A 57,671-nucleotide genomic window follows, 5' to 3' on the forward strand; every position below is an offset into this window, starting at 1 on the left:
TTTATCAATAAAAATGGAAACTAACGATCAAAGCAAAGCTGCCATTGAACAGGCGCTTGAAAATTACTACTTCAAAGGGATTTATGAAGGTAATTTAGATTTGTTAAACCAGGTAATGAATACCGGCACCTTGCTTTTTGGCGATGCAAAAGGACAGCCTTATGCCAAAACATTGGATGTTTATTTGGATGGGGTAAAAAACAGGGTAAGCCCTAAGGATTCGGGCAAACCATTTAACGGGAAAATCATTTCTGTTAAAGTGGTAAATTCAATTGCCGTTGCCGAAGTACAGGTAAAAATGTATGATTTTAATTACCATGAGTTTTTGTCATTCCATAAACTCGGCGGCAAGTGGCTCATTGTAAATAAAATGATCAGCGATACGAATTAATTTCGTTTCAGTGATAAATTGACCTATAGTCTTCCGTCAGAAGTTGTAAGCTCTAAGTGCAGAAAAAGAAAATCAGACTTGTGACTTCAGACTTAGTACTATCCACTTAATACTAAAATCATGTGGTATAACACAAAAGCATCGGAAATGCTGGGTATTGATTACCCGATTTTACAAGGGCCTTTTGGCGGTAATTTATCGTCGGTTGAATTGGTAGCCGCGGTATCAAATGCAGGCGGACTGGGCGGTTATGGGGCTTATACCCTAAATGCCCCCGAAATCGCGGCGGTTGATAAACAGATCAGGGCCGCAACCAACAAGCCATATAATATCAACCTGTGGGTTTCGGAAACAGACGCGCCGAACGGTGAAGCTACTGATGAGCAGTTTGAACAGGCAGCACAATTGTTTAAACCTTATTTTGACGAAGCCGGGATCCCGTTGCCCGCTAAACCGGCTCCGTTTAAATTACGATTTGAAAACCAGTTGCAGGTGATCTTTGATCTGCGACCAAAAGTATTCAGCTTTATGTTTGGCACCCTACCTGCGGATGTTTTGGAGCAATGCCGCAGACTGGGTATTGTTACTGTTGGTGCTGCTACCACATTGGATGAAGCTATAGCTTTAGAAGCCACCGGGGTAGATATGATAATTGCGTCGGGCTTTGAGGCGGGCGGCCACAGACCATCATTTCTCGCCCCTGCCGAAGCTTCAACTACAGGCACTTTTGTGTTACTTCAGCTGATAAAAGATAAAGTTAAAACACCTGTTATTGCCGCCGGTGGCATTGCCAGCGGCAGAGGAGTAGCAGCAGCTTTAACATTAGGTGCCGATGCTGCACAGATAGGGACTGCTTTTTTGGCCGTTGATGAATCGGGTGCACTTCCCGTCCACAGGCAAATGCTGTTCTCAGATGCAGCGAAATATACTACCTTGTCCCGCGCGTTTACAGGCAGGCTTGGCCGGGGTATTACCAGCAGGATTGCTAAAGACCTGGCCGGAAAGGAAGCCGGATTTTTACCCTTCCCCCTCCAAACAACTTTTATGTCGCCGTTAAGGAAAGCCGCGCTTGAGCAGCAAAAATGGGATATGATTTTGTTTTGGGGCGGACAGATAGCGCCAATATTAAAACACACCAAAGCAGCCGCGTTGATGCAATCATTAATTGAAGACACTACTAAAATTATGAACCCATGAAAAGCGAAGTTAATGTAACCTACCTGGGTGGACCAACCATCATTTTGGAGATCGGCGGCTTAAGGCTTATGACCGACCCTACGCTTGACCCCGCGGGTGAGCAGTTCATGATCAACGATAAGCCTGCTTACCATAAAACCGAAGGCCCGGCTACTACCGACATCGGTAAAATAGATGTGGTTTTACTAAGCCATGACCAGCACGGCGATAATCTTGACCATGCCGGCCGGGAACTGCTGAAACAGGTTGATAAAACATTAACCACCCAAATAGGAGCCGAAAGATTAGGCGGCAATGCCCTTGGCCTGGCTCCATGGGAAAGTATTGCGCTTAACGATGAAGTAGTTATAACCGGCACCCCTGCAAGACACGGCCCGGCAGGCAGCGAAAAACTTACCGGTGATGTAACGGGTTTTATTATAACTATTGCCGGGCTCCAGATCTATATTACCGGGGATACCGTGTTTTATGATGGCGTAAAGGAGGTTGCAGAAAAATTTAAACCTCAATATGTATTCATTTTTGCCGGGGCAGCCAAACCCCGCGGCCCGTTCAACGTAACTATGGGTACTAATGATGCTATTGATACCGCCTTTGCCTTTCCTGATGCTACAATCATTCCGGTGCATTTTGAGGGCTGGTCGCATTATACCGAAACGGGCGAGATGCTGCAGCAATCATTTAACGCGCTGGGCATTGGCGGTCAGCTCAGGATTTTACAGCCGGGCGTAAAAACAAATTTATAAGCAATTACTGGTATCATTCCCGCTCGTGGCCGGTAATTTGGGGTTCTGATAAAATTTCGGGTTCTTCAATTGATGCAACCACCTTTTTAGCGGCGCGCTCTGTAGCAAATGATGCAACCACGCAGGTAACCAGTATCAATATAATGGTGCCGTTCAGGATATTGTCGTCAATAATCTGCGCCTTGTATCCCACTAAAATAATGGCAAGGGTAGCCGCGGCATGTGCACTGCTTAAACCAAAAATGAGGTTACGCTGTATACCCGAATATTTGAATATTTTTTGGGTAGATAATGCCGCCAGCCATTTACCCAGCAAGGCTCCAAGCGTTAAGCTTACTGCCACAATGGTAGCCTGCGGTCCGCGGCCCAGCACACGCAAATCAACCAGCATACCTACACTAATCAGGAAGAATGGAATAAATATGGCATTACCCACAAAATCGATCCTGCTCATTAAGGTTGATGACTGCTGTACCGCTTTATTTAAAGCAAGCCCCGCCACAAAGGCCCCAATAATGGGTTCAACCCCAGCCAGCTGGGATAAAAAGGCCGACACAAACACAATAAAAAGCACAAACACATATGGCAGTGTTTTACTATCGCGATAGCGGTTAAAAAACCAGTTTGCCAGCGGCGGGATCAGCACAAACATGATGAACGCGAATATCGAAAGCGAAATCATCAGCTGCAGCCAGAAGCCGAACCCCAGTCCCCCATCCTTAGCGCCCATAATTACAGGCAGCAAAATCAGTACGGCGGTATCGGTCAATATAGTGCCCCCTACACTTATGGCGACGGCCTCATTTTTTGCGACGCCATATTTGCTCACTATGGGATAGGCCACCAGTGTATGCGTGGCAAACATACTGGCCGTTAAGGCCGATGTTATTAACGAATAACCGAGCGCATAATAACAAATAGGAAAACCGATCAGTATTGGGATGCAGAAAGTAAAGAAGCCAAACACAAAGCTTTTATGTTTCTTCTGCTTAAACTCGTTCAGATCAAGCTCGATGCCGGCAATGAACATAATATAGAGCAGCCCGATGGTAGAGAACAGCTCAACCGCCGAGTTTTTGGTGAGCAGGTTTAACCCATGCGGACCAACCGCTATGCCAGCCATAATAAAACCCACAATACCCGGAATTTTGAACTTGCCCATGATGATTGGAGCAAGTAATATGATCAACAATATCAGCGAAAAAACAAGTACCGGGTTACTAAACGGCAGCTCAAGCTGTTGTGTTAACCGGCCCAGGATATCGGCATTATGCATGCCGCAAATTTAACACATAATAGCTTATTTTCTTCGGTCGATAAATTTAACCGGCTTGCGTACCGCTTCAGGGAATTGTAGTTTCTGCATTTCGTCGGCTTTAAGATAAGTGATATGCGGGCTTACCCTTAAGCGGGCCTGCAAATTAGCGCGGATCTTACGGTCACATTCATCAGTGTAATTGACGGGTAGCAGATGCAGCAGCACTTCGTCCATACCTATCTCATTCGAGTACACTTCGGCTACAAAATCTTTGATCTCTTCCATGCCATTCAGCAAATCAAACAACGCCGGAGGGTAAAGTGTAGTACCTTTAAACTTGATCATCTGCTTTTTACGGCCAACGATAGATGACAGCCTGATACTGGTACGCCCGCAGGCACAGAGCTCATCAAAATAATGGCAGATATCTCCTGTTTTATAGCGCAGCAGCGGCATCCCTTCAACGCCAAGCGTGGTAATGGTCACCTCCCCCGATTCACCCGGAGCAACGGGGTTGTTGTGCTCATCCAATACCTCAACAATCAATAGCTCCGGTTGATGATGGCCGCCCCTGCCCTCGCCGCATTCTGTAAAGGCAGTTTGCATTTCCGTAGAGGCATAGGTTGAATACAGTTTGATATCCCAGGCTTCGGTGATCTTTTGACCTAAAATATTCAGGCTGAAATCAGTATTGCGGATATTCTCACCAATACAAACCGCCTTTTTAACTGACGATGCATTGATATCGATGTGATGCTCCTGTGCAAACTGGATCAGCTTTAAAATGAACGATGGTACGGCTACGATTGCTGTAGGTTTTAACCTCAAAATAGTTTCCCATTGTAACGATGGCACACCCGGTCCTAAACGGATAATGCCCGCCCCTATTTTGCGGATGCCCGAATAATAGGCCATTCCGGCCATAAACTGCCTGTCGAGCGTGAGCATGAGTTGGTACAGGTCAGCCGCCGAGCCATCGGCACAGGTAAAAGAATTGTACTCGTTATAAGCTAAACGCTCAAGATCATTTTCAGTAAGGGCAATAGTTACCGGGCTGCCTAAAGTGCCGGAGGTGGAACTGTACTCAATGATCTTGCCCCTATCCACACATAAAAAATCGTCGTTGCGTTTTTGCAGGTCTTCTTTGGTGGTGGTCGGGATCAAACGCAGGTCATCGAGCGTTTTGACCTGGTTGATATCAATATGATGCTGTGCAAACAGGTCTTTATAAAAAGGCGAATTTTGGCTGAGGTAAGTCAGCAACTCTTGCAGCTTTTGCTCCTGGTATTTTACAACCTCATGTTTGGGTTGGAGTGCTAATGGTTCAAGGTGTTGTGTTATCACTGTTCAATAATTACCACGGCCGATGCCATTGTTTTTAAATGGGTTAATGATACGGAAATTTTTAACGGCCCGTTACGGTTAATCACTCCCGCGCTTTCGCCAGTAGGTTCTAAAATGGGCTTGCCGTTTTCATCATTGCTGATCTCAATTTCGCTAAAAGCGGTATCTTTTAGCCAGCCCGTACCTAATGCTTTAAAAAAAGCCTCTTTAGCGGCGAAGCGGGCGGCATAATGCTGATACTTATTGGTCTTGCTCTCACAATAGGCTATCTCCTTTGCCGAAAAAACCAGCTCACGAAAACCTTGTTCTTTAGCAATACTGCTTTGCACACGCTCCACCTCTATCATATCAATACCTACACCTAAAACTGTCATGAGCTTAACTTTTTAGTACATTTTTCAACCTGCTTTTTGATATAGTTTTCCTCGTTTACGGTGGCAATTACTTTGGTTAAAGCCGTTTTGTAATACCCGAGGGCTTTTTTATACTCGTTATGTTTAAACGAATAATCACCGGCAATCACATACGCGTGGTAAAATTGCGGATTGCTGGCCACCACGCTATCGGGGTTAATCTCTTCACCGTCAAAAGCTTTTTGTTTCAGCGTACGATAGGTTATAAAATTACGATAAGCCCGCGTGTTCAAAAACGCATCGGGCTTAATGGTAAGCGCGGTATCCATAATTTCATGATCGGTTTGCATGCCTTTCATGGCGAAGATCTTTCTCAAATCATAAGCCACAAACTCCCCCAGTTGCCATGGCGAGGTTGATACCCAAACCAGCAGCTTTTGCGGTTCAAAAACTACAGAGTGATGGGCAATTAACTGGTTCAATGCTTTCTCATTGCCCATGCCGATATTTTCACCATGCAGGCCCTGGCGGTCGCGCAATATATCAACCGTTTTTTGCACCGTGTTTTTACCTTCGGCATTCAGCAGTTCCATTAAACGTTGGTAGCGATATCGTGAGGCGCTATTACTCAACTGCACCAAGTTTTCTTTAGAGTGTGCCAGCCCTTTGCTTTGAAAGTGGTTGGCGCAAACAATATAGTTTTGGCGAGGATCATACACATCCAGCGTATCGGGTGTTTTCTCGATCACTACGGCCTTGTTATCTTCGGCCGAAGCTACCAGGAAAGATTCGGACACAAACATTTTGCGTTTTTTGGCTATCGCGATGGCCTCTTTAATGTTTTGGGCGTATTGCAAGATCTCACGGGCTACTAAAGATACAGGCGTTGCCGAGCCTGATGGGATATTGGTCTTGTCGGCATTGATGGTAACGCTCAGTCCTTTTTCGTTCATGCCGGATACCGCGCCTACGAAGCCGCCCCAGGTTATGGTCATGAATTTATGCCCTTCAGATGGATTGAAGAATGCCACTATTTTATCATGCGCAAAATTATCGCCTACATAAAAATCAAAGTTCCGACCTACGATCATGGTACCATCGGCCGAGCGATCATTCCAGGTACCGAACGAAGTACAGCCCACCAGCGCCATGCTTTGCAGCGCGTGACCGATATCATGCGCGGCGTGGTAATTCAGGATGCGCTGATAATTGGAGCCGATATACTGGTATTTATCTGATGCTGATTTGGAGATGCCGTAAATCTCCTCTTTATATTCTTCGCTTACGTTCTTAGCCAAATCGCGGTTAAACCAGGCTATAAAATATTTCAGGAATGACAGGTAGGACTGTGAGGGGATGATCTTATTGATCTGATCGGTAAAATAAACCTCCTGGTTTACCACCAGCTCTTTGCTCAGTTTGCCATTAATTACCCCGCGCTCAAAAGGCTTACCCTCTACATACATCTCAAACAAACCACTCTTACTTTTCCGGAACCAGTTGTTATTGATTGTATAAAATCCCGGCGATGGCTGTTTGCGTTGTAATTGCAGGCTGCCCAGATCGGCGGGTTTGGGCGGGTAATCGATAGCTACGCAGTACAGGTAAATAAAGCCGATCAGCAGCAAGCCCACAAACGCAAGGCCTGTATACAACACCCTTTTCCCAAACCGCTTCCAGCTAAATTTCCTGTTACGCATTTCTTATTTTATCTATCAGATCATCATTGCCCAACAAAGCGCAACAGGTTACAATCCCGCTCATGGCGGCGCCTAAAATTCCATGTAAATTAAGGTTTTGCCCGGTGAAGTACAAATTAGGCAATTTTGTACGAGGCGAAATGAACGTTTTCATCGGGTGTTTATAATCCTTGGCAATGCCATAAAGCGAGCCATCATCATTACCAATATAATCGCGGTATGAGAGTGGCGTGGCGGTATAGTATGAATAGATCTTTTCCCGTAAACCGGGAAATTTCAGTTCCACATCATCCAGCAAAACTTCAGCTTTTCGCTTTTTGAATTGTTCATAGGTTTCCCCGCGGTAAGTTTCGTCAGATACCGTATTAAAGGTATCCTCCCAAGGCTTCACTTCCTCATAACGCATATAAGCCAGGATGGTCATGCCATCGGCGTATTCCTTATTTTTTGATGATGGCGTCATGAACACGGCATAGCCCAGCGGCCAGTTTTGCTCCGTGTAATCAGCCATGTGCCATACCTGTCCGTCCTTAAAACTATAAACATTATGGCTAAAATATTTGAACGTATCTTTCTTAAAAACAATATTGATAGTAAACGACGACACCGAATTTTCGAGGCTTTTTAACCGGTTACGGTACACGTTTTTAATCACGGACGAATCCGTCATTTCCAGTGTTTTTACCGGGTGGATATTGGAGATGAAATGATCGGCATACAGCTTTTCGCCGTGCTGCAGTTCAACATGCGTTATTTTACCCTCGTGCTCCACCAGCTTTTTTACGGCTTTATTCCGGATGATAACGCCGCCCCTGTCGCGGATATTGCGGGCAATGAGTTTAGCAATCTGCGAACCGCCGTCAACACATTTCCAGGAGCTTTCAATATAACTGTTAAGGATTAACGCATGAACGTAGAGCGGTGTTTTATCGGCCTGCCCGGCATATAAAGAATTGTTACCGGCCAGTACCTGCTGCAATTTTTTATTGTTGGTGATAGATGCCAGAAAAGCCTCCGTGTCCACCTCCAACACATCGGCCTTTTCATAAAAATCATCCGACGAACGCAAATTATACAACGGAAACTTATCGCAAACCTCTTTCAGTTTATCGCAATAGGCCCGTAACGCTGGTTCTTCATCCGGGAAATAAACCAACAGCTGTTTGATGAAATTATCATAGCCCTGAGCCTGGGGATATTCAACCGGATCGTTATCAATCATGATCTTATCAAAGGCATCGAGGCTTTGTTTTTCCAGTTTCAGGTTATCGATAATATCTATATACTTAAAGATCTGGTATAGATTTTGGCCCTTATCGAGCCCACCAAGATAATGAACACCTGAGTCAAAGATCACCCTATCGCGTACGTAGGTTTGCAGCGAGCCGCCAAGCTGCTTGTTTTTTTCAACAACACAAACCCGGTAACCTTCACGACCGAGCATATCGGCGCAAACCAAACCGCCCATACCGCTGCCAATGATCAGTACATCAAATTTATCGTTCATTTAAACCGGCTGCCCTTCTTTTTTAAGCACAAAAATAATATTTGAAGTGTATTTCGTGTTGTCAATCTCGGCGACTGAAAGATCATTCACTGCCGCTATATCCCGCAGCATTTTCCCCGAAAGGAACGAAAGACCATTTGCTCCTGTTTTATTAAAACCAAGCAACTTGGTCGAAAAAGTTTCGGTGAGCTCCGTTCCCTTATGCCTTTCCTCCATATCCTTATTGCCATCCCTGATGATGAGCTTGCCGCTGGGATTTAAATTGGCAATACATTTTTCAATCAATTGCTTTTGCTCCCCGGGCGGCAAATAGTGCAGCATATCGGCCATGATAATGGCATCATACCGCTGCATTTCAAATTGCAGGGCATCGGCATAAACAAAATTGATATTCTCCGTTTTTCCAAAGCAATTGGCTGCCACCTCTATCTTTTCCTCATCATAATCAACCCCGGTAAACTTGCGCCCCGGCGCTGCAAAATGCAGCATGTAGGGCATAAAGCCATAACCGCAACCCAAGTCAAGCATTTTTCCCTGGTTAGGCAGCAGCTCATGAAATACCTGGTAATTTTTTTCCAACCGTACTTTAATGCGCATATACCATTCCAGCACCGGGCCTTTATACAGGTAGTTATAAAACAGTTGTTCTTTATGATAGGCAGGCTGTTCAATTTCAGCACTTAGATTTTGGTATTCATCCTTAAAATAACGGCTGATGTTTTTGGTACGCTCCGCATAGCCTGTACCGAATGAAGCATCACCGGCAGCAATACGAGGCAGGTATTTTATGGTTATTGTGCCATTCTTCAGCAGGAAATCACCTTTGGTCATATTGTAGCCTGTTCCGTGCAGTATAATGGGCAATATGTCCATACCCAGTTGCTCGGCCAAAAAGAAAGCGCCTTTATGGAAACGTTTCATTTTGCCATCGGGCGAGCGGCTGCCTTCAGGAAAAATCACCATCGAGTATCCTTGTTTAACCTTTTCGGCCAGTTCATCAACGTTCTGCTCTACGCCTTCGGCCACCGGGAAATAACCAGCCATCCTCACCACCGCACCAAACACCGGCGAGTTCCAAACCCAGTGATTGGTAAACAAGATCAGTTTAGGATGCTGCATGATCAGCACCAAAATATCTAAAAACGATTGGTGATTACTGATCACCACGGCAGGTTTCTCAAAACTGTCTTTATCCACTACACGCTTACGCAGGTTAGGCATAATGTACATCATCGACCAGCAAAACTTCGACAGGATAGCATGATAAACATATTTGCTTCTTGGGCCTTTAAACGGGTTGAGCTTAATCAAAAACAAACCAATCAGGCTTGATAACAGGCAGCCGCTCACAAAGTAAGTGAAGGCAAAAACGGAGATCACAAAGCCGCTTAATGTCCATGGAAAGTGTTTTTTCTGCACCCTGTTTCTGATCAGCAAATTGAATAAAAATGGGATTAAAATCTGCGCCATCACCCCCACGCAAACTATCCCAATGATGGAGATCAACGCGATGGATCGCAAGGCTGGGTGTTTGGCAAAGATCAGCACGCCCAAACCCACAACTGTTGTAATGGCCGATAGAAAGATGGATGACTTGTATGACGATAAATTCTTTTTGCCCGTTTTATATTCCTGCAGCAACCCATCCATAATAAACAGGCTATAGTCATCTCCCAAACCAAATATCAGTGCCGATATAATAATGTTGACGATGTTAAACTGAATGCCCAGCAACCCCATCAAGCCCAAAATCCAGATCCAGGAAATAAACATCGGAATAAAAGAAACCAACGTAAGTTCGATACGCCCGTAAGTAAGCAGCAACACCGAAAACACCAGTAAAGATGACATGACAGCGATACTGGTAAAATCATTATTAATGATACCAACAAAACGGTTTGTTAAGTATTGCTTATCAACAACAGTAACATTTGGCGAATTTTCGAACAGGTTGTACAATTTGGCTTTATCAGCTTGTGAGATCTTAACCAATGTAATTACACCGGCCCTGCCCGGTCGCTCGGTTATGTAATCATCCAACAAACTTTTGCGGATGCCGGCCATTTCATCCTGGCCAACTGGTTTAAAGTTTTTATTGATGAGTTCGTAAAAATGATCAAAAGCAGATAGTTTAAAACCTAAGGCAGCGCCTTCATTAACCAATACAGCCATTAACTGCTGTTTTTTTGCAGGTGTCCAGTAGTTATTCCAACGGGCAATGCGGGCTTTTTGCAGGGAATCGGAAATAATGAGCGATGATACGCCGGAGTATTTTTTGACGATGTTTTTTTCTTTCAGTAATTCTATCTGTGCCGAGAGCTTTTCGTTAGTCCGGAGAGCATCATCCAATGTTTTGCCTTCGGCGAGAAAATATACCGATTGCAGGGCGTATTTATTAATAGCGTTCAGTTTAGCTTCGGATGCTTTGAGTTTATCGGCCATGAAATTCATGCGGTTCATGTCCGTTTCAAAACTCACGTTCCGGGCTGTATGGCTGAATACTGCCGTAAGGATTATGATAGCGGAAATAATAAACTTATTATACTCGGGGTTATAGGCCGATAGCCTATCAATCCACGAAAGCTGGGCTGTATGTTGATCCTGTTCTTTTTTTGAGGCGATAAAATGCGGCAGGAACACCAGTGAGCAAAACGAAGCACCTATCAAGCTAAAAGCCGCAAACAGACCAAGATCTTTCAGCATTTCCGACTTTACAAACTCAAGGCACAAGAAACCGCCAATGGTTGTAAAACTGCCCACAGTAAGCGGCATAGCCAAATCGCGGATCACCTGTTCAATACTGCGGGTATGGCGGTAATGATTAAACACGTGCAGCGAATAATTAACCGCTATTCCTAACACCACCGAACCCGTGCCCAAGGCTATTACAGAAATACTGCCTTTTACAAAATAAACCACCGCAAGCGAAAACAATGCGCCAAACAAAACCGGCACTAAAATCACAACTGGTGCGCGCTTTTTTCTGAAGTAAAAACCCAGGAAAACAATCAGGAACACCACCGTAATCCCCTGGGTGAACATGGAGTCCTTGCGTAATTGCAGGGCATTGCCTACCGATACGGCTGTGGTACCGAAATAGCTGCAATCAACTGTTTGAAAGTTTTTAGTTTGTAAACTATCGATAACCTGGTCGATGCCTTTAAGCATTACGGCATTCTCACCAGTATTATTGGGCGAGTATTTGGGGGTGATGAACAGCAGCAGGTTTTTGTGATCTTTGGTCATCACATAGCTATCGTACAGTTCAAAATTTTCGTCGTATTGCAGCTGTTGCAATTTTTTAAGGCCTAGGTATGAGATCCCAACCGGATCGCTGCTGATCATGCTTTTCAGCGCTAATCCTGCGGGCGAGGTCAGCGTACGCAAATCGCGGGCAAGGGTTTCTTTTACCTGATTGGGGCGGATAAGTGTGTCAATATTTAAATAGTCACGCTCGGTAAGATAAATAGGCAGGTTTTTATTAATAGTGCCGAAAAGCGCCAGCACCAACCCCTCATCAACCTTTGCATTGATCTTACTTACATACCGTGAAAGTTTTTGCTGAACGGTTTCGGTAAAATTATCGGCAAAGGCTATAAGGCTATCGGGCTGCTGTTGTGTGGAATCTTTTAACGATACCATCACCACCAGCTTATCAACAAACTTGGAGTTTTGAAAAATATAGTTGAGTTTCTCTATCTTTTTATCCTTCGGCAGTATTTTGGAAATATCCTCCTCAAACCTTATCCTCGAAGCGAAAAAACCGATAAGCACAAAGCTTAACGCAAACACAGTATAAAACAGTGGTTTGCGGATATTGAAATAATTATAGATGCCTACCAGGATTTTTTCCATGAATTACAGGGCGGGGACTGGCCTCCGCTTAAACAGCTTTAGTAACGCAAAAGTGAGCAATCCAGCTATAATACCTGCAAAAATTGCCAGCGAAATGCTGCCGTAAAGATATTGTTCCAAATGTTCGCCAATGGATTTAAGCGAAATTTTATCCAAAGGGATATCCACATCCTTGCCGCCCATCCATAGGCTCCCGGTTTTATAACTCAGAAAAATAATAACCGGGATCATGGGCGCAACGCTGATGTGGGCAGCCGTAACCACGATGGCCTTGTTGAGCCTGAACAGGAAGGCCAGCGAAATAGCCACCAACAACTGGAAACCCCAGATAGGCACAATCCCCATAAAAACGCCAAAAGCTACAGATTTAGCTTTTAACTGATGCGAGTGTTCAGGGTTAAAAAACAGGTTTTTGAGCATTAGCTTAGCTTTTTTTTTATCAAAAAGCGTCCTGAAAAAATCGCGGGGTTTGATGTATGCGAAAGTTATGATAACCAGTACAGTGTTGAGTACACTAATGCGCGAAAAATCCTGAAAAGGGCGAAAATGCGATACCCGTATTTCTTTCGGGGCATAATAAACCTTTACCGGAACCCAATCTATCTTGATACCTTTCCAGGCGGCACGAACTATTACCTCTATTTCAAATTCGTATTTCCGGGTGATGAATTTGCTGTTTTTTAGCAGGTGAATCGGGTACAAACGATAACCCGATTGCGTATCCGGACATTTAATGCCTGTCTCTACCCAAAACCAAAAGTTAGAAAACTTATGCCCGAAACTGCTTTTACCCGGCACCGACGATTGCTCCATATTACGCGAACCAATGATGAGCGAATCAGGTTCCTGTTCCAGCTTTTCGATAAAAGCAGGCAAATCAGCGGCAAAATGCTGCCCATCCGAATCAATGGTGATAGCGTGTTGGTAACCCTGCTCGGCAGCAAATTCAAAAGCTTTGCGCAGGGCCCAGCCTTTTCCCACATTTTGGGTATAACTAACTAATTGTATTTGCGGGAACGACTGGATAATGGCAGGAGTACTATCAGTAGAGCCATCATTTACCACAATAACCTGATCGGTATAAGCTAACACATCGGTAATAACAGCGGGCAGCGTACCCTGGTTATTATAGGTGGGTATAATAACGCATACCTGTAATTGTTTAAACTTTGCCTGTATAAGTTCTAAATTATCCGTCATATATCATTCAATCGCACGCACCGGCTTCAGTCCAGGTTTTTATCAATGGGTTTTGTGGGTTTACGTTTAATACTTTACAAAAGTATTGTTTCAGGTTAAATTAAACGTTAAATTTTTGTTGGGAGTATACTAAAAATCATATCGTTACCTTAACTCCCGCTTAAGGCAACTTTGCAGAGTATTCAACAGCGAAAATACAGTCTATTAATTAGAACAAAAAAAGCATTGTAAGTCCTAACCATGTTCCTATATAAATTAACATGATAAGATAGTCAGCGCCGCTTACTCTCTTATTTTCAATCAAATCGGGACCACCACCTTTTGCAGGTACAACAAATTCCCGTCTCTGAGCTTTCATACTCAAATACCTCAGAAATTGAAAGAGCAACAGCAAAGGAATCGTATTGATAAGTAATCTGGAAGGATATCCTCGTACCATTTGCAATTCGGCATCCCCTTTAAGATATAGATACAGTATAAAATGTATTACGCCAAACAATAGCCAGATTAGATACACTTGGAAATTTCTTAGTGATACATACAGAAAAATATATGAAAATAGCTGTGTTAACATGGCGTAGAAAATTATTGCTACTTGCCTGCCTTCTGTGCTTAAAATGAATCGGGACAACGCAATACCCAAAGTTATTGCCGCGTAAATTATTATTAAAACTATTTCCCAAGGCTTTAGTGGTTCATAATGAATGAATGTTTTTTGCACTTTGGCTTTTCTCATTTTGTAATAAGGTAAGAGATCAAAGTTATTAATTTTCTCCTCTTATTCACACCACGTATATCATTGCCAGGAGGAACGACGAAACGATCGCATGCGATACACGGCGGCCCTGCTTCCGTGCGATTGCTGCGCTATCAATGATATGATTTTGGTATATCGTTCCACACAATACCTCCCTTCCCTAAACCGTTTAATAACCGTTCCTAAATCCGAACATTTACCTTATTTTCGCCCTGATTTTGTGAAAAAGAGTAATCAAACCTTATTAAATAAAACTGCTGTGCCCATACTACAGGTTGGAGGAAAAACCCTTACGCTGGATGATTTTTACCAGGTAATTTTTAATAGTGCTACGATTGCTCCTGACGAACAGGCACTGCAAAAGGTAGAAGCCAGCTTTAATTTTCTTGGCAATTTTTCATCCAACAAGCTTATTTACGGCATTAACACCGGCTTTGGCCCAATGGCGCAATACAAGGTGAGCGATGAAAACCGTTTGCAATTACAGTATAATCTCATCCGCAGCCATGCTTCGGGCGGTGGCAGTTTGATGCAGCCCCAGTTGGTAAAAGCCCTGATGCTTGCCCGGCTTAACAGTTTTATGCAAGCCCATTCCGGTGTACACCCCGAACTGGTGAACCTGCTTGCCGAACTCATTAATAAAAACGTTACTCCCTGTATATTTGAACATGGCGGCGTAGGTGCCAGCGGCGACCTGGTACAATTAGCACACCTGGCATTAGTACTTATTGGCGAAGGCGAGGTGATTTACAACGAAAAAGTACAACCAACAGCTTCTGTTTTTGAACAGCTAAATATCAAACCTCTCCAAATCCATATCCGTGAGGGACTGGCTATTATCAACGGCACTTCGGCTATGACGGGGATTGGTCTGCTGAACATCATCCGCGCAAAAAAATTGTTGGGCTGGTCGGTAATGCTTTCAGCAATGATCAACGAGGTTGTGGGCGCTTTTGATGACCATTACTCGCACGAGCTAAACAGGGTTAAACATCACAAAGGGCAAAATGCTATTGCCACGCAATTGAGGGAAATCCTGAAGGATAGCCAAATGACCCGTAGCCGCTCTGAGCACTTATATAATCCCGAAAATATCGATCAGGAGGTTTTTGAGGATAAAGTTCAGGAATACTACTCGCTTCGTTGTGTAACGCAAATTCTCGGTCCGGTGTATGATACCATTGCCCAGGCAGAGCATGTGGTTGTTGATGAGCTTAACTCGGTAAACGACAACCCGGTTATCGATCATGAAAGTCACAATATTTTCCACGGCGGTAATTTTCATGGTGATTATGTATCGCTGGAAATGGACAAACTCAAGATAGCTGTTACCCGTTTATCGATGCTATCAGAAAGGCAGTTGAATTATTTACTGAATGATAAGCTGAACCAGAAGTTTCCGCCGTTTTTGAATTTAGGTGTATTAGGCTTCAACTTCGGAATGCAGGGAATGCAGTTCACGGCTACCTCAACCGTTGCCGAAAACCAAACCCTTTCGTACCCCATGTACGTACACAGTATCCCAAACAATAATGATAACCAGGATATTGTAAGCATGGGTTGTAATGCGGCATTGTTAACAAAAAAAGTGATCGATAACAGTTTCGAGGTACTGGCTATCCAGGCTATGACGCTGCTGCAGGCTGTCGATTACCTTGATTGCGCAAACAAGCTATCTACCCAAACCAACAAAGTTTATACCGGCTTGAGGGCTATATTCCCTACATTTATTGAGGACAAACCCAAATACCAGGATCTGCAGCAAGTAAAAGCTTATTTTGAAACGGCCGAAATATTTCCTGAATTTATTAAACCTTTTAACACCAAAAATATCATATGAAATGTGCATTAGTAACCGGCGGCTCAAGAGGAATTGGCAGGGCCATTTGCTACAAAATGGCCGCTATGGGTTATTATGTACTGGTTAACTATAAAGGCAACATCGACGAAGCCAACAATACCCTCGCCCAGATCAGGAAGAATGGCGGCGATGGCGAGCTGTTGCAATTTAATGTTGCCGATAAGAACGATATCCAACAAAAATTAGGCAGCTGGATAGAAACCAATACCGAAAAGTACATTGAAGTTTTAATAAACAACGCCGGCGTTAAAGACGATGGCCTGATGATGTGGATGACGGACCAGCAATGGGATGGGGTAATAAATACGAGCCTAAGTGGCTTCTTTTACGTTACGCGTTTAGTCCTTAACGGAATGCTGGTTAAAAAATACGGCCGGATTGTGAACGTGGTTTCGCTTTCAGGGTTAAAAGGCTTGCCGGGACAGGTGAATTATTCGGCAGCCAAAGCAGGTGTTATCGGTGCAACTAAGGCATTGGCGCAGGAGGTTGGTCGCAGGGGGATTACGGTAAATGCTGTAGCACCGGGGTTCATTGCTACCGATATGACTGCCGGGCTTGATGAAAAGGAACTGAAAGCGATGGTGCCATTAAAAAGATTTGGCACACCGGAGGAGGTTGCTCATGCGGTAGGCTTTCTGGCTTCGCCGGAAGCGGCTTATATTACGGCGGAGGTGCTTTCGATAAATGGAGGGTTGTATTCGTAAAGAAAACGAAAACAAAGCTACCGCCGCCGCTCGGCTCCAGCCGAGTGGCAACTATCGAGCGGCCTCTGGCCGCCGAAACTAAAATATAAGCTCGCGCTTGTTTGCAACGAGCGCTTAAACTGGGATAGCGTTTGTAACGCGCTAAAGGCGATGCAATCGCCAAACCATATGAAGCACACGTTGCAAACGTGCGCAAGAAAAGAAAGGCGGTGGCAAATTTTATTTGCGGGTAACAAACACAAGAGTAATTAACTCTTAATATAAATTTAATCATAAGCTATTAAGATACAGGTATTTTAATAGCCGAAATTTGAAACATTAAACGAGCGCTATACATACAAAAACCAGATTAAGTTCTATTTTTTTGTATTTTTATCACATTTTGTTGACTATGTACTATCAGTTTTTGCTCAAATATGAATAGGGTTGTGATAACAGGGATGGGTATCTATTCGTGTATTGGGAAAAATCTTGATGAAGTTAAGGAATCCCTTTATACCGGCAGGTCGGGCATTGTATATGATGCTATCCGTAAAGATTTTGGCTACCGCTCAGGGCTTACCGGCGCGGTTGAAAAGCCCAACCTTAAAGGTACGCTTGATCGCCGGGCGCGTATCATGTTGCCCGAGCAAGGCGAATATGCATATATAGCCACCACCGAAGCATTACAGCAGGCAGGTATCGATGCCGATTACATCGCCCAAACCGATGTAGGCATTTTATACGGTAACGACAGTACTGCCAAAGCTGTTATCGAAACCACAGATATCATCCGCGAGAAAAAAGACACCATGCTCATTGGTTCTGGTGCGGTTTTTCAAACCATGAACTCTACTGTTACCATGAACCTGGCTACCATATTCAAGCTGCGCGGTGTCAATTTTACCATCAGCGCGGCTTGCGCCAGTGGTTCGCATTCTATAGGTATGGGTTACCATCTTATCAAAAGCGGTATGCAGGACTGCATTATTTGCGGCGGCGCACAGGAACTCAGTCATTATTCAATGGGCAGTTTTGATGCGCTTTCGGCATTTTCTGTACACGAGGCCGACCCTGCTAAAGCCTCCCGCCCGTTCGATCGTGACCGCGACGGATTGGTTCCAAGCGGCGGAGCAGCTACTGTGATTTTGGAAAGCCTGGAATCGGCCCTAAAACGAGGCGCTACTATTTTTGGCGAGATTGTTGGTTATGGTTTTTCATCAAATGGGGGGCATATTTCAAACCCAACGGTTGAAGGGCCGGTACGCTCGTTGAATATGGCATTAAAAGATGCCGGTATACAGGCTTCTGAAATTGACTATATCAATGCTCATGCCACCTCTACCCCTGCCGGTGATGCCAGCGAGGCTAAAGCCATTGATGAGGTTTTTGGCGATTATAAGCCCCTGGTAAGTTCAACCAAATCCATGACCGGTCATGAGTGCTGGATGGCGGGTGCAAGTGAGATCGTTTATTCGATGCTGATGATGCAAAACTCGTTCGTGGCGCCTAACATTAACTTTGAAAACCCCGACGAGGATTCGGCGAAACTTAACATCGCTACCGAAACCGTCGATAAAAATATAGATACATTCCTGTCAAACTCGTTTGGGTTTGGCGGCACCAATTCGTCCCTGATTATTAAAAAATATATTTAAACTAAGCCATTATGCAAATTGAAGAGATCATAGAAAAAATCAACAGCTTCCTTGCCGAAGAATTTGAGGTTGATGCAGATAAAATGGTGCCCACAGCAAATCTGAAAGAAACCCTCGACCTTGACAGTCTTGATTATATCGACCTTGTTGTAGTAATTGAAAGCAACTTTGGGTTCAAAGTAAAACCCGAAGATTTTACGGGCATTGTTACCTTCCAGGATTTTTACGATTACGTACTATCGCGCGTACAACCTGAGGAGCTTGCATAATGCCCGCCTGGCAGGGAAAATCAAAAGGCAATACCCTTGGCTATCGCATTTTTGTAAGCGTTTTAAAAACAGCCGGTGTAATGCCGGCCTATTTTATGCTGAGGTTTGTGGCGCTTTATTACTTCCTGTTTTCGTGGCAAACATCAAAAGGAACATATTACTATTTCCACAAGCGGCTCGGTTTCGGCAAAGTAAAATCAATATTCAAGCTTTACCGCAACTATTACCTGTTTGGGCAAAGCATTATTGACAAAGTGGTGATCATGTCGGGTATTCCCAACAAATTCACTTTCAACTTTGACGGGATCGACAACCTACGGCAGATTGCCGCCATGAACAAGGGCGGATTACTGCTTAGCTCGCACATTGGCAGCTGGGAAATAGCAGGCGAACTGCTTGATCATATAAACACCCGCATTAACATTGTAATGTTTGATGGCGAAGACAGGCAGATCAAGCAATACATGGATTCGGTAACCGGCGAGCGGAAAATAAACATCATTGTCATCAAAAACGACCTGTCGCACATATTTAAAATAAACGCGGCATTTCAGAACAATGAGCTGGTTTGCATGCATGCCGACAGGTATATCGAGGGCAATAAAACCATAACAAGGGAGTTTTTAGGTGAGGATGCGAAATTCCCGGCAGGGCCGTTTGTAATGGCCGAAAAATTTAAAGCGCCGGTAACGTTTGTTTACGCACTAAAAGAAAGCGCGTTGCATTACCACTTTTTCGCCAGTCCGGTAAAGGATTATTCGGATTGGGGCAGAGGCAAAGGCATGGAACAACTGGCAAATGATTTTATAACCAGCTTTGAAAACAAGGTAAAAACGTACCCTGAGCAGTGGTACAACTATTATAATTTTTGGCAATGATCTTACCAACACAGGATATTTTACCGTTGATACCACAGCGGTCGCCATTTGTAATGATTGACAAGCTGTTGTCATCAACTGATGACAACACGGTAACCTCGCTTCAGGTAAAGGCTGATAACGTTTTGGTAAGCGATGGCGAATTAAGCGAAGCCGGACTGACCGAAAACATAGCCCAAACCGCCGCCGCTGGTGCCGGATATGCCGCTCAGCAATTAGGCAAACCTGTACAGCCGGGCTTTATCGGTGCGGTAAAAAACCTGGAAGTATTTGCTTTACCAAAAGTTGGCGATACCATAGAAACCGAAGTAAAAATTGAAAACCAGGTTTTCGATGTTACCATCATCAAAGGAAAAATTACTTGCAAAGGCATAACGATAGCCCAATGCGAAATGAAAATATTTATTCAACCACAATAATATCAACCATGAAAAAAAACGCAATTAAACTGAGTTTACTGATACTTTTATTAACCGCGTTCTTAAAACCGGCATCTGCCCAAACCAAAGCAGAGGTATTCGATAAAAAAACCCCGATAACCTGGTTAGGTATGGATTTTTCACAAATGAAATTCATTGGTTCGGAAGAAGCTTACAGACGGGAGGTGATCAATGCCGAATTTGTTGGCAAATACATCCCCCTATGGGAAAATTTCTTTCTAAAAGAACCTAAAAAATATAACCCAGCCAGGGCGGTTCACCGCGATACCGTTCATTTTGCAATGAATGTTACCGAAAAAGTTAACAACGCGCTTACCAAAAACTTCTTTGATACTGATCCCGGTCATTTCAAAACGCTGACCGAAAAAGATATTGATGCATTGATTAAAAACTATGATTTTTTAGGTAATAAAGGCATCGGTATGTTGCTGATTGTTGAAGGCATGGATAAAGGGCGGGCGCAAGGGGGCGCCTGGGTAACTTTTGTTGATATGGATAAGAAAACGGTTTTATATACCGTTTTCCGCACCGGCAACAGCCGTGGATTTGGTTTCAGAAATTACTGGGCACACCCATGGCCGGTAATCCTGGACGATTTTGGCGCTGATTTCGATCTTTTCAAAAAATACTAAGCCCTTAAGGTTTTGCAGCAATCGCTAATAAATACTATTGAGATTGAAGTCAAATTCAGTGACGTGGATATGCTGGGCGTGGTTTGGCATGGCAACTATATTCGATATTTTGAAGATGGCCGCGAGGCGTTTGGCAAGCAATATGGCCTGGGTTATATGGATGTATATAACGCGGGCTACGTTGTGCCTATAGTTAACGTAAATTGTGATTATAAGCGCTTTTTGCGGTACGAGGATAAGGTGATCGTCGAAACCACCTACACCCCTACCGAGTCGGCAAAGATCAATTTTACTTACAGGTTACTCAACGCCCAAACCGGCGAACTTATCGTTAAAGGATCGACAACACAGGTTTTTGTTCGCCGTGATAATTTTGAACTGCAACTTACCAACCCGGATTTTTTTCTGGATTGGAAACAACAACAAGGTTTGATATAACAGAACGCCGTGATGAAGAAGGTTTACCTTGTTGCCGATAATGTTTACTCGCCGTTAGGGGCTACCACCACTCAAAACTTTGAGCACCTGGTTAACGGCGTTTCAGGCGTGAGGCAACACGACGACAAAGCCCTGTCTGACGATCTTTTTTTCGCATCGCTATTTGAAAAAGTATATTTTCAAACCGATGAATACTGCACCAAATTCGAGCACCTTCTCATCGCTTCGTTAACCGAAACCTTACATGGAGTCGATAAAAATATATCCGATAAAAAAACTGTTCTGATTATTTCCAGTACCAAAGGCAACATCAGTCTGCTGGAAACGGAACAAGCGGGCCCTGAACTGGATGAGCGCATTGCCCTGCATTCATCAGCAAAAAAAATAGCCCGACATTTTGGTTTTGTAAACGAGCCAATAATAGTTTCACATGCCTGTATTTCCGGACTTGTTGCTATGATCACCGGGATGCGATTGATCCAATCAGGGCAGTACGACCATGCGGTTATAGCCGGGGCAGATGTGATTTCAAAATTTGTGCTTTCGGGCTTCCAATCTTTTCAGGCCGTTAGTCAGGGATTATGCAAGCCATTTGATGCAGATCGTGACGGTATCAATTTGGGCGAGGGCGCGGCTACGGTTATTCTATCGGCAGACAAACCAACCGGAGAAGCTATTGAATTAGTTTCGGGTGCAATAAGCAATGATGCCAACCATATTTCAGGCCCTTCACGCACCGGCGAAGAATTATATTACGCCATCAATAAAGCGATGGATGCTGCCGGTTTAAAGCCTGAGGATATTGATTTTATATCTGCCCATGGTACAGCGACCGTTTATAACGACGAAATGGAAGCAAAAGCTGTAACGCTGGCCGGTTTGCAGCATGTTCCACTCAATAGCCTGAAAGGTTTTTACGGGCATACTTTGGGCGCTTCGGGATTGATAGAGGCCATCGTTTCTGCTCAATCATTAAAGCAAAATACCATCATTCCTACCAAAGGCTTTAGCAAACAGGGCGGTGCTAACCCGGTAAACGTTTGCAGCCAATTGATATCAACGCCACTTAACCGTTGCCTCAAAATAGCCTCTGGCTTTGGGGGATGTAATGCAGCCATAATTTTAACCAAATCACAACAGGATATTTGATAATATGAACACAGAACAGGTAGATGTATTGGTAATAGGCGCCGGTCCGGCGGGCACGGTGGCCGCTTCTATCGTACACCAGGCAGGCTTTAAGGTAAAAATTGTAGAGAAACAGCTTTTCCCGCGGTTTGTGATTGGCGAAAGCTTGCTGCCACGATGCATGGAAGCGCTAACCGAAGCCGGCTTTGTAGATGCCATAAGCGAAAAAGGCTTTCAGCAAAAAAATGGGGCTAAATTTGTGAAAGATGGCAAGATCTGCGATTATCAATTTGCCGACCAATTCACTCCCGGCTGGAACCGGACCTGGCAGGTACCCCGTGCCGATTTTGATAAAACCTTAGCCGATACTGTTGAGAAAATGGGCGTTCCTGTTCATTACGAAACTACCGTTACTAATATTGTTTTCAACGGCCAAAACTCGGTAACTACTTTGGAGGATAAAGATGGAAATCAAACAGAGATTTCGGCTCGTTTTATCATCGATGGCAGCGGTTATGGCAGGGTGATCCCCAAACTATTTAACCTCGACAGGCCATCGACCCAAGTTCCGCGTAAGGCGCTTTTTGTGCATACGGTGGATAAAAAACGCTCTATGGCCGATGAGCCAAACCGCATTACCATCGTAGTGCATCAGCCTGGCGTTTGGATCTGGATCATTCCTTTCGCCAACGGTATTACCTCCTTAGGTTTTGTGGGCAATCCTGAGTTTTTTAAGCAACATGAAGGCTCCGACGAAGAGATTTTGCGTGGATTGATAGCGTCGCAACCATATTTCAGCGAGCGTTTTGAGGATGTGGAATTTACTTTCGCACCGAGAGTTTTGGAATCATGGTCGGCCACTACAGATAAGTTTTATGGTAATGGCTTTGTACTTACCGGTAACGTAACAGAGTTCCTTGATCCGATATTTTCATCGGGCGTAACGCTGGCTACGGTATCGAGCCAAACAGCAGCCAAACTGGTGATCCGCAAGCTTAACGGCGAAACTGTGGATTGGGATAAAGAATACATGCAGCACATGATGCAGGGTGTAAATACCTTCCGCTCCTACGTTACCGCATGGTATGAGGGCGTGCTCGACACGATATTTTTTGCCAATAACCAGGACCCGCTTGTTAAAAGTCAGATCTGCTCGGTATTGGCCGGTTATGTTTGGGACCTCGATAATCCGTATGTTAAAAATCACGAAACAGCTTTGCATAAACTGGCACGTACTATTACCCTAAGAGATTTAGTAGCAGCCGATAAAAGCTAAAGGCAGGATCATTTAACCATGTACGAATTGAAAAACAATAAATGAAAATTTTTCACACTAATTTTTACGTATTAATCGAATTACACGAATTGAATCAATTTAAGATTCGTGTAATTCGATTAATTGTGGAGCGCTTGCAAAGCATTTGTGTAGAAATTTTTCAGTATGAGATTAGTAAAACTATAAATTGAAGAACCAATATTACATATCAGCTCACTGCAGTATCAGCGATAACATTGTTCGTTATAATAACGAAGTCGTATTTGCGGGTACAGAGAATGATATTCCCGGTTTTTTTCTGTCGGTTTACCAGCATCTTGGGGTAAAATACCCTAAGTTTTATAAGATGGATAACCTGGCAAAACTGGGTTGGCTTACTGCTGAAGTTTTGCTGAAAGATTTCGACAAGGCGAAATATCAGCCGACTGACATCGGCGTGGTGTTAACCAACGCAAACTCCAGTCTTGATGCTGATAAGCGGTATTATGATTCGATGCAGGAGATAGCAAGCCCTGCATTATTTGTTTATACGCTACCCAACATTGTTATCGGCGAGATCTGCATCCGTCATCATTTTAAAGGCGAAAACGCTTTTTATATTTTTGACCGGTTTAATGCAGATTTCATAGCAAGTTACGTTTACAACTTGCTCGATATCAGGCAATTGAATGTTTGTATTTGCGGATGGGTGGAGCTGCTTGGCGATGAATATAAAGCAGTTTTGTTTTTGATAGAAAAGGACGGTGTAATGCCCTTCAAAACAGAAAATATTAATAAAATTTACAACCCCACCCAAACCCTCTCCGAAAAGGAGGGCTTTTAAAAATGTGTTTTTTTAAGTCTCCCCTACCGGGGGAGATTTAGAGGGGGTAATTATAAAACTTACAATATGGATAAATTAATGGCCGATCTGAAAGAGCAGATCATTGAGCAGTTGAACTTACAGGATGTAAAGCCGGAAGATATCGGTGATGACCAGCCGCTTTTTGGTGATGGCCTTGGTCTGGATTCGATAGATGCCCTGGAACTTATTGTACTGCTGCAGCAAAAGTATAAAGTAAAACTTTCTAACGCTGAAGACGGCCCTAAAATCTTCCGCTCAGTGCGTACCATCGCCGAATTTATTGAAAGCACCAGGATCCCGAACGCCTAAACAATGGAGCAACCTGTTTTTATAGCCGGCCTTGGGGTAATTTCGGCCATAGGTAATACTGTGGCTCAAAACCTGCTGTCGCTTGAGCAGGAAAAAACGGGCATTGCCCCTATCCAATACCTTGATACTGACCACCGGGATGAGTTTCCGGTTGGTGAGGTTAAACTGAGCAATGCTGAACTTGCGGAATTATCGGGATTTAAACATGGTATCAGTCGCACGGCTATGCTAAGCTTAATTGCCGCTAAAGAAGCTTTAGCCGACACCGAACTTGCTAACCTTGCAGGACTAAGAACAGGTTTTGTCTCAGCCAATACCGTCGGCGGCATGGATAAAACAGAAGATTTTTTCAGGGACTTTTTAGACGATAACACCAAAGGCAGATTACGCAATGTCATTAATCACGAGTGCGGGGCCATTACCAATTTAGTTGCCGATCAGCTGGGTATAAGGCATTATGTAAGCACTATTAGCACGGCTTGTTCTTCATCGGCTAATGCCATTATATACGGCGCAAGGCTTATTAAAAACAACATACTGGATGTGGTTATTGCCGGCGGTACCGATGCACTTACCCGCTTTACCCTCAACGGTTTTAACACCCTCATGATATTGGATAAACAGCCCTGCCAGCCTTTTGATGCCAACCGCCGTGGCCTTAATCTTGGTGAGGGTGCAGGGTATGTGGTGCTGGTATCTGCGCGAATAGCATCATCGCTTAAAAAAGAGATATATTGCACCTTCGGCAGCTATCATAACGCCAATGATGCCTATCATCAAACGGCTTCATCGCCCGAAGGAACCGGATCATTGTTGGCCATGGAAGGCGCGCTTAAAAAAAGTGGCTTACAGCCTGCCGATATCAGTTATATTAACCTGCATGGTACAGGCACACAAAATAATGATAGTTCAGAAGGCACAGCCATCAGCAAGCTATTTGCAGGACATTCTCCAAAAATGAGCTCTACTAAAGCATTCACGGGGCACACGCTCGGAGCAAGCGGCGGCATTGAAGCCGTGTTTTCAGCATTGGCGGTGCGGCGCGGTTTGATATACCCTAATCTGAGGTTTGAAACGCAAATGGACGGCTTTCCTTTTACACCGGAGACCCATTTTTCAACGCAGCCGGACGTCAAACACGTATTATCTAACTCTTTTGGGTTTGGCGGAAATTGTTCATCATTAATATTTTCAAAACTATAGGCGATGTACATCAGGGCAGCAAGCAATATATCGCCACAAAATACCTTCGGTAATCAGCGGTTCCTTTCAGAACTGGCAGGATATACCGGCGACGGGCTCACCTGTATTGAACCGGATTATAAAGCCCTGATCGATCCAAAAATCATCCGCCGCATGAGCCGAATCATTAAAATGGGTGTTGCTGCCGGGATGGATTGCCTGCAACAAGCCGGAGTCAACGCGCCGGATGCTATCATCACCGGAACGGCTTACGGCTGCCTGGAAGATACCAATACCTTCCTTACTAAAATGGTGCAGCAAAACGAGGAAGCGCTATCCCCTACCGCGTTTATCCAATCCACCCATAATACCATCAGCGCGCAGATAGCCTTACTGCTGCAATGTCATCAATACAACAACACCTTTGTAAATGGCGGCGCTTCGTTTGAAAACGCCCTGCTTGATGCTATGATGCTTTTGTATGAGGGCGAAGCGGCCAATGTACTGGTTGGCGGTATCGATGAAATCACCACTAATAGTCATGCTATTTTAAAGCGCATGGGCTTATATCGCCGGGAACAGGTATCAAACTTTGATCTGCTTAATACTCCCGGCAAGGGGACAATGGCTGGCGAAGGATCCGCGTTTTTCATGTTGAGCAGGGAAGCCTCGGATAATGACTGGGCTAAAATTGATGGCGTATCCAGCTTTTATAAACCGCGCAACACCGCCGAAATAAAACAACAGATCAGCATTTTTTTGCAAAGCCAAAACGCCAATATCCATGAGATTGACCTGGTAATAACCGGTAATAACGGTGATTTAAAAAATGATGCCGTTTATGAGCAATTGCTAAAATATGATTTTGCTAATGCGCCTGTTATCAATTACAAAGCCCTCTGCGGCGAATATCCAACCTCATCGGCATTTGCAACGTGGCTGGCGGCGCATGAAATCAAAGCTGGGGGCTGTTCATTTGTACCTGAAAGCGACCAAACTTCGTTAAAAAAGGTATTGATCTATAATCATTACCAAAATATCCACCACTCGTTAATCCTGCTTTCGGCATGTTAAATTTCAGGAATACCAATATCCTTTTTGCCGGGCTGCTGGGGTTGATAATCTGGCAGGATATTACAGAAGGGGTATCCTGGTGGAGTTATCCAGTGTTGATTTTTATTTACTCGCTGATATTATTTTACGGGTGCTATTACATCGGCTCTAACTTTTTTATGCGGGTGATGTGCTCACTCAAAACCAACAAAAAGATCATTGCCATTACTTTTGATGATGGACCTGACACTACAGCCACTCCACAGATTTTGGAGATTTTAAGGCAACATAACACCCCGGCAGCATTCTTTTGTATTGGTAATAGAATATCCGGAAATGAAACCATCCTGAAACAAATTCACGAAGAGAGCCATATCATCGGGAACCATAGTTTTTCGCACCATTTCTGGTTCGATCTGTTTTCTTCCGCCAAAATGCTGGATGATATGCTTCAGACCAATCAATCAGTAAGGCAGACGATTAACTTAAGTCCACTGTTGTTCCGCCCCCCTTACGGGGTGATCAACCCCAACCTCAAAAAAGCCATTTTAAAAAGTAGGATGGTGCCCATAGGCTGGAGCGTGCGGTCCATGGATACCATTATTAACGATCCTAAAAAACTATTAAATAAGATAACCCGCTGTTTAAACCCCGGCGCTATTTTCCTGTTTCATGATACGGGAGCTGCAACAATTTCGGTATTGCCCCTGTTTATTGAACATGCCAAAGCACAGGGATACGAAATAGTACGACTGGATAAAATGCTAAATTTGCAGGCTTATGCGTAGATTGATTGAAAATAAAATATTAAAAGCTGAAGCAGGGGCTGTGCGATTCCCTCCCTCGGGAGGGTTTAGGGAGGGGTTTCATCAGCGTTTAACCCCTACCTCCTCCTTCCCCAAGGAAGGAATCGCGCGGGCCGCCACACTTTTATCATGTACTAAGTCTCTGTTGATTCTTTTGATAATCACCTGCGCGGCCATCTCTGCCCAAGCCCAGCACGCAGGTTATACCCAACTATCTGATCTTACCAAATTCAAACAGCAGTTTGCCGAAGTTGCTGCAAAAACAAACAGCATTAAAAGCGATTTTACCCAGGATAAAAATCTGAGCATGCTTTCAGAAAAGATCACCTCTAAAGGCAAATTCTGGTACCGCAAGCCCAATATGCTGCGGATGGAGTATACCCAGCCATTCAGCTATCTCATGATCCTGAACAAGGACAATGTGTACATTAAAGATGGACAAAAAGAAAACAAGGTATCCACCCGCTCCAACAAAGTATTTAAGCAGATCAACAAAATCGTTGTCGATTGTATACAGGGAACGGCACTCAATAGCGGCGATTTTAAATCGGCGGTATACGAAAACAAGGGCACCTATTTAGTTTCTCTATCCCCTGTCAATAAACAACTGAGTGACTTTTTCAAAACCATCGAGATCACTGTTGATAAAAAAGATTATTCGGTAAACACCATCGAAATGCTGGAAGGTACGGGCGATAGCACTACCCTGCATTTCACCAATAAAGAGATCAATGCCAATATCCCGGATGCGTTTTTTGCTATTAAGTAGCTGCCTGCTAATGCTGGCTGGCTGCTCATCGGTTTACAAAAACCTGAAGCCGACCGAAGGCAATGTACGCGAGATCAAAAAATTCGCGCCCGATTTTACCAATGTGCTTTATAAAACCGGGGTAGATGTAATTGGCGGGCATCATTTAAGCGGCCTGTTGCTGATTAAAACCCTACCCGATAAAAGCGTACGTATGGTATTCAGCAATGAGATGGGTTTTAAATTCTTTGATTTTGAATTTAAACCCGACGGCGGCTTCAAGGTGTATTATATCATAAAGCAAATGGATAAACGCCCGGTGATCATCACCCTGCAAAAAGACTTTGAACTGGTGATGATGCGTAAGCAAAACCCCGAAACAGGTTATATGCGCAAAGATGATAACTATCTGTATTATGTTTTCCCGCAGGAAAAAGGCGCCAACTATTACATCACCAATAAAACCGGAACAGAGCTAATCCGCATGGAACGCTCATCCGACAGGAAACCCGTGGTGCAGGCCATTATGCATGGCTTTCACAATGGCATCCCTGATACCATTGGCATCAGCCATAAAAACTTTAAATTTAATATCGGTCTTAAACGTTTGGAAAGATAGATGCTCAACAATACTTTTTTCAGTTTTACCACTCCCACAACTGATGGCGATTTGCTCAAAACAACCATCAGCCTTAACCCTGCGCATGATATTTTTAAAGGGCATTTCCCAGGCAATCCCATTGTGCCGGGTGTGTGCATGATGCAGATGGTCAAAGAGATTCTGGAAAATCAGCTCGGCAAAAAGTTAAGACTTGTTAAGGCTGATAGTATCAAGTTTCTGTCGTTCATCAACCCTAATGAACACCCCCAGGTTGGGTTGGAGATAAAGATGAGTACCGTTGATGAGCAGGTTAAGGCAGATGCGCAACTGGTAAATGAGGGGATTGTGTTTTTGAAGTTTAAGGGAGTATTCTCTTAAAAATAAAATTGTCATTTCGAAACGAGGAACGAGTGAGAAATCTTATACGCCTTGTTTAGCGAATGACCAGTCCGGCCATGCATGGTGTACAAGATTTCTCTTTCGCCCCGGCGCACCATCCCCACAGCTCTATCGAAATGACATTTTTTTTAGATTTTATATCAATTCTGCGCAACAGTCTTCGCGCTTTTTCCTAACCTAATGGCTGCCAATAAATAGTAAAAAGCACCAAAAGCCGAATATCCTGCCAAATTCGCAATCCCCATATTAGGCGAGTGCGCCATTGCTATAAATGACACACCGGCAAGCATAGATTGCCCCCCACTTAATATCATTGGCCATTGGCCGCCAAACTCTTTACGTCTTTTTAAGCCCAATACCAATTGGATTAATCCTGTTAACAAAGCCCATCCGCCAAATACAATTAACGCGGCAGGCACTCCTTTGGTTATAGCAAAACCTACCGACAGGGTTGTAACGATGCTAATAGCAGCGTTTACATATTGCGGTGTTACCGATGTTCCGTTGCCTTGATTAGCACGGATATCAAGGAATGTACCTACAACATCCCATAACGGATAGATCACAAGCAGTATGGTTGCTGCGGTAAATGAAGTTTTAGCCAATAACGATACCAATATTACCCAGGTAACTGAAAATGCTACCCTTGTAAAATAAAGCTTACGCAACTCGCGGGCTGTATTAGCCGCGGCTGAAGTTTCTATGATCAATGTTTTATTTGCTGACATGACTTTAAATTTTTATTTCGTTTTGTTTGATGAAGCAAAGTTGGGCACAAAACGTGGCGGCAATTTTCACTTAGGTGAAAATCGGGAGGGGCATTTGTCAGCAGAGTTTCGTTTTTAAGGCTTTTGCTGTGATAGTCGCTTCTTGATGCGGGTAAGAGATGGGTTTTTAATGCCCAAATAAGATGAAATATGATATGCGGGAATGCGGCTTACGATATTGGGATGCTGCGTTATCATTTTCAAATAACGCTCTTCGGCTGTATTAAATAAAAACTCTTCGGTACGGGCTTGCGATTGGTTAAAGAATAATTCGGCAACCAGGCGACCGAAGCGTTGCCAGCCGGTTGGCGTGGAGTAAAGATATTGAAGATCATTATAGTTGATGGAGATGATCTCGGCATCCTCCATCGCCTGGATATAATATGCGCAAGGGTATTGATTGATAAAACTGCGGAATGATACCAGGAACTGCCTTTCCGAAAAAAAGTAGATGTTCTTTTCTTCCTGCGTTTCGGGGTGTACGTAGTAGATCCGGAATAGACCTTTGTTAATAAGCGCAAGATCGGTACATACAATGTTCTGCATGTTAAAAAAATCGCCTTTCTCAATTTTACGGGTGCGCCAATACGGCAAGCTAACCGCCACATCGTTTTCAGACATACCGGCAAAATTGCCAAGAAGTTCGTTTAATACCTGTTGCTTATCGGCCATAACTAACAAAGTGCAATAAGGTTAAATATCGGCACAAAAAATCATACTAATTTTCACCTGGGTTAAAAACAACTGATTTTATTTTCTTATTTTACAATCAAACTAAATTGAATAAAAAACAATCATTAAATCAATCAACACAATGAAGCATATAAATACATCTCCCCATGTTAGTGAGTTTGATAGAGATCACCCTGTTCCTGACGGTTATTATATTGGCCGTTTCAGGTCCCCGGAAAAGAAAAAAGAAAGACAATAACATCAACACGGATGCCCTTCTGCGTTCCGAATACCACATTACCGAAAACGGGGGATTAGAACACGTAAAAAGTGAAATCTAATACCAAACCTACCTTCAGAAACATAATGAAAATAAAATAGAACCGTCGCTAAACAATTAGCGGCGGTTTTTTATTTAATTTACGGAATTATAAACCTCATCCCCGTCCCGGCTTGAAACATATCTGCAGCTTTTTATTTTTTAGTTTAATTTATAGCAGCCTGTTTGCACAGATAAAAGTTAGCGGTAAAATTGTCGACAATTCTAAAGTTCCTGTGGCCTTTGCTGTGGTTAACCTGCAACAGCAAAATTCAGAGCAAACAAGGGTAGTGCAAACCGATTCCATCGGGCTATTTAGTTTTACTGACGTTGATAAAGGCACCTATCATTTAACTATCACCTTCACCGGCTATCAAAAAACCAAACTTAAATTAAACTTGCAACAAGATACCTCGGTATCTATTACCCTCGCTGATAATACCACACAGTTGAACGAAGTAACCGTAACAGCAGGCAAAGCCTCTGTTGAAAACAAGGGCGATAAGCTGGTTTACAATGTATCCACCAGTGCCACATCGGCAGGAGCTGATGTACTTACGGTTATTGGTCGCGTGCCGGGTATAAAAGTTGGTGATAATGACCTGAGCATTGTTGGCAAAGGCAGCGTTAAAGTTATGGTGAACGAAAGATTGGTTCAACTGGCTGGAACCGACCTGCTCCGTTACCTGCGCTCATTATCTGCAAGCCAGGTAGGCAGTATTGAGGTAATTAAAAATCCGGGAGCTGCTTATGATGCTGAGGGCAACGCCGGATTGATCAACATCACGCTCAAACATAGCAAAAAACATGGCTATACCGGCAGCGTACAAATTAATGATAAGCAATGGATGCATAGCCCGGCCTCGGTTTATGGTACCAGCAATTACTGGTGGTTAAATGCCAGCGGCGATATTAACTACAATTCGGCCAAACTCTCCGCATATGCCAGTGTTAATGTTGACCATGACCACGAACTGGAGGGCTTTGAAACCGATATTTACTATCCTAAGCAAACCTGGCTGCAAACAGATACCGGCAACTATCGTTACCACAATTTAAACTTCATTGCCGGGGCCGATTATAGGTTTAGTTCAAAAGTAACTGCCGGGGTAAATTACCAGGGAGGTAAGAATACCTATGACGGATCCGACCATGTGAATAACCCCATCATTAACAACACTACCGGTGCTATCGATTCAACATTAAGAACCTATGCCACCTATCACCCGGTGGCTATCAGTAATGCGGTTAACCTGCATAGCACCATCAGCCTGGATACATCAGGTGCTAAATTGGTACTTAATGCCGACTATTTTAACTATTACCGCACCGACAGATCGGACTTTGAGAGCAACACTTACCTCGCTGACGGATCATTGAATGCAGCCAGTCGTAATCGCTACCATGATACCAATAAGCAGGACATCAACATTTATACATTCAAGGCCGATGCGCTTTTGCCAACCAAATATGCCCGCTTTGCTTTTGGCGGCAAACTGAGCTTTATCAATAATTACAGCAACGCTTTTTATTATAAAAAGGCAACCAACGATTCGCTAAAGTATGACCCGAACTTAAGCAATGAATTTACCTATACCGAAAATACCCAATCTGTTTACGGCAGCATAAACCGCGAGGATGGTAAATGGAAGTACCAGGCCGGCTTGCGGGCAGAGCACACCGAAACCAAAGGCTACTCGCACACGCTTAACCAAACTACCATTAATAATTACACAAGGTTGTTTCCATCAGCAACGGTGAGTTACCAGGCAGCTGTTAATCACAGCCTATCACTAAACTTTGGCAGGCGGGTTAACCGGCCAACTTTCTGGAACCTTAACCCATTCAAGAGCTTGTTTACAGCTTATAGCTATGGCGAAGGCAACCCCTATCTTCAACCAGAATATAATACCAATTTTGAGCTTTCGCACACCTATAAAAACAGGCTTACTTCGGCTATATTTTTAAACGTTACCAACAATGGTTTTAACAACGTAACCATTGCCCGGCCAGATACTAATTTGATTTATACCACGCCCCTTAATTTTATTAAAACTTACCGGGTAGGTATTTCCGAAAATTATTCGATGCAATTGCTTAGCTGGCTTGATAATAATAACCAGTTCACTTTTTATCATACCGATGCAAAATCTGCATTGGCTGCAGTAAATGGGATCAATGGCTTCGGGGCGTATATTGCGACCAACAACAACATCTATTTTAATGCCGATAAATCATTTTCAGGTGCAGTTAATTTTTGGTACCAGTTCCCGGAGGTAGATCATATAGGCAGAAGTGATGCTTACTACAAACTCGATCTTGGCATTAAAGCTTCGGTTTTAAAAAAGAAGGTTGATGTTTCATTTGTGATGAACGATATTTTCAGGAGCAGCGCGTCAGCTGTTACCACAACCGTTAACGGGGTAAGGCAAAAGTATACCAACTTCCAGATTAACAGATATACTTTGCTTGGCATCAGTTACCGTTTCGGCAACAGCCAAAATAAAACCGAAAAACAGGATACCGGTAACCAGGATGAGAAAGGCCGGATCCATTAAAAGCAAAAGGGAGCTCATGCGGACTCCCTTTAAACAATCACGAAACAAAAGCAAGGTTACATTTTGCCTGAGCTGTCTTTGCCCATTTTGCCTTTACCCATTTTACTTTTTGACATTTTATCGTGGCTCATTTTATCCGAACCCATTTTGTCTGATGCCATTTTATCATGGCTCATTTTGTCCTTGCTCATTTTATCAGTACTCATTTTGCCTGAAGCCATTTTATCGTGGCTCATTTTGTCTTTGCTCATCTTGTCCTTTTTCATTTTACCGGTGTCGCTTAGCATAACGGTATTATGCGCAGGATTTAATGTTTTAGCTTGTACATTCGCTGTAATGCCGGCAATAGCAAGGGTGGCGATAAGGGCGCCCGAAATAATTGATGTGATTTTCATGTTTGATTTTTTAGTTGGTATTTGCCGCTTAGTCGGGTTGATAAATGAAACCTTACAAAATATTTTCATTTTATTTAGAAAGCCATCCGATAGGCTATCAATCAAAAAAATTCGTGAAATTCGTGCACACTCAATTCGACCACATTAAAGCTACTTTATGGAGATCAGCCAGGCACAGCAACTTGTAGATAACTGGATAAAAACAACCGGCATCAGGTATTTTAACGAACTTACCAATACCGCCATTTTAATGGAAGAGGTTGGCGAAGTAGCCCGGATCATGGCGAGGCAATACGGCGAGCAATCATTCAAAAAATCAGATACAGAAGTTAACCTGGCCGATGAAATGGCCGATGTACTTTTTGTACTTATTTGCCTGGCCAATCAAACCGGCATCGACCTAACCGACGCCCTGGAAAAGAACATGGAAAAGAAAAGCATCCGAGATGCCGAACGGCATAAAAACAATGAAAAATTGAAATAATCAAAATTAAATTCTATAATTTTCGGTTAAGAAAAATTTAATTCCGTATAATTTTGATTTAATATAATTTAATAAGGCAAAAACCGTTTAATCTAAAACAATTAAACAACCTTATTATGAAAACCTATTTTATGCTGTCGGTAAGTTTTTTACTTGTACTGACATCCTGCGAACGTCAAAAAGAACAAAAAGCAACAATTGCCGAAGTGGCGTTAACGCCCGCTCCTCCTGCAGAAAAATCTGATATGGAAGCATTTAAAACCCCGGCAGTAGTTGACGATAAACACGTTTCTGCCAATACAACAATTACCGACACCGCCAAAAAAATCATCAAGGAAGGAGATATCCGTTTTGAAACCGGTAATCCTAAGGCAGCTAGGCAAAACATTGTTTCGTCGCTCAAAAAATTAGGCGGTTACCTTGCCGAAGAAAATGAGACCAACAGCGGCGAAACCAATCAAAAGGAATACAATCTCAAGATCAGGGTTCCCTCAAAAAACTTTGATGCTTTTTTAAGTAGCTTAACTTCCAGTGCAGATCATATCGACTCCAAAAACATTCACATCAGGGATGTGACAACGCAATTCATCGACGTTAAGGCACAAATCAACAATAACAAGCAGTTAGAGCAGCGTTATTTGCAGTTGGCTGCTAAAGCCACCAAAATGACCGACCTGCTGGCTATTGAAGATAAGCTTGCCGCTATCCGTACCGAAATTGATTCGGCACAAGGGCAGTTGAACTATTTAAGCAGCCAGGTTAGTTACAGCTCGCTGGATATCAGCTTTTACACCAGGCAGGCCAACCTGGTTAACAACGGCAACGGTTTTGGCTATAAGTTTGAAAACTCACTGAGCACCGGCTGGGACACCATGCAAAACATGTTTTTTTCAATAGTATCCCTGTGGCCTTTAATATTTGTTGCGTTAATTATTTACCTGTTAATCATCCGCTGGAAAAAACGAAGGAGAGCAAATGTGTTAACAGAGGCATAAAAAATATCGTTAAAGTTAACTTAATGTTTAAATTATAAAAAGGCTAATGCAAAAAGGTATTAGTTGATGAAGATTTAATTAAAAGGGTAGAAACTTTACTAAATTATTTAATAAATGCTTGATAAGTAGAAATTTAACCCCTAATTTTAAGCACCTAATTAATTGATTATGATCCGTGTACGGTCTAAAGTTGTACTGTTGGTTGCCCCCCATGTAGTTGGCCTTGAGGTATTGCCTAATAACAAGGTTTTTAAACATATTTCAGCCATTCCGGCTATTTTTCCATCCATACACGATATCAAACCCAACCTGCTCATACTTGATTACGACTATCTTGTTCAGGACATCGAAAAGATCCTTCGCCGTTTAAGCGCAAACATTGCATACAAAAACATCAGGATTTGCTGCTATAAAAATAAATGGCACTCCAAGGTTGATCCTTTCCTGAAAACATTAGGCGTTGACCATATTTTTTATGCTGAAGATATGCAGGACGAAGTCACCAGGAAAAGCGCATTTGACGCCATTGGCAACGTTATAATGGACGGGACGTTTTTTAATTTATTAAAGCCGGTACATTGATCGCCCGTTTCTCTTAGATATCATTGCAAGCGCAGCATGGTAATGACATGTTTTTATTCTTATATCATGGCTCTTGCCATCCGATTTTTAATGTCCTGCCTCTTGATCTCTTGTTTCCTGATCCTTGATCTTTTGTCTCTCCCTTAAACAACCACATCTCCCTCAAAAACCCTTTCAGCAGGGCCTTCTAAAAAAATGTCTGTAAAAGTTTTGCCATCATAATCAAAACGGATATTGAGGTTGCCCCCCAATACTCTTATAGGTGTGGTAATATGCCCGGTTTGCTGTTTGTGCTGCGCCATGGCCAGCGCAACGGCAGTTACGCCCGTTCCGCAGGCAAAGGTCTCATCCTCTACCCCACGCTCAAATGTGCGTACAAAGTAGCCCTCTTTCATTGGTTCAACAAAATTTACATTAATGCCATTTTTGCGATAAGTGGCATTATTGCGGATAGCGTGGCCTTCCTGGTAAACATTGCGTTGTTCAAGCCCGTCAACCAGCTTTACGTAATGTGGCGAGCCGGTGTTGAGCACATAAGCATCGGCATCGGTATTAACTTCGTTTACATCAATCATTTGCAGGCTTACCCAATCGCCTTCGTCTGAAATTTTGGCATAATGGGGGCCGTCTACTGCCAAAAATTCGGTTTCCGATTCAATAACGCCTAAAAATTTGGCAAAGGCCACAATACAGCGCCCGCCGTTGCCGCACATGCTGCTCGGCTGGCCGTCGGCATTGTAATAAATCATCTCAAAATCGTATCCGTCTTTGTTTTGCAATAGCATCAAACCATCACCCCCGATTCCGAAACGACGATCGCACAGTCCCGAAATCAGCTTAGGGTTATGATGATCAACGCTGTTATCGCGGTTATCAATCAAAATAAAATCATTGCCTGCGCCCTGGTATTTATAAAAATGTATCTTCACAATTATCCTGTTAATATCAGCCCCTTTAGTCTTCAACAAAACCCGTGCTAACAATTAAAATAGCCGGTGTTTATCTATTTAACAAATTTTAACAAAAAACGGGATAACTAATCATTGATTATCTCGTCTATATGGTATTAAATTTGATCTGTAAAATAAGTAAACTTAATAATAAGAAAGGCAAATAATAAATGAAAAAGATTGGTTTAACACTATTAACCGCTTTTGTTGGAGGTGCGATGGCCTTAGGAGTATATAAGGTTATCGAAAACAAATACTCCGACAACCTGAGCTTTGAAGACAAGCAAAAGGTATATTTTACGAGCAACCCGTCCACCCCGGTTTCATCAACCGGTGACCTTGATTTTACCCAGGCAGCGGCTGCAGCAACCCCGGCGGTGGTTTACATCCGCACAACCTATACTAACAAAGGCAGCGGCGGACAGGACCAGCTGGAGCAAATGTTTGGTGATATGTTTGGTCAGCGGGTTCGTCCGCAAGGCCCACAGATGGCATCAGGCTCTGGTGTTATCATTTCGCCCGATGGCTACATTGTAACCAACAACCACGTGGTTGAAAAGGCCGATAAAATTACCGTTGCTACCAATGATCACCGTACTTTCAGCGCCAAAGTTATCGGCACCGACCCAAGTACAGATCTTGCCCTCATTAAAGTTAGCGCTAACAACCTGCCAATTGTAAAATTAGGTAACAGCGACGACGCTAAAGTTGGCGAATGGGTTTTAGCTGTAGGCAACCCTTTTAACTTAACATCAACCGTTACAGCCGGTATCATCAGCGCCAAAGGCCGTAACATTGGTATTATTGGCAGCGAAAACAATGATGACGATAACCCGTTTGGCCGTACCCGCAACCAGTCGACTCCTAAGCTGAACAAAGCTATAGAGTCGTTCATCCAAACCGATGCGGCTATTAACCCTGGCAATAGCGGCGGTGCCCTGGTGAACACCCGTGGCGAACTGATTGGTATTAACGCCGCTATCGCTTCGCACACCGGTTCATACGAAGGCTACGGCTTTGCCATCCCGGTTAACCTGGCTAAAAAAGTACTGAACGATATCAAGAAATTCGGTACAGTAAAACGCGGTTTTGTGGGTGTAACCTTCACCGAACTTAACCCGGACGTAGCCCAAAAACTCGACGTAACAACCACCAACGGTTTATACGTGAACGACCTTGTACCGGGCGGCGGTGCCGAGCAGGCAGGCTTACGCAAAGGCGACATCATTGTTAAGGTTGAAGGTCAGCCGGTTTATGAATCATCTGATCTGCAGGAACGTGTAGGCCGTTTACAGCCCGGCGATAAGATCAATATTACTGTGCTGCGTGATGGCAAGGACAAAGATTTCGCGGTAACGCTCAAAGGCGATGCCGTGGCGCCATCAAACCGCATAGCAGCGTCTAAATCGGCCGAAGAGCTGTTTAACAAACTGGGCGCAAGCTTCCACGCTTTAACTCCTGCCGAAAAGAACAGGCTGCATGTTAACGCAGGTGTACTGGTTACCCAGGTACGTGAAGGTGGTTTATTTGACGCTGCCGAAATACCTGAAGGCGTTGTGATCACCAGTATTAACAAACTGCCGATCAGCAGTATCGAAGATATTGACAAGGCAATTGTAAAACCTATCCAGGGCAATATCATTATTGCCGGGATCTACCCCGATGGTTCGCACTTCAGCAGCGCGTTCCCGGCTCAATAAGCTTTTTTTAAGTGATTTTGCATAAGGAAGCTCCGGTCTCTTTTGAGATTGGGGCTTTCTTTTTATGGAGAATTTTCGGGACTTAGAAGGGCTTTTGTTCGCCCTAAAACTATTTAAAACAAATTAACCCCAAAGCTCCATCCAACCCAACCGCTCCAATTCCTGTTATCACGGATAAAAGAATAATGCAGGTCCCGCGCATAGGCGTAACCATCTACCGGGGTGCGCTGGTCGGAATAAAGGAAATTTAACGATGGCCCTGCGAAAATGGAAAACTTGCGGCTTACTTTATAAGTAAAATCAAGGTTGAACTTGTTAAGCTGATTGGTTTTTAACCAGGTACCCTGGTACAGGTAACTTGAACCAATTTCGGTGTTGATAGCCAGGTGCTGCCCCAGTCCAAACTCCCGCCCGAAACCCAAACCAAATGAATATAATTTACTGTTGTCATCAACCCGCATACCACCCTGCCAAATGGTGTACAGTTTGCCGTTGCCATTTTTAAAGGCGAGGTTGATATTTTGAGTTTCGTTAGTGGAGATAGCGAGCTTATGGTAACCGCTGTTGATAATATTCAACAGCCCGATACTAAATCCCGAAGAAGTATCGGCTATGTTTACCAGCGCCAGTTGAACACCGGTGAGATGTTTGGCATAGTTAAACAATCCCGCCACCTGCAAGCCGCCAAACTTTTGCTGTGCTATATTACCAATCCCACCCAGTTGTAACGCGTCTGAATTTTTGCCTGCAATATTGCCTATCGCCCCTAACTGAATGCCCCTGACTGATCCGCGGGTATGGTTGTAAAGGGCTGACAACTGCAAACCATTCATGTTTTGTTTTACGCTGTTATGGAGCAGGGCCAGCTGAATGCCCCGCACGTTACCCAGCACGTTATTGTACATGCCGCCAAGCTGAATACCATTTACTGAGCCGCCCACCACATTAAAGATCCCGGCTATTTGTACCGCACCAACATCGCCTTTATCTAAATTGAAAATAATGCCCATTTCAAAGCCATCAACCCCGGCATTATAGCCGCCCACAGCATTGAGGGAAACCACATTCACTACCTGTCCGCTGAAGTTGCCGTGAGTGCTTACGCCCGGTATGGCCGAAGCCTGGAAGGGGGCTTGTGCAATCAAACCGCCGAGGTTGGCCGCCTGGACCTGCTGTTTGGTGGAAAGGAACAACCTGCCCAGCGAAGTATTTTCGACACCCGAATAATCGTCGCTAAGGATATACCCCAGCAGGCTGCGTTTTTTCTTCAGGGTGGTGTCGGTGCTTCTTACGTTAACATCTGTTAAAAAAGTAACCGTAGTATCCTTATAAAATTCCCGGCTGATGGTGAGGGTGATCGGCTGGCCTTCGTTATGCAGGCTAATATCAAAATGACCTTCCTTATCGGTCAGTACCGATTGCAATTGCTCGTGCGAGTATACACTGGCATTGGGCAGGCTATGGCCGGTTTGCTCGTCGGTTACGATACCGCTGATGTTGTAATTGTCGCCATCGGTAGCGGCTTTATCTGTAACTATAGTGAGTTGAAGGGGCGCATATCTCAGAATAATAAAATTCTTCGATTCGCGGTACTCAAAGCGATAGCGAAGCATGTGGTCAAGCACTTCTTTAATCGTCCAGTTATCAGCATTGATCGTAACCAGACTGTCGGTTTTTACAATGTTGCTGTTGTACGAAAAGTAGAAGTTGCCTTTTTGTTCGATGGTTTTAAGCACCGTGCCCAGTCGCATTTCGGTTACATGGACGGATATGTTTTTGGAAAGGATGGAATCGGCACGAGCGGTTAGGGCTGTGAGGAGCAGCAGGCAGATGGTATAGTTTAGGTAACGATGTAGTTTATACAACATAAAAAATCTAACGTGTATATTAAGTTATGTCATTGCGAGTGAAGCGTGGCAATCCCGTAGCAATTATTCCACCACATCATTGCCTTGACGGCTTCCAAACGGGCTGTCATGCTGAGCCTGTCGAAGTATGGCGGGCAGGCCTCTGCGCACGAGTCTTCGACAGGCTCAGACTGACAGGCCCTCTTTGTCATTTCACCTTCAGAGGCCCCGGATTTAAATCACTCAGCATGACAGCGCACCATATACAATCCCTTACCTCAACACAATCCCCTTTTTCCCGCGCTCCACTTTGATCTTGAACGTTTCGGAGATCACTAGCAGCACCTGATCTAACGACTGATCTTTAAACACAGTAGTAATAGGCAGGTTGGCAATGGCTTTATTGCCGATAACAATGTGCGCCCCGTACACTTCGTTTAATGAACCTACCAGCTCATTTAGCGGGGTTTCATCGCAAACCAGTTCATGGGTTGCATAGTAGTTATATAAACGCCCTTTGATGCTTTCTTTAGCCTGCAGGCCATCTTTGCCGGTAACCAACACCTTTTCGCCGGGGTTAAGGTTTACGCTTTTTTTCTTTTCGCTTACGTTAACTATGCCCGTTTCAACAATAACCTGCGTTTTGCCGTCGCGGCTCTTTATATTGAATGACGTGCCAACCACCCTAACCGTTACACCGTTCACCCTAATTATAAAAGGTTTGGTTTTATCGGGCGTTACTTTAAAAAAAGCCTCGCCCAGCATAGTCACCGGGCGGATCTTGCCGGTAAACTTTTCGGGGTAAATAAGCGTACTGTGGCTATTCAACGTAACTACCGACCCATCGGGCAGGGTTTGCGCGCGGGTTTTAGCTTCACTGTTTATCCTGACGAAAGCAATATTCCGGTTATCATAATAGTGGCTGATGGTTAACCAGGCCACCGTGCAAATCAGCAATAGCGATGCCGCTATACCTATCCACCAGCTGGTTTTCATTTTGCGCTCCCGGGCGGGTTGAGTTGGCGTTGTGACTGTATTGCTGATCCTTTTCTGCAGCCGGAGATAGGCGGCATCCTCATCCAAATTTTTAGTAGAAGCAATTTGCCGGCTTTCATCCCAGATCAGTTTAAAATTATCATACTCCTGCCTGTTAGCCGGCGAAGCGGCAATCCAGTTCTGTATAGCCTCCACCTCGGCGGGCGTAGCTTCGCCAACCAGGTATTTCACCAGCAAATCATCATCTATAGGCATACCGGTATAGCTCATACAAACCAATTAATAAATAACAATAAAATAATGGGTAAAAACTCGGCCAGTTTTTGGCGCATTACCCGCAGCGCTTTGCCCATCTGGTTTTCGATGGTTTTGATCGAGAGACCCATTTGATCCGCAATTTGCTGGTATTTCAACTGCTCAAACCTGCTGAGCTGAAAAATGATGCGGCATTGCTCGGGCAGTTCGCTCAGGGCTTTTTCAATGTGCTTCTGCAGCTCGGCCGTGAGCAGTTTTTTTGAGGCCAGTTCATCGCTGCCAACCTGTTCCATTTCATCGGCATAATAAACGCCGAAATTGGCGCGTACCTTCTGATGTTTCAAATAATTCAGGCTTTCGTTATGTACAGAGCGGCACAGGTAGGCCTTGATACTGCCCTCGGTTTTAAGCAGATCGCGTTTTTCCCAAATGCGGCAAAATACGTTTTGTACTACCTCTTCGGCCATTTCATCATCCTTTAAAAAAGTGAAGGCATAGGCGTGCAGACTTTTAAAGTGATCTTTAAAAAGCCGCTCAAAAGCTTTCTGGCTTCCCTGTTTAATTAAACCAATGGCCGTGCTATCGCTGTATTCCACTTTTAAGGTGTAGATGTTAGCGCTAAAGATAGCTTGTTTGGCCGTTAAATTCATAGTACCCAAATGTTAAAAATCAATCAGGCCAATTGAATCTGGATAGTGTACAGCGAATGATGAATATCCACCTTGCTGCACACACCATTGGTATAGCTGTAAAAATTGTAATTACCATCGGGCAGATCAATACGGTATACGTGCGGGCTCACCTGCTTAACCTGCAAAAACTGCTGAAAGTTATCGGAGTACACCTGCGACTGGTCGGCCGGTTCATGGCAGTACAGCAGCATGAGGTTGGCGGCAATTTGTTTTTGATCAACCGTTTTGCCGCATTTGCCTTCGGCGATGGTTTGATAGCCCGAGGCTACGGCTTTGGTTTGACGGTTGCATTTTTCTGAGCCATTAACATTTCTGCACACCTGCGAACTCATGAGCTTGCCATTGTTAAAAGTGCTCTCCTCCTGGATCTCCACCTTGATGCTGAAAATGAAGCGCATTTTAACCTCGGAGATCATTTTGAGGTACAGCTCATCTCCCTGGCGCTTTTGGTACAGGTTCATGTGGCCAACCAACTTGCCGCTGTGCAGCACATTGTATTTAACCGTTTGTTCCTGCGCCAGGGCACCCACAGCGAGGCACAGCAAGGCCACCACCATAGCCGCCCATTTTAGCGGACCGAAGATATTGAAGGTTGGGAAAGTTTTATTTTGGAGGGCAGGCCGGATATATTTTTTAAATAACCAAATTATTAAAGCGGGTATCATGGGTTGTCATATTAAAGTGATTGAATAAAGCTTTTAACGCGTTTACTTTATTACAACACTGTAAACTTTTACCCCTATGCCTTTGCATTATTTTGTTCGATTAATTAAATTACTACTATGCCTATATGCATTATATAATTTCAAATATAAGTAAAAAAACGGGTGTCCCAATTTTTTGATTCCCCACGAAAAATTGAAAAAAGCACACCGCCCGTTTTTGCGAAAATGAGCGTGTTCCAATTTTTGAGTGTGAAAACGCGGAACACCTTTTTTATGAAACATACTGATAATCAAATAATTAATATTTCAACTGAAACAATAATAAAACATTGACTGTCAATTAGTAAAACTTTTAAGAGTAAAATATGGCCTTAATTGAGACAGCGCTGGCAGAGGGATTTTTTTGGTGTTTTTTTGATGTTTTTTCAACGAAAATGAGGTTAGGCGGTGTAGGTTGGTTGGGGTGCTGACAATATAGCGCCACCATTTTTGTAAGGTTTAGGAGTTATAGGGCTACAGGGATGGTAAGTTTTTAAGGATGTTTATAAACAAGGCTGTATCTGCCCCGTCGTCGGCTGGCTCATCGGTATACTCCACACTTTCAAACTCATGAAAGGTATGGTCAAGTTCGTTATCCCGGGTATCGAAATACAGATCTGGGAGATGCCATTGATCGGCATAAAACCAGTGGTGGAATATTAGTTTGGAATGGATTAATGCTTCCAATGCAGATAGCTCAATATTTTGCGGGTTGTGATATACAGCGCTGTTGAAATTTTTGTAGTTACCGCCATCGCGGTAGAAGTAGTTGAATTTGATGTTTGGCATCCGGCAAGGTATACCGGATGCTTGGGTTTGTCAATCGGAGATAAGTGAACTTTTAGGGTTATCCAACAGCAAGCTTACCGCTCTCTTTCCAAATATAAGCCGGCATAGGCTCGTTCAATTGCCACTCAATGTTCATCGGTTTTGATCCGCTTGATTTTATAAAGTTAGCTTCTCCTAAAAACACGTACGACATAGTAAATCCAAACTCATCGTCGTTTTGCTCTCTCACAAAAAGCAAGATTTTCTTATCATCATCTTTATGGTTTATATAAGATAAACCTTTAGGCGATTCTGGAGATGTTGCATTTTGTGATTGCCAATGGAAAAGATATTCGTTTATGGCATAATCATCATAAAGCGTTGTTGGTGAATATTCTTTATCAGATTTTTTTAATGTTACAAAAAACGCTTCCGTATTTAATTCTTTATTTAATGCAACCCCCTCCCTGTTAGACGATGCTTTATCAAAGCTATGTAGTTGCATGGCTACTAAAATTTGGTCGCGATTATAACGACTATGTACTTGTAAAGGGAATGGGAAATCTAAAGCTATAGGTTTTTCTACAAAATCAACCCTACTTATTAGAATATCTATCATCTCTTGAAGTTCAGCAACCATGATTGGATTATTGCTAATTTGTAGTATACTTTTTTCGATAGAATCAAAGCCAGCGTCTGGCCCTGCTTTTTGCCAAACATCGTAATGGAACATTAAAAGCATTTGCTGCTGCACCGAATCCAAGCTATTGATAATAAATCTATTATCAATTAACGACTTAATAAAATGCAAGTAACTTACGGAATTACATTGCAATAGTTTTCTGGCGATAGATCCAGTTAAAACCGATTCATTAGGCTCGTCAAAGTTACTAATAGCTCCAGCCTCTGCGCATAGCCTTTTCCATCCAAGCTTTTTATTTTTATAAATTAAAGGGAGGTCAATATTCTGAATTCTAATAAAGTTTTTTAACGTTAATGGCAAGGCTATTTGCAAATGAAAGCTTCTGATTTTATTTATTAGTTGTGTTCTATTAAATCCTATTGCAGCTGTTATGTTTTTTAGAATAATTTCTTTTGCTTTCTTTTCGAGTACTATTGAACAGCCTAAAGGTAAATGAGGAAATTCATCTTCTATCTCAGTAATAATTGACGTATGCGTTTTACCAACAAGCGCTCTGAATTTGTGCTCAAAATCGTATTCTGGTCTTGAATTGCCAACAAAATCAAGAACTGTTAAACAATCTTTATTAGGAGCAAGGCGTAAGCCCCGTCCTAATTGTTGTAGGAAAATAGTTAGACTTTCTGTTGGGCGTAAAAATAAAACGGTATCGATTTCTGGAATATCAACACCCTCATTAAAGATATCTCTAACAAAAAGGTAATTAATTTCTTTACGTCTAAGCCGAGCTCGCAATTCATCCCTATTATTAGATGTTTCAGATGTTAGATAATCGGCCTTTAACCCAGCCAAAGTAAACTTTTCAGCCATATAGCGAGCATGATCCTGACTAACACAAAACCCAACCGCCATTACATCGTTAATATCGGTTAAATATTTTTCGCAATTGGCTAAAATTTCGCTTACTCGCCTATCATCTTCAGTATATAGCTTTGTAAGCTCATTTATCTCATATTTTCCATTTTTCCACGATATTCTTGACAGATCTACGCTATCTGAAAGCGCAAAATATTGAAACGGAGATAGTAGTTTTCTATTCAACGCTTCAGGTAGCCTTATTTCTGCAGCTATTTCATCACAAAAGTCTTTTAGCACATTTTCGCCATCTCCTCGTTCGGGGGTTGCGGTTAAGCCCAATAAGATTTGTGGGGTGAATTTTTCAAATATGGAACGATAGCTTGATGCAGGAGCATGGTGTACCTCATCAATAATTATAAAATCATAGAAGTCGGGTAATAAGGTTAAGTCTTGAATTTTGTTATTTAGACTTTGTACCGATGCAAATACATACTCATAATTGGTTGGTGTAATACCATCTACCCACAAATCGCCGAAATTGGAGTCTTTTAAAACATGCTGAAAAGTGTTTTGCGCTTGTTGAAGAATTTCTTTCCTATGAGCTACAAAAAGCAATCGTGCCCTCGGATTAGAGTTCTTAAATTGTTTGTAATCAAAAGCAGAGATTACAGTCTTGCCGGTGCCTGTTGCAGCCACTAAAAGATTTTTAAATCTGTTATGAACAAATCTTTCGGCATGTAGCTTTTCTAATATTTCTTCTTGATAAGGAAATGGTTTTAAATCAAAGAAAGTTGTAATAGATTGCTTATCGTATGACTTTTGTTGTTTTAACGCTGTTTCGAGTTTGAGGGCATCTTTGCCTGGTATATAAGTCTCAAAATCTTTGTCAACCCAATAAGTCTCAAATGTTTTTTTGAACTTATCTATGATATGGCTGATTTCTTTAGAGGTTACTTTTAAGTTCCATTCCAGTCCGTTAGTAAGTGCTGATCGTGAGATGTTTGAAGAACCAATATATCCTGTGTTGAACCCCGTTTTTCTTAAAAATAAATATGCTTTAGCATGTAGGCGCTCATGATCAGAGTTATAGGATACCTTTATTTCTGTATTAGGCAATTTGGATAAGAACTCAATTGCTTTCACATCAGTAGCTCCCATATATGATGTGGTTATAATCTTTAACTTCTTGCCACCATAAGTAAATTCTTCCAATTCGTCTTTAAATATCCTGATCCCAGAATATTTTATAAAAGAGACTAACCAACAGATTTCGTCAGATGAAAGAATTTCTTTTTTTATTTCGCTTTCTAATGAAACGCCAACATTGTTACCTGTGAAAAGTTCACTCTGACTTAATCGGGTATATGGAGTAATTAGCTTTACACGCTCCTCTAATTTACTATGAGGATTATCTAACGTAGAAAATACAGCATTAAGAATTTTACCTTCATCTTCAATTAAATTACCCGTTAAACTAATATCGGGCAATGCGTTTATCAATAGGTTGATTATCTTATTTGATAATTCAATCTGTTTAAATACTTTATCATCGCCCTTGATCTCATTGAGCGCAAACTTTATAGTCTCAGATAAATATATACTGAGGTATCTGGACGCTTCTTCTTTATCGAGTAAAGTACTCTTAACAAAGAATTTATCATTGTTAACGGTTTGTAATTTATTGGAAATGAGTTTAGTGATAAGCTGTTCGTACAAGCCCAATTCAATTGCTGGCATTTAGGTTTCTATATAATGTTTAACAATAGGCACATCCGCCTCCGCCCAATCCAAAGCTAACAATTCATCTTTAGGCAGCCATTTAAAATCAAGATGCTCTTTTAACAAAATCTGCCCCGAAGTAATTCTACAAACAAAAGGAATTAGCTGTATGGTAACATTAGGATATTGGTGTGTATTGGCCGGCAAAGAGGCTACTATTTCAACATCCACATGAAGCTCTTCCTTAATCTCGCGGATAAGGCAGGCTTCAGCGGTTTCGCCGGGTTCAATTTTACCGCCGGGGAACTCCCATTTTAACGGTAGACTCATGGTTGCGCTCCGCTGGGCGGCAAATACAAGTCCGTCGGCATTAACAATAATAGCGCATGTTACTTTGATCACGTTTCTAAGATAAGAGTTTGGGGAAAGAAACAAGACGACAATGTGAAGAAGCAAGACAATAGAAGGAAAGAAGCAAGACGGTAAGAGTCAAGAAGTAAGATAAGAACCATGACATATTGTTATCAAGCCCAAAACAAAAGCGCGTTGGGCCGACAAAAAAGCGGGCCTGGGAGTATAGCCTTGCGGGTGGAAGCATTTTTTTGTCTTGATGTTTGGTTAATTGCATCTAAGGTAAAGTAAAGTACTCCGTCCGGCCAACATCGCCGTTAACTTAAGGAAAAAACTCTTCAAAAGCGAGGGAATGTGCGACTCCCCTCTTGAGAGGGGCGGAGGGGTGTGTTATTCTACGTGCAGCTTATCGCTTGTATAACACACCCCTGCTCCCGCTCTTTCCCACTACGCCCTCTCTCAAGAGGGGATTTTAAAGCGCATGTGCTAAATTAATCTCTTAGGTTAATGGCTATGGCCCAGCCAGGAGGTCGACGATGTTTGTTAGTTACAACAAGGTTTAAACATAATGATGTATACCAATTTACCACGTCCTTTTCCACCCCACAAAACCAGAACTAAAATATGGAGCTTAGGATGTATGCCCCAAAACACTAAATTATATTCCCCGTTTATACCATATATTTTATTTACCATGGTATAACTTTGGTATATCAAATGAATACATCGAAATATGAAAGCAATAATTTTAAAAGACTTTGGCGGGGTTGAAAACCTGGTACCTGCCGAAATACCTGTACCAACCATAGCTGCCGATGAAGTACTGGTAAAACTGAAAGCCATCAGCATAAACCCTGTGGATGTTAAAACCCGCTCAGGGAAAGGCGTTGCCGGGCTTATTAAGGACGAGTCGCCGATTATATTGGGCTGGGACATTTCGGGCGAGATCACCGAAGTGGGCGCGGATGTTACCGGCTTTAAACCCGGCGACGAGGTTTTCGCCATGATCGCTTTCCCTCAAAGCGGAAAAGCCTATGCCGAATATGTTAAGGCTAAAGCCGATGAACTTGCACTGAAACCTGCCGGCGTCAGTCATGAGGAGGCAGCGGCGGCTACACTTGCCGCGCTTACTGCCTGGCAGGCTTTCCACACCAATGCACCTGTTAAACCCGGCGACCGGGTACTGATCCACGCCGCATCAGGCGGGGTTGGTCATTATGCTGTGCAGATAGCTAAACATTTGGGCGCCTATGTTATCGCCACTTCTTCGGCTGCCAACCGTGATTTTGTGTTGGGCCTGGGTGCCGATGAACATATCGACTATAAAGCGCAGCCCTTTGAAACCGCTACCGGTAATATCGATTTTGTGCTTGACACCATTGGCGGCGAATATATTGACCGCTCACTGCAGGTGATGAAAAAAGGCGGCACCATTATAAGCATCGTTTCCGGCATGAACGAAACCGTTACCCCAAAAGCCAACGCGCTGGGCATTAATGGCCACAACACCAGGGTAAAACCCAATGCCGAAAACATGAGCACCATTGCCGGTTTGCTGCAAAAAGGGATCATTAAATCGCACGTATCCAAAGTGTTTCCGTTTGAGCAAATGGCCGATGCGCATTTGCAACTGGAAAGCGGGAGGACGGTTGGTAAGGTGGTATTGGTGTTTTAAATAAAAATATGTCTTGCGAGTAGGTAAAATCCAGAGGCCTCTCAAGGTGAAATGACAATAGATGTGGAGGGCTTGTCATCCTGAGCTTGTCGAAGGACGCGCGCAGAGGCCCACCCCACTATGCTTCGACAGGCTCAGCATGACACCCATTTTTTAATTATGTCATGGGTAGCGATAGCGTGGCAACCGCTTGCTGTACAGAGCCGGGCGTCAAGTCCGCTATTGCTCTTTTAAAAAACCGTAGTTGTATTTAACTAACATCGGCCGCGCTCAATCGCCGCGGGTTGGCTGTTACGTTTTTCGCGATTGTTTATTTTTTTAGGAGCTCAAGAGGGCTTCGCCGTTTTTCTTGACACAAAAGTAACCAAAAAGTCAAGTCGGCAGGAAGGCTTCTTTGCCGCACAGCCTTCGCCCGCTTGCCTTTCCCTGCCTTTACCCTGCAAACCGGGCAGAACCACGGGCTGCAATTATTTTGCCCCGCTTCGCCCGCTCGTTCCCTGGCTTCTGCAAAAACTTGCTATGCCCCTGCAGCCGCACCACCCACCATTGTTCTGCCCGCTTTCGCCCGAAGCTTACCTGCCGACGGGAGGGGGAAAAGAAGCAAGACAGTTGAAGGAAAGAAGCAAGACGGTAAGAGTCAAGAAGTAAGATAAGAACCGTGACATATTGTTATCAAGCCCAAAACAAAAGTGCGTTGGGCCGACAAAAAAGCGGGCCTGGGAGTATGGCCTGCGGGGAGAAGCATTTTTTTGTCTTGATTTATTCGCAAGGTTGTTTTGCTTTGTAGGTGCTCATGAGCTCGCTCCGCTCGGTTTTTGGTTACTTTTTCATCAAGGAAAAAGTGACTGGCCTCCGCCCGGCCAAGAGGGCGACGATGTTTGTTATAAAACCACAAAAGCCCTTTCCTAACCTCAACGCCCTCCCACCAATGAACAAATGAACTATTGAACAAATGAACCAATCAATCCAAATCCCCATTCCCAAAAGTATCTCCCTGGTTAATATCACCGGTGTCGAAACCTTTTTTAAACCAGTACATCCGTTGGGCGCTGGTGCCATGGGTAAAACTATCGGGCTCTACATGGCCCTGTGCTTGTTTTTGTAATCGGTCGTCACCTATGGCGTTGGCCGCGTTCAGGGCTTCTTCAATGTCACCTTTATCAAGCACGTTTTTCATGGTTTTTTCGTAATGTGCCCAAACGCCGGCATAAAAGTCGGCCTGCAGCTCCAGTTTTACAGAAAGCTTGTTGTATGCGCGTTCGCTCAATCGCGACCGTGCCTGATCCATTTTTTGGGAGATCCCCAACAGGTTTTGCACATGATGGCCAACCTCATGCGCTATCACATAGGCCTGCGCAAAATCGCCGGCGGCACCGAAACGGTTCTTCAACTCATCGTAAAAAGAAAGATCAATATATACCCGCGAATCGCCCGGGCAATAAAACGGGCCGCTTGCCGAGCTGGCATTACCGCAGGCCGACTGTACATAATCGCTAAATATGGTTAAACGCGGCTTTTCATAAGTACGGCCCATGTCGTTAAACAGTTTTGTCCAGATATCTTCGGTATCGGCCAAAACCACGCGCACAAATTTCTTGCCTTCATCTTCGGGGCCGTTATTAACGGTTTGCTCCTGCCGGGCCGGCTGGTTGGTTGCTACCTGGTTAAACAGCGCCGACGGATCGACTCCGGTAAAAAAATAAATAGCGGCCGCTATAAGTCCAAGCACACCGCCACCTATAGCTAATCTGCCGCCCCCACCACCGCGTTCATCATCAACATTGTCGCTTTCGCGTCTGCCAAACCATTGCATATGTTGCCCCCCGGCCCCCTAAAGGGGGAGTTTTTTATACATGATAATAAAAAAAAGCCTCCGTTTGTTTGAACGGAGGCTTCAGATTTTTTCACCCCCTTTGGGGGTACGAGCCGATTATTTCACAATCTCAAATACGGCCTGGATCTGGAAACTTAGTTTGATGTTTTTGAAACTGATATCCGAATCGCCAACATTGCTATCTGCCGAAGCTTTGAATGTCATCATATTGGCGGCATACATACGCGGTTGCGGGAAGCTGCTGTTATCGCTTTCAGTGATGTTGATGGCGCCGCCTAATTTTTCGCCAAGGGCAGCCAACAGGTAAGTTGCTTTATCGCGTGCGGCTAACAGGGCTTTTATTTTAAGGTCACGCTTCAGATCGGCCATTTTTGAATAGTCGTAACTTTCAATATTGGTAGCCTGAATCCCTTTAGGATCAATTTTCGACATGATCTGGTTAAACTTGTTCAAGTCGCGCACACGCAGGCCATATTGTTTGCTGGCCAAAAAGTCGGGTGCTTTTTTCTTTTGATAGGTATTGTTCCAGGCAGATACATTGTTCACCGTAAAATCTGACGATGGAATGCCGGCATCTTTAACGGCTTTTTCCAGCTGGTCTTCCAGATCGTTAATGGCAATGTGCTTTTTGCCATCCATGTATTCCTGTAGTGATATGGTTACGTTTATAATATCAGGAGTAACCTCCTGCTCGGCAATGCCGGTAACTTCAATTTTACGCCTAAGGTCAACGTTTTGGGCAAATGCGCCAATGGTAGTTGCTAATAGTGCGGCAAGGATAAATAGCTTTTTCATGTGTATTTTATTTGATGTTATGACTAAGGTAACGTATGTTTAGTTTAATGTGTAACAGTAAGGCTACAATTAATTGCTAAGCCATTGGTATGCTTGTAAATAAACCGGCGGGTGGTTTTGTTTGAGGGGTGAAGTTAATTCCCTCCCTGGGGGGCACGTTGAAATGCGCGGTTGCAGGGAAGGGTTTCTTCGCTTTGCGTTAATAAAAACAGTTTAAAGAAATCCCTTCCTACACCTTCCCCTGGGAAGGAATCAAGCAGCCCCCACTTTTGATATATCGCCCCTCCCTTCAAACCCTTTACCTTTTTAATAGTTATACTACAACGCACTAATTTATTTGGTTATGAGATCGATATGGAAAGGTTCGATAGGTTTTGGGCTGGTGAGCATCCCTGTTAAATTATATTCGGCAGTACAAACCAGCTCGCTTGATTTTGACATGCTGGATAGCCGTGATCATGCACGCATCCGTTTTCAGCGGGTAAACGAAAATACCCACAAGGAAGTCCCCTACGATAAAATTGTAAAAGGCTATAAGCTTGATGAAGATTACGTGATCATGGACGAACAGGACTTTGAAGATGCAGCGCCCGAAAAAAGCAAGGTAATTGAAATTGAAAGTTTTGTGGACATTGCCGACGTAAACCCCATGTTTTACGAAACATCATACTACACCGAGCCCGATACCAAAAACAACAAAGCCTATGCCCTGCTTATCCAGGCACTTACGCAATCAAAAAAAGCAGGGCTGGCCCGTTTTGTGCTGCGCAGTACCGAAAGCCTTTGCATCGTTCACCCGCTTAAAAATGTACTGGTGGTAACCCGCATCCGTTTTGGACAGGAAATTCGTGGTACGGAAGATCTTAACCTGCCCGATAAGATCGATGTAAGTAAAAAGGAGCTGGATATGGGCCTCACCCTGATCAACCAGTATGCAGAAGATTTTGATGTATCTAAATTTAAAGACGAGTATAATGATGAGCTGCTCAGGATCATCGAGGCCAAATCAAAAGGCAAACGCGCCAAAGTTAAAAAGCTTAAACCCCGTAAAACAGGTAGTGACGATTTGTACGACCAGCTGATGGCCAGTTTAAAAAGCAAGAAAGGAGCTTAATGAAGCCGGAAGTACGGGTTGAAAGTTTTAGGTCTGCGGATGTTCCTTAAAAGGGTCACCATGCGTTGTTTTTAGCACTCACAATTGTACTTGTTTCAAAATTTATTTTTTTAGAGATAAAACCCCGTACTTATTCTCCAACAAATTATCCTAATAATTAATTTTATTTTTAAAAGAATAAGTTTTGGCTTTGTGTTTGTAGTGTTTATCTCACAAAAACATTAAAACATCTATCATGGCAACTACTAAAGTAAAAACACCCGAACAAACTAATGATGTGCAGGAATCGGCACTGAATGAATTATTTATTGACGAATTAAAAGACATTTACTGGGCCGAAAAACATCTTACAAAAGCACTGCCTAAAATGGCTAAAGCCGCAACATCCGATGAATTACGCTCGGCTATCGAAAGCCACCTGGCCGAAACCGAGCGGCAGGTGATTCGTTTGGAAGATGCGTTTGCTTCCATTGGCCAAAAAGCCGTGGCTGTAAAATGTGAAGCGATGGCTGGCCTCATCAAAGAAGGTGAAGAAATTATATCAGAAACCGAAAAAGGCAGTATTACCCGTGATGCCGGTATTATTTCGGCTGCTCAAAAAATTGAGCACTACGAAATAGCATCATATGGCACCCTCCGCACGCTGGCTGGCGTACTGGGCTATGACCATGCGGCCGAACTGCTTGATTCAACCTTGCAGGAAGAAAAAACCTGCGATAGCCTGCTCACTCAAATTGCCGAAGCCGGTATCAACCAGGCATCAAAAGCCGAAAAAGCTTAACGTTTATTAGTTTTTTAAGAGCGGTCGTGGGGGAATTATTCCTCGCGGCCGTTTTTTATTTGAGCGTGTTGTCGCTAATCGATGAACGTAGCGCACAAGATTTCTCCTCGTTATTCGTCGAGATGACATTTCACGTTATATTAAGCAGCACCAACCGTTAATTACATATTAATTAAAGCATTTCCACAAACAATAAGCGGCAAACACGGTTTACCAACAAAAAACCGACGCCCTATGAAACAATTCCTCCTGGCACTATTCGCCTTTTTATTTTGCTTTTACGATAATGTTTTTGCCCAGGATAAATTAGATGGCGTTTATGCCGGATGCGAGTTTTCGCCAAGTCCGATATTTGGAGGGGGCATGAACAGAACTGACGTTGCTATATTATTCAGACCTGATGGTACTTTCAATTCTTCGCTTAACAGTGCCGACTGGCAAACCAGCGTAAGCGGGCATTACACCATAATTAGAGGGGAAGTAACACTTAAATATACTAAAAGCTCATCTGTTTATGGCATAACCAAATATGGAAGCCTTTCCAATTATGCACATGAACTGTTTAAACTTCAGGGGAACATTATACCTCCGGGCTATTACTCGTTCATCAGCGCTATGGGCGGTGGCGGCGCGGCCTATGGTACAACTTATGTAGGCGCTTTAAGCACACAGGGATTGAATTTCGACGGCAAGGGGCATTTTAGCAATTCGCGCTATTCGGGCTCAATGGTAGCCGGCGAAAATGTTGGCGGCGGCAGCTCAAGCAGCCGGGACGGCAGCGGCACCTATAAAATAAACAAAGGTGTGCTTACACTTACCTATACCGATGGCCACACTGAACTACACAGCTTTTTTTGTGATATGGGCGGTAAAACCCGCATGGCTGTAGTTGATGGGCGGGTATTTTTTGTAGACAATGATGACAATACCACCGCTAACAATACCAAATCATCAGCCGCGGCTAAAAAAACTTCCGAAAACTCCGCCACAAATACAAGTAATGCCACCGTGCCAAATGGAAAAACTCTGCTTTTAAAAGCCAATGCCGCCCATGGAGGCGACAAACTGAATGCATTGAAAACCGCCCGGTTAACAGGTTCCGTTTCGGGGTTAAAAGTAGTTGAGCTGATTGATATTCCCAACAGCAAGGTACGCGTTGAAATATGGAAAAACGGCAAACCGGTGTCGGTGCAACAAACCGAAGGCAGTAACGGATGGCAATGGAGCAGCGGCAACAAATCCGATCTTCCGGCCAATAACGTTGCCGAGATAAAAACCGCCTTATACACCGGGGTTATTGGGTTGCGCAGATCATCGCTTGATCAAATGCAGATCATCAATACTCAAAAAATCCCCGATAATGATATGTATACGGTTCAATGCAGGTTAAATGGCAACGAATACGTGTTTGCTATAAATAATCAAAACCAACTAATGGCTTACGGCTATAAGGTAGGCGACAAAACCCTGTTCGCTATGCTATCAGATCTTCGTCCGGTACAGGGCATTACCATTCCGTATCGTGAGGCTACAACAAGCGGCCAGCAAAAGCTCAATATTCAATACGAGAGCATGGATGTAAACCCTGTTTTAGACGGGCAAAGCTGGGCAGTACCTACCGGAAACTAAATTCTATTTCAGGTAGATAATTTATTGGGCTTCAGGTACAGGTAATCATTTTTAAAATCGAGAATCATATTGAACCGTTTTAAAAGACCGTTCCCCAAATAGTTGATTTCAAAACCCATCGGGTTTTTATTGCTCAGCATAATGGCCGGCACATTACTAACAGGGAATCCATTGAGCCTGAATAGTGGTGTTTCTACAATCTTCATTTCGTATTTTACCCCGCGCGGATCGCTGATGGTGGATGATTTGATGAGTTTAAGATCCCTGGGGAAATTATTTTTAACAGCCCATTCACTATCCAGTATCAATGACTGCTCGGATCCCGTATCCATAGAAAAATTGCCGGTGTATTTTTTGCCGTCTATTTCAAACGTACCGGTAACATATGGGAACGAATGGATAAACCCAATCTTCGAGCGTTCATAACCGTTTAAGTTTTTAGGCATTTTATTACGGATGATGATACGGTTGTTATCATAATCAACCTCTACCTGTTTACCCTCAAACAGGTTCCAGCCAAAACGGCCATCCATTCCAGTCGAGGTTATGTTTGTGGGCAACATTTCCAGATTGTGCCAAACTGATGTGCCGATTTGCAGCTTCAAAGCTTTGCTCATGTCATTAAAATTTGGCTTTGCTTTACCGGCCAAAACATCAGCCTGGTTAGGCAGCAGTTTCGTTTTATTTAATATGGCATCCCTTGTTAAATGAAAGTCAAATGAGCTTAGATCAAAGTGAAGAGATAAAGTGTCGGTATCATTCATCACTGCCTTTACCGCAATGGCATTATAGGCTGTAAGTTTAAAGGGAATGGTGTCGCTTTTGTTGGGATTGATTTGCTGTTCATCCGCCGGCGGTATAGCGCTTGCTATTTGCGTATAACATGAATCCTTACCGTTAAGCAGGATAACGAAGTTATACCTTGTGCCAGGCTTAACCTTTATCCTTATCGAATCGATATCTGTATAAAATGTAACCCATTTAGTTTCCCGGGTCCTATCGGCAGTATAAATGTCCGGTCGTGTTTTTGGCGAAAGCGACCATGCATTTTTATCCAAAAATCCGCCATCATTGATGGCTACTTTTTCAGAAGTGGCTTTGATTACCGGCAGTTTCGACTGGCCAAACACAAGCCCGGCAGGCAGCAGGCAGATAAGCAGCAGAAAATATTTCATCGTTTTTATGAGGTAAGATGCCTAAAGATACACAGGGAATAAATCTTTCCAAAACACAACGTTAAATGAGCTGTATCTCCCCTAAAAAATACAAAATCTAAAACTTTTCAGTGGTCACAGTTATTATACTAATATCTATGAAAATCATTAATTAAAACAAAGTATTATGAACTCACTCCTGTATATCATTGCAGTCATCCTTATAATAGGATGGGCAATCGGCGTATTTTTTACAACGGTAGGCGGCCTGATCCACATTTTGCTGGTGATAGCTATTATCGCGCTTCTGTTAGGCGTAATCAGGCGGTCAACAGCTATATAATGCTGCTGAAAATATAAAACTAATAGGCTATCTCCAAAGAGATGAGCTATCTGAACCTTGATTCGATTGATTTGCGGATTACCTGATAAAATCAGAAAGTCTTTAAATCAAACGGATCAAGGTTTTTTGTATACTTGTTTAAATCATCAGGGAGAAATTCTTAATCAGGGGAGAATCAAGGTTTGAAAAATATATACTTTTTATTATTTATGGCAGTTGTAGCCACCATTAGCGCATGTTCGCCTAAAGTACAACCCTTCGCTGCCACGAATAAAGTATACCACAACCAAACCGATTCATTGACAGAGGTGATTAGCCGCGAGCAGCCGGCCATGCTGGTTGACAGTGCGGGAGGCGCCATCCCTTCGGAGTGGGTTGGCACCGTGAATTTCAACCTGCGCAAACCCAACTATGTTATCATTCACTATACAGCTCAGGATTCGGTTAAGCAAACCCTCAATACTTTTACCCTGGTAAAGCCGCAGGTAAGCGCACACTATGTAGTAAGCAAAGACGGCAAGGTTTACCACATGCTAAATGATTACCTGCGGGCCTGGCATGCCGGCATCAGCAAATGGGGC

54 protein-coding genes (1 of these 54 cut by a window edge) are annotated in these 57,671 nt (G+C 43.4%); 32 read left to right on the forward strand and 22 right to left on the reverse strand.

The window, feature by feature from the left end; all coding sequences use genetic code 11:
- Nucleotides 1-13: 13 nt before the first annotated feature.
- From IEX80_RS21855 to IEX80_RS21865, 3 genes are all read left to right on the forward strand, one after another.
- On the forward strand, nt 14-391 hold the full coding sequence (locus IEX80_RS21855; RefSeq protein ID WP_217633218.1) for a nuclear transport factor 2 family protein: 378 nt from the start codon (nt 14-16) through the stop codon (nt 389-391).
- A gap of 120 nt (nt 392-511) precedes the next feature.
- Nucleotides 512-1,588, forward strand: coding sequence for an NAD(P)H-dependent flavin oxidoreductase (locus IEX80_RS21860; RefSeq protein WP_090533599.1), 1,077 nt, complete (start codon nt 512-514; stop codon nt 1,586-1,588).
- Nucleotides 1,585-2,334, forward strand: a complete 750-nt coding sequence (locus IEX80_RS21865) for an MBL fold metallo-hydrolase (RefSeq protein ID WP_090533597.1) — start codon at nt 1,585-1,587, stop codon at nt 2,332-2,334. Before IEX80_RS21860 ends, IEX80_RS21865 begins: the two co-directional genes overlap by 4 nt.
- Nucleotides 2,335-2,347: 13 nt before the next feature.
- Here IEX80_RS21865 and IEX80_RS21870 read toward each other — a convergent pair whose 3' ends face one another.
- From IEX80_RS21870 to IEX80_RS21905, 8 genes are all read right to left on the reverse strand, one after another.
- Nucleotides 2,348-3,610 carry a cation:proton antiporter gene (locus IEX80_RS21870; protein ID WP_188834139.1) on the reverse strand — a complete coding sequence of 421 codons (1,263 nt, stop codon included), beginning with the start codon at nt 3,608-3,610 and terminating at the stop codon, nt 2,348-2,350.
- A 24-nt stretch (nt 3,611-3,634) separates the two neighbouring features.
- A complete protein-coding gene (gene flxY / locus IEX80_RS21875) occupies nt 3,635-4,936 on the reverse strand; it encodes a flexirubin biosynthesis putative acyl-CoA ligase FlxY (protein ID WP_229701715.1) in 1,302 nt (433 codons plus the stop codon).
- Nucleotides 4,933-5,310, reverse strand: a complete 378-nt coding sequence (acpS, locus tag IEX80_RS21880; RefSeq protein ID WP_090533594.1) for a holo-ACP synthase — start codon at nt 5,308-5,310, stop codon at nt 4,933-4,935. The genes flxY and acpS overlap by 4 nt, the downstream gene beginning before the upstream one ends.
- Nucleotides 5,307-6,989, reverse strand: coding sequence for a C45 family autoproteolytic acyltransferase/hydrolase (locus IEX80_RS21885; protein WP_188834140.1), 1,683 nt, complete (start codon nt 6,987-6,989; stop codon nt 5,307-5,309). The genes acpS and IEX80_RS21885 overlap by 4 nt, the downstream gene beginning before the upstream one ends.
- Entirely contained in the window at nt 6,982-8,496 is a 1,515-nt protein-coding gene (locus IEX80_RS21890) for a phytoene desaturase family protein (protein ID WP_188834141.1), read from the reverse strand. The genes IEX80_RS21885 and IEX80_RS21890 overlap by 8 nt, the downstream gene beginning before the upstream one ends.
- On the reverse strand, nt 8,497-12,351 hold the full coding sequence (locus IEX80_RS21895) for a 1-acyl-sn-glycerol-3-phosphate acyltransferase (RefSeq protein WP_188834142.1): 3,855 nt from the start codon (nt 12,349-12,351) through the stop codon (nt 8,497-8,499).
- A gap of 3 nt (nt 12,352-12,354) precedes the next feature.
- Entirely contained in the window at nt 12,355-13,551 is a 1,197-nt protein-coding gene (locus IEX80_RS21900; protein WP_188834143.1) for a DUF2062 domain-containing protein, read from the reverse strand.
- Between the two features lie 208 nt (nt 13,552-13,759).
- Nucleotides 13,760-14,287, reverse strand: coding sequence for a hypothetical protein (locus IEX80_RS21905; RefSeq protein WP_188834144.1), 528 nt, complete (start codon nt 14,285-14,287; stop codon nt 13,760-13,762).
- Between the two features lie 280 nt (nt 14,288-14,567).
- Between IEX80_RS21905 and flxA the strand changes: the two genes are divergently transcribed.
- From flxA to IEX80_RS21995, 18 genes are all read left to right on the forward strand, one after another.
- Nucleotides 14,568-16,148: a flexirubin biosynthesis tyrosine ammonia-lyase FlxA gene (flxA, locus tag IEX80_RS21910; RefSeq protein WP_229701716.1), complete on the forward strand. Its 1,581-nt coding sequence runs from the start codon at nt 14,568-14,570 to the stop codon at nt 16,146-16,148.
- On the forward strand, nt 16,145-16,873 hold the full coding sequence (gene flxB, locus IEX80_RS21915; RefSeq protein ID WP_176626484.1) for a flexirubin biosynthesis SDR family reductase FlxB: 729 nt from the start codon (nt 16,145-16,147) through the stop codon (nt 16,871-16,873). Before flxA ends, flxB begins: the two co-directional genes overlap by 4 nt.
- Before the next feature lie 416 nt (nt 16,874-17,289).
- On the forward strand, nt 17,290-18,510 hold the full coding sequence (locus tag IEX80_RS21920) for a beta-ketoacyl-[acyl-carrier-protein] synthase family protein (protein WP_188834145.1): 1,221 nt from the start codon (nt 17,290-17,292) through the stop codon (nt 18,508-18,510).
- Nucleotides 18,511-18,521: 11 nt separating this feature from the next.
- On the forward strand, nt 18,522-18,779 hold the full coding sequence (locus IEX80_RS21925; protein ID WP_090533577.1) for an acyl carrier protein: 258 nt from the start codon (nt 18,522-18,524) through the stop codon (nt 18,777-18,779).
- Nucleotides 18,779-19,657, forward strand: a complete 879-nt coding sequence (locus IEX80_RS21930; RefSeq protein ID WP_090533575.1) for a lysophospholipid acyltransferase family protein — start codon at nt 18,779-18,781, stop codon at nt 19,655-19,657. Before IEX80_RS21925 ends, IEX80_RS21930 begins: the two co-directional genes overlap by 1 nt.
- Nucleotides 19,654-20,076, forward strand: a complete 423-nt coding sequence (locus IEX80_RS21935) for a hotdog family protein (RefSeq protein ID WP_090533573.1) — start codon at nt 19,654-19,656, stop codon at nt 20,074-20,076. Before IEX80_RS21930 ends, IEX80_RS21935 begins: the two co-directional genes overlap by 4 nt.
- 8 nt (nt 20,077-20,084) lie before the next feature.
- The gene (locus IEX80_RS21940; RefSeq protein WP_090533571.1) at nt 20,085-20,729 is read left to right on the forward strand and encodes a hypothetical protein; all 645 of its coding nucleotides are present in this window, start codon (nt 20,085-20,087) and stop codon (nt 20,727-20,729) included.
- A gap of 12 nt (nt 20,730-20,741) precedes the next feature.
- Entirely contained in the window at nt 20,742-21,167 is a 426-nt protein-coding gene (locus IEX80_RS21945) for an acyl-CoA thioesterase (protein WP_217633217.1), read from the forward strand.
- Nucleotides 21,168-21,179: 12 nt separating this feature from the next.
- Complete coding sequence (locus tag IEX80_RS21950) at nt 21,180-22,316, forward strand: beta-ketoacyl synthase N-terminal-like domain-containing protein (protein WP_188834146.1); 1,137 nt, start codon at nt 21,180-21,182, stop codon at nt 22,314-22,316.
- A 4-nt stretch (nt 22,317-22,320) separates the two neighbouring features.
- A complete protein-coding gene (locus IEX80_RS21955) occupies nt 22,321-23,571 on the forward strand; it encodes an NAD(P)/FAD-dependent oxidoreductase (RefSeq protein ID WP_090533564.1) in 1,251 nt (416 codons plus the stop codon).
- 187 nt (nt 23,572-23,758) lie between these two features.
- Nucleotides 23,759-24,394 (forward strand): hypothetical protein, encoded by a 636-nt coding sequence (locus tag IEX80_RS21960; protein ID WP_090533563.1) that lies wholly within the window; start codon nt 23,759-23,761, stop codon nt 24,392-24,394.
- A gap of 66 nt (nt 24,395-24,460) precedes the next feature.
- Nucleotides 24,461-24,724 carry a phosphopantetheine-binding protein gene (locus tag IEX80_RS21965; protein WP_090533560.1) on the forward strand — a complete coding sequence of 88 codons (264 nt, stop codon included), beginning with the start codon at nt 24,461-24,463 and terminating at the stop codon, nt 24,722-24,724.
- 3 nt (nt 24,725-24,727) lie between these two features.
- The gene (locus IEX80_RS21970; protein WP_188834147.1) at nt 24,728-25,927 is read left to right on the forward strand and encodes a beta-ketoacyl-[acyl-carrier-protein] synthase family protein; all 1,200 of its coding nucleotides are present in this window, start codon (nt 24,728-24,730) and stop codon (nt 25,925-25,927) included.
- 3 nt (nt 25,928-25,930) lie between these two features.
- The gene (locus IEX80_RS21975) at nt 25,931-26,980 is read left to right on the forward strand and encodes a beta-ketoacyl synthase chain length factor (RefSeq protein ID WP_188834148.1); all 1,050 of its coding nucleotides are present in this window, start codon (nt 25,931-25,933) and stop codon (nt 26,978-26,980) included.
- Nucleotides 26,974-27,747 carry a polysaccharide deacetylase family protein gene (locus IEX80_RS21980; protein WP_188834149.1) on the forward strand — a complete coding sequence of 258 codons (774 nt, stop codon included), beginning with the start codon at nt 26,974-26,976 and terminating at the stop codon, nt 27,745-27,747. Before IEX80_RS21975 ends, IEX80_RS21980 begins: the two co-directional genes overlap by 7 nt.
- A gap of 163 nt (nt 27,748-27,910) precedes the next feature.
- Complete coding sequence (lolA2, locus tag IEX80_RS21985) at nt 27,911-28,534, forward strand: flexirubin biosynthesis/transport protein LolA2 (protein ID WP_229701717.1); 624 nt, start codon at nt 27,911-27,913, stop codon at nt 28,532-28,534.
- Nucleotides 28,512-29,132: a flexirubin biosynthesis protein LolB2 gene (lolB2, locus tag IEX80_RS21990; protein WP_188834150.1), complete on the forward strand. Its 621-nt coding sequence runs from the start codon at nt 28,512-28,514 to the stop codon at nt 29,130-29,132. The genes lolA2 and lolB2 overlap by 23 nt, the downstream gene beginning before the upstream one ends.
- Nucleotides 29,133-29,492: an ApeI family dehydratase gene (locus IEX80_RS21995; RefSeq protein ID WP_188834151.1), complete on the forward strand. Its 360-nt coding sequence runs from the start codon at nt 29,133-29,135 to the stop codon at nt 29,490-29,492.
- A gap of 161 nt (nt 29,493-29,653) precedes the next feature.
- Here IEX80_RS21995 and IEX80_RS22000 read toward each other — a convergent pair whose 3' ends face one another.
- A complete protein-coding gene (locus IEX80_RS22000) occupies nt 29,654-30,241 on the reverse strand; it encodes a DUF308 domain-containing protein (RefSeq protein WP_188834152.1) in 588 nt (195 codons plus the stop codon).
- A 114-nt stretch (nt 30,242-30,355) separates the two neighbouring features.
- Entirely contained in the window at nt 30,356-30,952 is a 597-nt protein-coding gene (locus IEX80_RS22005) for a Crp/Fnr family transcriptional regulator (protein WP_090533545.1), read from the reverse strand.
- A 453-nt stretch (nt 30,953-31,405) separates the two neighbouring features.
- Between IEX80_RS22005 and IEX80_RS22010 the strand changes: the two genes are divergently transcribed.
- Nucleotides 31,406-33,829: a TonB-dependent receptor domain-containing protein gene (locus tag IEX80_RS22010; RefSeq protein WP_188834153.1), complete on the forward strand. Its 2,424-nt coding sequence runs from the start codon at nt 31,406-31,408 to the stop codon at nt 33,827-33,829.
- 56 nt (nt 33,830-33,885) lie between these two features.
- On the opposite strand, the gene IEX80_RS22015 is transcribed toward IEX80_RS22010, so the two are convergent.
- The gene (locus IEX80_RS22015; RefSeq protein WP_188834154.1) at nt 33,886-34,224 is read right to left on the reverse strand and encodes a pentapeptide MXKDX repeat protein; all 339 of its coding nucleotides are present in this window, start codon (nt 34,222-34,224) and stop codon (nt 33,886-33,888) included.
- 157 nt (nt 34,225-34,381) lie between these two features.
- On the opposite strand from IEX80_RS22015, the gene IEX80_RS22020 reads away from it, so the two are divergent.
- The 3 genes from IEX80_RS22020 to IEX80_RS22030 all read left to right on the forward strand — a co-directional run bounded on the left by IEX80_RS22020 (nt 34,382) and on the right by IEX80_RS22030 (nt 36,285).
- Nucleotides 34,382-34,708: a nucleotide pyrophosphohydrolase gene (locus IEX80_RS22020; RefSeq protein ID WP_176626457.1), complete on the forward strand. Its 327-nt coding sequence runs from the start codon at nt 34,382-34,384 to the stop codon at nt 34,706-34,708.
- Nucleotides 34,709-34,824: 116 nt separating this feature from the next.
- Nucleotides 34,825-35,703: a DUF4349 domain-containing protein gene (locus tag IEX80_RS22025; protein ID WP_188834155.1), complete on the forward strand. Its 879-nt coding sequence runs from the start codon at nt 34,825-34,827 to the stop codon at nt 35,701-35,703.
- A gap of 168 nt (nt 35,704-35,871) precedes the next feature.
- On the forward strand, nt 35,872-36,285 hold the full coding sequence (locus IEX80_RS22030) for a hypothetical protein (RefSeq protein ID WP_176626453.1): 414 nt from the start codon (nt 35,872-35,874) through the stop codon (nt 36,283-36,285).
- A 143-nt stretch (nt 36,286-36,428) separates the two neighbouring features.
- Here the strand turns inward: IEX80_RS22030 and dapF are convergent, their stop codons facing one another.
- A complete protein-coding gene (gene dapF, locus IEX80_RS22035; protein WP_188834156.1) occupies nt 36,429-37,214 on the reverse strand; it encodes a diaminopimelate epimerase in 786 nt (261 codons plus the stop codon).
- 191 nt (nt 37,215-37,405) lie between these two features.
- On the opposite strand from dapF, the gene IEX80_RS22040 reads away from it, so the two are divergent.
- Nucleotides 37,406-38,935, forward strand: a complete 1,530-nt coding sequence (locus tag IEX80_RS22040; RefSeq protein WP_188834157.1) for a Do family serine endopeptidase — start codon at nt 37,406-37,408, stop codon at nt 38,933-38,935.
- A 113-nt stretch (nt 38,936-39,048) separates the two neighbouring features.
- On the opposite strand, the gene IEX80_RS22045 is transcribed toward IEX80_RS22040, so the two are convergent.
- The 7 genes from IEX80_RS22045 to IEX80_RS22075 all read right to left on the reverse strand — a co-directional run bounded on the left by IEX80_RS22045 (nt 39,049) and on the right by IEX80_RS22075 (nt 47,816).
- Nucleotides 39,049-40,803, reverse strand: a complete 1,755-nt coding sequence (locus tag IEX80_RS22045; RefSeq protein WP_188834158.1) for a carboxypeptidase-like regulatory domain-containing protein — start codon at nt 40,801-40,803, stop codon at nt 39,049-39,051.
- 252 nt (nt 40,804-41,055) lie between these two features.
- Complete coding sequence (locus IEX80_RS22050; protein WP_188834159.1) at nt 41,056-42,048, reverse strand: FecR domain-containing protein; 993 nt, start codon at nt 42,046-42,048, stop codon at nt 41,056-41,058.
- Nucleotides 42,045-42,683, reverse strand: coding sequence for an RNA polymerase sigma-70 factor (locus IEX80_RS22055; protein WP_188834160.1), 639 nt, complete (start codon nt 42,681-42,683; stop codon nt 42,045-42,047). Before IEX80_RS22055 ends, IEX80_RS22050 begins: the two co-directional genes overlap by 4 nt.
- Before the next feature lie 23 nt (nt 42,684-42,706).
- Nucleotides 42,707-43,390 carry a DUF6134 family protein gene (locus IEX80_RS22060; protein WP_188834161.1) on the reverse strand — a complete coding sequence of 228 codons (684 nt, stop codon included), beginning with the start codon at nt 43,388-43,390 and terminating at the stop codon, nt 42,707-42,709.
- Nucleotides 43,391-43,903: 513 nt separating this feature from the next.
- Nucleotides 43,904-44,218, reverse strand: a complete 315-nt coding sequence (locus IEX80_RS22065; RefSeq protein ID WP_188834162.1) for a hypothetical protein — start codon at nt 44,216-44,218, stop codon at nt 43,904-43,906.
- A gap of 58 nt (nt 44,219-44,276) precedes the next feature.
- Nucleotides 44,277-47,432, reverse strand: coding sequence for a DEAD/DEAH box helicase (locus tag IEX80_RS22070; protein ID WP_188834163.1), 3,156 nt, complete (start codon nt 47,430-47,432; stop codon nt 44,277-44,279).
- The gene (locus IEX80_RS22075; protein WP_229701718.1) at nt 47,433-47,816 is read right to left on the reverse strand and encodes a (deoxy)nucleoside triphosphate pyrophosphohydrolase; all 384 of its coding nucleotides are present in this window, start codon (nt 47,814-47,816) and stop codon (nt 47,433-47,435) included.
- A gap of 682 nt (nt 47,817-48,498) precedes the next feature.
- On the opposite strand from IEX80_RS22075, the gene IEX80_RS22080 reads away from it, so the two are divergent.
- Nucleotides 48,499-49,440, forward strand: coding sequence for an NADP-dependent oxidoreductase (locus IEX80_RS22080; protein WP_188834165.1), 942 nt, complete (start codon nt 48,499-48,501; stop codon nt 49,438-49,440).
- Between the two features lie 961 nt (nt 49,441-50,401).
- Here IEX80_RS22080 and ypfJ read toward each other — a convergent pair.
- Nucleotides 50,402-51,253 carry a KPN_02809 family neutral zinc metallopeptidase gene (gene ypfJ / locus IEX80_RS22085; RefSeq protein ID WP_188834166.1) on the reverse strand — a complete coding sequence of 284 codons (852 nt, stop codon included), beginning with the start codon at nt 51,251-51,253 and terminating at the stop codon, nt 50,402-50,404.
- 117 nt (nt 51,254-51,370) lie between these two features.
- The gene (locus tag IEX80_RS22090; protein WP_090533514.1) at nt 51,371-52,069 is read right to left on the reverse strand and encodes an SIMPL domain-containing protein; all 699 of its coding nucleotides are present in this window, start codon (nt 52,067-52,069) and stop codon (nt 51,371-51,373) included.
- Nucleotides 52,070-52,412: 343 nt separating this feature from the next.
- On the opposite strand from IEX80_RS22090, the gene ku reads away from it, so the two are divergent.
- The 3 genes from ku (at nt 52,413) to IEX80_RS22105 (ending at nt 55,593) form a co-directional block, all read left to right on the forward strand.
- Nucleotides 52,413-53,183: a non-homologous end joining protein Ku gene (gene ku / locus IEX80_RS22095; protein ID WP_090533511.1), complete on the forward strand. Its 771-nt coding sequence runs from the start codon at nt 52,413-52,415 to the stop codon at nt 53,181-53,183.
- 235 nt (nt 53,184-53,418) lie between these two features.
- Nucleotides 53,419-53,964 carry a YciE/YciF ferroxidase family protein gene (locus IEX80_RS22100; protein WP_091173178.1) on the forward strand — a complete coding sequence of 182 codons (546 nt, stop codon included), beginning with the start codon at nt 53,419-53,421 and terminating at the stop codon, nt 53,962-53,964.
- Between the two features lie 234 nt (nt 53,965-54,198).
- Nucleotides 54,199-55,593, forward strand: coding sequence for a hypothetical protein (locus IEX80_RS22105; RefSeq protein ID WP_188834167.1), 1,395 nt, complete (start codon nt 54,199-54,201; stop codon nt 55,591-55,593).
- 8 nt (nt 55,594-55,601) lie between these two features.
- Here the strand turns inward: IEX80_RS22105 and IEX80_RS22110 are convergent, their stop codons facing one another.
- Nucleotides 55,602-56,768, reverse strand: a complete 1,167-nt coding sequence (locus IEX80_RS22110; RefSeq protein WP_188834168.1) for a hypothetical protein — start codon at nt 56,766-56,768, stop codon at nt 55,602-55,604.
- A 166-nt stretch (nt 56,769-56,934) separates the two neighbouring features.
- Here IEX80_RS22110 and IEX80_RS22115 point away from each other — a divergent pair, with 166 nt between their 5' ends.
- Entirely contained in the window at nt 56,935-57,090 is a 156-nt protein-coding gene (locus IEX80_RS22115; RefSeq protein ID WP_139160049.1) for a lmo0937 family membrane protein, read from the forward strand.
- A 209-nt stretch (nt 57,091-57,299) separates the two neighbouring features.
- Nucleotides 57,300-57,671, forward strand: partial view of an N-acetylmuramoyl-L-alanine amidase gene (locus tag IEX80_RS22120; RefSeq protein ID WP_188834169.1) — the beginning only. Its footprint extends 429 nt past the window's final position; only the first 372 of its 801 coding nucleotides appear in the window; the start codon lies at nt 57,300-57,302; its stop codon lies beyond the right edge, outside the window.

The organism is Mucilaginibacter rubeus, assembly GCF_014643835.1.
Classification (GTDB): domain Bacteria; phylum Bacteroidota; class Bacteroidia; order Sphingobacteriales; family Sphingobacteriaceae; genus Mucilaginibacter; species Mucilaginibacter rubeus.

Coding starts and splice junctions, on each gene's coding strand:
- IEX80_RS22090 (WP_090533514.1), bottom strand. CDS start 52,069: ATGAAAAAGCTATTTATCCTTGCCGCACTATTAGCAACTACCATTGGC.
- IEX80_RS22105 (WP_188834167.1), top strand. CDS start 54,199: ATGAAACAATTCCTCCTGGCACTATTCGCCTTTTTATTTTGCTTTTAC.
- acpS (WP_090533594.1), bottom strand. CDS start 5,310: ATGACAGTTTTAGGTGTAGGTATTGATATGATAGAGGTGGAGCGTGTG.
- lolB2 (WP_188834150.1), top strand. CDS start 28,512: ATGCGTTTTTTGCTATTAAGTAGCTGCCTGCTAATGCTGGCTGGCTGC.
- IEX80_RS21885 (WP_188834140.1), bottom strand. CDS start 6,989: ATGCGTAACAGGAAATTTAGCTGGAAGCGGTTTGGGAAAAGGGTGTTG.
- ku (WP_090533511.1), top strand. CDS start 52,413: ATGAGATCGATATGGAAAGGTTCGATAGGTTTTGGGCTGGTGAGCATC.
- IEX80_RS21965 (WP_090533560.1), top strand. CDS start 24,461: ATGGATAAATTAATGGCCGATCTGAAAGAGCAGATCATTGAGCAGTTG.
- IEX80_RS22065 (WP_188834162.1), bottom strand. CDS start 44,218: ATGCCAAACATCAAATTCAACTACTTCTACCGCGATGGCGGTAACTAC.
- IEX80_RS21970 (WP_188834147.1), top strand. CDS start 24,728: ATGGAGCAACCTGTTTTTATAGCCGGCCTTGGGGTAATTTCGGCCATA.
- IEX80_RS21920 (WP_188834145.1), top strand. CDS start 17,290: ATGAATAGGGTTGTGATAACAGGGATGGGTATCTATTCGTGTATTGGG.
- IEX80_RS22110 (WP_188834168.1), bottom strand. CDS start 56,768: ATGAAATATTTTCTGCTGCTTATCTGCCTGCTGCCTGCCGGGCTTGTG.
- IEX80_RS21860 (WP_090533599.1), top strand. CDS start 512: ATGTGGTATAACACAAAAGCATCGGAAATGCTGGGTATTGATTACCCG.
- IEX80_RS21935 (WP_090533573.1), top strand. CDS start 19,654: ATGATCTTACCAACACAGGATATTTTACCGTTGATACCACAGCGGTCG.
- IEX80_RS22045 (WP_188834158.1), bottom strand. CDS start 40,803: ATGTTGTATAAACTACATCGTTACCTAAACTATACCATCTGCCTGCTG.
- IEX80_RS21930 (WP_090533575.1), top strand. CDS start 18,779: ATGCCCGCCTGGCAGGGAAAATCAAAAGGCAATACCCTTGGCTATCGC.
- IEX80_RS21870 (WP_188834139.1), bottom strand. CDS start 3,610: ATGCATAATGCCGATATCCTGGGCCGGTTAACACAACAGCTTGAGCTG.
- IEX80_RS21895 (WP_188834142.1), bottom strand. CDS start 12,351: ATGGAAAAAATCCTGGTAGGCATCTATAATTATTTCAATATCCGCAAA.
- IEX80_RS22005 (WP_090533545.1), bottom strand. CDS start 30,952: ATGGCCGATAAGCAACAGGTATTAAACGAACTTCTTGGCAATTTTGCC.
- IEX80_RS21975 (WP_188834148.1), top strand. CDS start 25,931: ATGTACATCAGGGCAGCAAGCAATATATCGCCACAAAATACCTTCGGT.
- IEX80_RS22055 (WP_188834160.1), bottom strand. CDS start 42,683: ATGAATTTAACGGCCAAACAAGCTATCTTTAGCGCTAACATCTACACC.
- IEX80_RS22030 (WP_176626453.1), top strand. CDS start 35,872: ATGATCCGTGTACGGTCTAAAGTTGTACTGTTGGTTGCCCCCCATGTA.
- IEX80_RS22100 (WP_091173178.1), top strand. CDS start 53,419: ATGGCAACTACTAAAGTAAAAACACCCGAACAAACTAATGATGTGCAG.
- IEX80_RS22000 (WP_188834152.1), bottom strand. CDS start 30,241: ATGTCAGCAAATAAAACATTGATCATAGAAACTTCAGCCGCGGCTAAT.
- IEX80_RS22050 (WP_188834159.1), bottom strand. CDS start 42,048: ATGAGCTATACCGGTATGCCTATAGATGATGATTTGCTGGTGAAATAC.
- IEX80_RS21855 (WP_217633218.1), top strand. CDS start 14: ATGGAAACTAACGATCAAAGCAAAGCTGCCATTGAACAGGCGCTTGAA.
- IEX80_RS21995 (WP_188834151.1), top strand. CDS start 29,133: ATGCTCAACAATACTTTTTTCAGTTTTACCACTCCCACAACTGATGGC.
- IEX80_RS22015 (WP_188834154.1), bottom strand. CDS start 34,224: ATGAAAATCACATCAATTATTTCGGGCGCCCTTATCGCCACCCTTGCT.
- flxB (WP_176626484.1), top strand. CDS start 16,145: ATGAAATGTGCATTAGTAACCGGCGGCTCAAGAGGAATTGGCAGGGCC.
- IEX80_RS22025 (WP_188834155.1), top strand. CDS start 34,825: ATGAAAACCTATTTTATGCTGTCGGTAAGTTTTTTACTTGTACTGACA.
- ypfJ (WP_188834166.1), bottom strand. CDS start 51,253: ATGCAATGGTTTGGCAGACGCGAAAGCGACAATGTTGATGATGAACGC.
- IEX80_RS21955 (WP_090533564.1), top strand. CDS start 22,321: ATGAACACAGAACAGGTAGATGTATTGGTAATAGGCGCCGGTCCGGCG.
- IEX80_RS21950 (WP_188834146.1), top strand. CDS start 21,180: ATGAAGAAGGTTTACCTTGTTGCCGATAATGTTTACTCGCCGTTAGGG.
- IEX80_RS22115 (WP_139160049.1), top strand. CDS start 56,935: ATGAACTCACTCCTGTATATCATTGCAGTCATCCTTATAATAGGATGG.
- IEX80_RS21940 (WP_090533571.1), top strand. CDS start 20,085: ATGAAAAAAAACGCAATTAAACTGAGTTTACTGATACTTTTATTAACC.
- IEX80_RS21865 (WP_090533597.1), top strand. CDS start 1,585: ATGAAAAGCGAAGTTAATGTAACCTACCTGGGTGGACCAACCATCATT.
- IEX80_RS22060 (WP_188834161.1), bottom strand. CDS start 43,390: ATGATACCCGCTTTAATAATTTGGTTATTTAAAAAATATATCCGGCCT.
- IEX80_RS21925 (WP_090533577.1), top strand. CDS start 18,522: ATGCAAATTGAAGAGATCATAGAAAAAATCAACAGCTTCCTTGCCGAA.
- IEX80_RS21890 (WP_188834141.1), bottom strand. CDS start 8,496: ATGAACGATAAATTTGATGTACTGATCATTGGCAGCGGTATGGGCGGT.
- IEX80_RS21900 (WP_188834143.1), bottom strand. CDS start 13,551: ATGACGGATAATTTAGAACTTATACAGGCAAAGTTTAAACAATTACAG.
- IEX80_RS22020 (WP_176626457.1), top strand. CDS start 34,382: ATGGAGATCAGCCAGGCACAGCAACTTGTAGATAACTGGATAAAAACA.
- IEX80_RS21905 (WP_188834144.1), bottom strand. CDS start 14,287: ATGAGAAAAGCCAAAGTGCAAAAAACATTCATTCATTATGAACCACTA.
- IEX80_RS22080 (WP_188834165.1), top strand. CDS start 48,499: ATGAAAGCAATAATTTTAAAAGACTTTGGCGGGGTTGAAAACCTGGTA.
- IEX80_RS22040 (WP_188834157.1), top strand. CDS start 37,406: ATGAAAAAGATTGGTTTAACACTATTAACCGCTTTTGTTGGAGGTGCG.
- IEX80_RS22070 (WP_188834163.1), bottom strand. CDS start 47,432: ATGCCAGCAATTGAATTGGGCTTGTACGAACAGCTTATCACTAAACTC.
- IEX80_RS21980 (WP_188834149.1), top strand. CDS start 26,974: ATGTTAAATTTCAGGAATACCAATATCCTTTTTGCCGGGCTGCTGGGG.